Source organism: Allobosea thiooxidans (assembly GCF_900168195.1).
Lineage (GTDB): Bacteria > Pseudomonadota > Alphaproteobacteria > Rhizobiales > Beijerinckiaceae > Allobosea > Allobosea thiooxidans.
Genome location: NZ_FUYX01000002.1, coordinates 176,198 through 232,507 on the forward strand (window position 1 = coordinate 176,198; position 56,310 = coordinate 232,507).

Annotated in this window: 50 protein-coding genes (2 of these 50 only partly in view); 18 read left to right on the forward strand and 32 right to left on the reverse strand. The window is 68.0% G+C overall.

Going from position 1 to position 56,310, the window contains the following annotated elements; genetic code table 11:
* The 6 genes from B5Y19_RS03925 to B5Y19_RS03950 all read right to left on the reverse strand — a co-directional run.
* Positions 1-658: the start of an ABC transporter permease gene (locus B5Y19_RS03925; protein ID WP_055729077.1), read on the reverse strand. Its footprint begins 1,055 nt before the window's first position; the window shows 658 of its 1,713 coding nt (coding positions 1-658); the start codon lies at positions 656-658; the stop codon falls past the left edge of the window.
* Between the two features lie 16 nt (positions 659-674).
* Positions 675-1,670, reverse strand: a complete 996-nt coding sequence (locus B5Y19_RS03930) for an ABC transporter substrate-binding protein (protein ID WP_079591135.1) — start codon at positions 1,668-1,670, stop codon at positions 675-677.
* A gap of 116 nt (positions 1,671-1,786) precedes the next feature.
* Positions 1,787-3,085, reverse strand: a complete 1,299-nt coding sequence (locus B5Y19_RS03935) for a dihydrolipoamide acetyltransferase family protein (RefSeq protein WP_079591136.1) — start codon at positions 3,083-3,085, stop codon at positions 1,787-1,789.
* Positions 3,085-4,107 (reverse strand): alpha-ketoacid dehydrogenase subunit beta, encoded by a 1,023-nt coding sequence (locus tag B5Y19_RS03940; protein ID WP_055729075.1) that lies wholly within the window; start codon positions 4,105-4,107, stop codon positions 3,085-3,087. Before B5Y19_RS03940 ends, B5Y19_RS03935 begins: the two co-directional genes overlap by 1 nt.
* Positions 4,097-5,113, reverse strand: a complete 1,017-nt coding sequence (locus B5Y19_RS03945) for a thiamine pyrophosphate-dependent dehydrogenase E1 component subunit alpha (RefSeq protein ID WP_055729074.1) — start codon at positions 5,111-5,113, stop codon at positions 4,097-4,099. Before B5Y19_RS03945 ends, B5Y19_RS03940 begins: the two co-directional genes overlap by 11 nt.
* A complete protein-coding gene (locus B5Y19_RS03950) occupies positions 5,110-6,471 on the reverse strand; it encodes an NAD(P)H-dependent oxidoreductase (RefSeq protein WP_055729129.1) in 1,362 nt (453 codons plus the stop codon). Before B5Y19_RS03950 ends, B5Y19_RS03945 begins: the two co-directional genes overlap by 4 nt.
* Positions 6,472-6,626: 155 nt before the next feature.
* On the opposite strand from B5Y19_RS03950, the gene B5Y19_RS03955 reads away from it, so the two are divergent.
* Positions 6,627-7,634, forward strand: coding sequence for a sugar-binding transcriptional regulator (locus B5Y19_RS03955; protein ID WP_079591137.1), 1,008 nt, complete (start codon positions 6,627-6,629; stop codon positions 7,632-7,634).
* Positions 7,635-7,753: 119 nt separating this feature from the next.
* Complete coding sequence (locus B5Y19_RS03960) at positions 7,754-8,110, forward strand: hypothetical protein (protein ID WP_055729072.1); 357 nt, start codon at positions 7,754-7,756, stop codon at positions 8,108-8,110.
* 118 nt (positions 8,111-8,228) lie between these two features.
* Here the strand turns inward: B5Y19_RS03960 and B5Y19_RS03965 are convergent, their stop codons facing one another.
* From B5Y19_RS03965 to B5Y19_RS04015, 11 genes are all read right to left on the reverse strand, one after another.
* Entirely contained in the window at positions 8,229-8,750 is a 522-nt protein-coding gene (locus tag B5Y19_RS03965) for a hypothetical protein (protein WP_055729071.1), read from the reverse strand.
* An 11-nt stretch (positions 8,751-8,761) separates the two neighbouring features.
* Positions 8,762-9,691 (reverse strand): nucleoside hydrolase, encoded by a 930-nt coding sequence (locus B5Y19_RS03970; RefSeq protein WP_055729070.1) that lies wholly within the window; start codon positions 9,689-9,691, stop codon positions 8,762-8,764.
* 4 nt (positions 9,692-9,695) lie between these two features.
* The gene (locus tag B5Y19_RS03975; protein ID WP_079591138.1) at positions 9,696-10,460 is read right to left on the reverse strand and encodes an ATP-binding cassette domain-containing protein; all 765 of its coding nucleotides are present in this window, start codon (positions 10,458-10,460) and stop codon (positions 9,696-9,698) included.
* A gap of 152 nt (positions 10,461-10,612) precedes the next feature.
* Entirely contained in the window at positions 10,613-11,557 is a 945-nt protein-coding gene (locus B5Y19_RS03980) for a sugar ABC transporter substrate-binding protein (protein WP_055729068.1), read from the reverse strand.
* Between the two features lie 178 nt (positions 11,558-11,735).
* On the reverse strand, positions 11,736-12,692 hold the full coding sequence (locus B5Y19_RS03985) for an ABC transporter permease (RefSeq protein ID WP_244555471.1): 957 nt from the start codon (positions 12,690-12,692) through the stop codon (positions 11,736-11,738).
* Between the two features lies 1 nt (position 12,693).
* A complete protein-coding gene (locus tag B5Y19_RS03990) occupies positions 12,694-13,488 on the reverse strand; it encodes an SDR family NAD(P)-dependent oxidoreductase (RefSeq protein WP_055729067.1) in 795 nt (264 codons plus the stop codon).
* A 41-nt stretch (positions 13,489-13,529) separates the two neighbouring features.
* Positions 13,530-15,047 (reverse strand): xylulokinase, encoded by a 1,518-nt coding sequence (locus B5Y19_RS03995; protein ID WP_079591226.1) that lies wholly within the window; start codon positions 15,045-15,047, stop codon positions 13,530-13,532.
* 210 nt (positions 15,048-15,257) lie between these two features.
* A complete protein-coding gene (locus tag B5Y19_RS04000) occupies positions 15,258-16,268 on the reverse strand; it encodes a Gfo/Idh/MocA family protein (RefSeq protein ID WP_055729066.1) in 1,011 nt (336 codons plus the stop codon).
* An 89-nt stretch (positions 16,269-16,357) separates the two neighbouring features.
* The gene (locus tag B5Y19_RS04005; protein ID WP_055729065.1) at positions 16,358-17,368 is read right to left on the reverse strand and encodes a Gfo/Idh/MocA family protein; all 1,011 of its coding nucleotides are present in this window, start codon (positions 17,366-17,368) and stop codon (positions 16,358-16,360) included.
* 2 nt (positions 17,369-17,370) lie between these two features.
* Positions 17,371-18,546, reverse strand: coding sequence for an extracellular solute-binding protein (locus B5Y19_RS04010; RefSeq protein ID WP_055729064.1), 1,176 nt, complete (start codon positions 18,544-18,546; stop codon positions 17,371-17,373).
* A gap of 148 nt (positions 18,547-18,694) precedes the next feature.
* Positions 18,695-19,876, reverse strand: coding sequence for an ROK family protein (locus tag B5Y19_RS04015; protein WP_055729063.1), 1,182 nt, complete (start codon positions 19,874-19,876; stop codon positions 18,695-18,697).
* A 126-nt stretch (positions 19,877-20,002) separates the two neighbouring features.
* On the opposite strand from B5Y19_RS04015, the gene B5Y19_RS04020 reads away from it, so the two are divergent.
* From B5Y19_RS04020 to B5Y19_RS04030, 3 genes are read left to right on the forward strand one after another with little or no spacing between them, the layout of a single operon-like run.
* A complete protein-coding gene (locus tag B5Y19_RS04020) occupies positions 20,003-20,740 on the forward strand; it encodes a glucosamine-6-phosphate deaminase (protein ID WP_244555472.1) in 738 nt (245 codons plus the stop codon).
* 3 nt (positions 20,741-20,743) lie between these two features.
* A complete protein-coding gene (locus tag B5Y19_RS04025) occupies positions 20,744-21,778 on the forward strand; it encodes an N-acetylglucosamine-6-phosphate deacetylase (protein WP_055729061.1) in 1,035 nt (344 codons plus the stop codon).
* Positions 21,779-21,810: 32 nt separating this feature from the next.
* Positions 21,811-23,004, forward strand: a complete 1,194-nt coding sequence (locus B5Y19_RS04030; RefSeq protein WP_055729060.1) for an extracellular solute-binding protein — start codon at positions 21,811-21,813, stop codon at positions 23,002-23,004.
* A gap of 281 nt (positions 23,005-23,285) precedes the next feature.
* On the opposite strand, the gene B5Y19_RS04035 is transcribed toward B5Y19_RS04030, so the two are convergent.
* From B5Y19_RS04035 to B5Y19_RS04055, 5 genes are read right to left on the reverse strand one after another with little or no spacing between them, the layout of a single operon-like run.
* The gene (locus tag B5Y19_RS04035; RefSeq protein ID WP_055729059.1) at positions 23,286-24,950 is read right to left on the reverse strand and encodes an ABC transporter ATP-binding protein; all 1,665 of its coding nucleotides are present in this window, start codon (positions 24,948-24,950) and stop codon (positions 23,286-23,288) included.
* Positions 24,947-25,765 (reverse strand): ABC transporter permease, encoded by an 819-nt coding sequence (locus B5Y19_RS04040; protein ID WP_055729127.1) that lies wholly within the window; start codon positions 25,763-25,765, stop codon positions 24,947-24,949. Before B5Y19_RS04040 ends, B5Y19_RS04035 begins: the two co-directional genes overlap by 4 nt.
* 50 nt (positions 25,766-25,815) lie before the next feature.
* Positions 25,816-26,760 (reverse strand): ABC transporter permease, encoded by a 945-nt coding sequence (locus tag B5Y19_RS04045; protein ID WP_055729058.1) that lies wholly within the window; start codon positions 26,758-26,760, stop codon positions 25,816-25,818.
* Between the two features lie 60 nt (positions 26,761-26,820).
* On the reverse strand, positions 26,821-28,362 hold the full coding sequence (locus B5Y19_RS04050) for an ABC transporter substrate-binding protein (protein ID WP_055729057.1): 1,542 nt from the start codon (positions 28,360-28,362) through the stop codon (positions 26,821-26,823).
* Positions 28,363-28,391: 29 nt separating this feature from the next.
* Entirely contained in the window at positions 28,392-29,276 is an 885-nt protein-coding gene (locus B5Y19_RS04055) for an alpha/beta hydrolase family protein (RefSeq protein ID WP_244555473.1), read from the reverse strand.
* Positions 29,277-29,383: 107 nt separating this feature from the next.
* Here B5Y19_RS04055 and B5Y19_RS04060 point away from each other — a divergent pair, with 107 nt between their 5' ends.
* Positions 29,384-30,076, forward strand: coding sequence for a GntR family transcriptional regulator (locus B5Y19_RS04060; protein WP_055729056.1), 693 nt, complete (start codon positions 29,384-29,386; stop codon positions 30,074-30,076).
* Here B5Y19_RS04060 and B5Y19_RS04065 read toward each other — a convergent pair.
* From B5Y19_RS04065 to B5Y19_RS04075, 3 genes are all read right to left on the reverse strand, one after another.
* Positions 30,060-31,601 carry an ABC transporter substrate-binding protein gene (locus B5Y19_RS04065; RefSeq protein WP_055729055.1) on the reverse strand — a complete coding sequence of 514 codons (1,542 nt, stop codon included), beginning with the start codon at positions 31,599-31,601 and terminating at the stop codon, positions 30,060-30,062. The two genes, B5Y19_RS04060 and B5Y19_RS04065, sit on opposite strands and share 17 nt — an antisense overlap.
* Before the next feature lie 90 nt (positions 31,602-31,691).
* Positions 31,692-33,245, reverse strand: a complete 1,554-nt coding sequence (locus B5Y19_RS04070) for an ABC transporter substrate-binding protein (protein ID WP_244555474.1) — start codon at positions 33,243-33,245, stop codon at positions 31,692-31,694.
* A gap of 44 nt (positions 33,246-33,289) precedes the next feature.
* Entirely contained in the window at positions 33,290-34,432 is a 1,143-nt protein-coding gene (locus B5Y19_RS04075; protein ID WP_079591139.1) for a C45 family autoproteolytic acyltransferase/hydrolase, read from the reverse strand.
* A gap of 82 nt (positions 34,433-34,514) precedes the next feature.
* Between B5Y19_RS04075 and B5Y19_RS04080 the strand changes: the two genes are divergently transcribed.
* Positions 34,515-35,393: a GntR family transcriptional regulator gene (locus tag B5Y19_RS04080; protein ID WP_055729052.1), complete on the forward strand. Its 879-nt coding sequence runs from the start codon at positions 34,515-34,517 to the stop codon at positions 35,391-35,393.
* 310 nt (positions 35,394-35,703) lie between these two features.
* Positions 35,704-36,954: an aminopeptidase gene (locus B5Y19_RS04085; protein WP_055729051.1), complete on the forward strand. Its 1,251-nt coding sequence runs from the start codon at positions 35,704-35,706 to the stop codon at positions 36,952-36,954.
* Between the two features lie 134 nt (positions 36,955-37,088).
* Here the strand turns inward: B5Y19_RS04085 and B5Y19_RS04090 are convergent, their stop codons facing one another.
* On the reverse strand, positions 37,089-38,126 hold the full coding sequence (locus B5Y19_RS04090; RefSeq protein ID WP_079591140.1) for a DmpA family aminopeptidase: 1,038 nt from the start codon (positions 38,124-38,126) through the stop codon (positions 37,089-37,091).
* A 131-nt stretch (positions 38,127-38,257) separates the two neighbouring features.
* Here B5Y19_RS04090 and B5Y19_RS04095 point away from each other — a divergent pair, with 131 nt between their 5' ends.
* Positions 38,258-38,689: a DUF1810 domain-containing protein gene (locus B5Y19_RS04095; protein ID WP_055729049.1), complete on the forward strand. Its 432-nt coding sequence runs from the start codon at positions 38,258-38,260 to the stop codon at positions 38,687-38,689.
* Between the two features lie 2 nt (positions 38,690-38,691).
* On the opposite strand, the gene B5Y19_RS04100 is transcribed toward B5Y19_RS04095, so the two are convergent.
* Positions 38,692-39,660, reverse strand: a complete 969-nt coding sequence (locus tag B5Y19_RS04100) for a hypothetical protein (RefSeq protein WP_055729048.1) — start codon at positions 39,658-39,660, stop codon at positions 38,692-38,694.
* 205 nt (positions 39,661-39,865) lie between these two features.
* Here B5Y19_RS04100 and B5Y19_RS04105 point away from each other — a divergent pair, with 205 nt between their 5' ends.
* The 4 genes from B5Y19_RS04105 to B5Y19_RS04120 all read left to right on the forward strand — a co-directional run bounded on the left by B5Y19_RS04105 (position 39,866) and on the right by B5Y19_RS04120 (position 47,146).
* A complete protein-coding gene (locus tag B5Y19_RS04105; RefSeq protein WP_055729047.1) occupies positions 39,866-40,651 on the forward strand; it encodes an IclR family transcriptional regulator in 786 nt (261 codons plus the stop codon).
* Positions 40,648-44,496 (forward strand): hydantoinase B/oxoprolinase family protein, encoded by a 3,849-nt coding sequence (locus B5Y19_RS04110; protein ID WP_079591141.1) that lies wholly within the window; start codon positions 40,648-40,650, stop codon positions 44,494-44,496. Before B5Y19_RS04105 ends, B5Y19_RS04110 begins: the two co-directional genes overlap by 4 nt.
* Positions 44,497-44,665: 169 nt before the next feature.
* The gene (locus B5Y19_RS04115) at positions 44,666-46,339 is read left to right on the forward strand and encodes an OPT/YSL family transporter (protein ID WP_055729045.1); all 1,674 of its coding nucleotides are present in this window, start codon (positions 44,666-44,668) and stop codon (positions 46,337-46,339) included.
* 135 nt (positions 46,340-46,474) lie between these two features.
* Positions 46,475-47,146 (forward strand): AroM family protein, encoded by a 672-nt coding sequence (locus tag B5Y19_RS04120; RefSeq protein ID WP_055729044.1) that lies wholly within the window; start codon positions 46,475-46,477, stop codon positions 47,144-47,146.
* Positions 47,147-47,219: 73 nt separating this feature from the next.
* Here B5Y19_RS04120 and B5Y19_RS04125 read toward each other — a convergent pair whose 3' ends face one another.
* The 4 genes from B5Y19_RS04125 to B5Y19_RS04140 form a co-directional block, all read right to left on the reverse strand.
* Positions 47,220-48,092, reverse strand: coding sequence for a TorF family putative porin (locus B5Y19_RS04125; protein ID WP_197282451.1), 873 nt, complete (start codon positions 48,090-48,092; stop codon positions 47,220-47,222).
* 244 nt (positions 48,093-48,336) lie between these two features.
* Entirely contained in the window at positions 48,337-49,761 is a 1,425-nt protein-coding gene (locus B5Y19_RS04130; RefSeq protein ID WP_139384256.1) for a L,D-transpeptidase family protein, read from the reverse strand.
* 198 nt (positions 49,762-49,959) lie between these two features.
* Complete coding sequence (locus B5Y19_RS04135) at positions 49,960-50,913, reverse strand: acetyl-CoA carboxylase carboxyltransferase subunit alpha (RefSeq protein ID WP_055729042.1); 954 nt, start codon at positions 50,911-50,913, stop codon at positions 49,960-49,962.
* A gap of 117 nt (positions 50,914-51,030) precedes the next feature.
* Entirely contained in the window at positions 51,031-51,840 is an 810-nt protein-coding gene (locus B5Y19_RS04140) for a class I SAM-dependent methyltransferase (RefSeq protein ID WP_079591227.1), read from the reverse strand.
* A 158-nt stretch (positions 51,841-51,998) separates the two neighbouring features.
* On the opposite strand from B5Y19_RS04140, the gene gloB reads away from it, so the two are divergent.
* Genes gloB through B5Y19_RS04155 form a run of 3 tightly spaced genes read left to right on the forward strand, consistent with a single transcriptional unit; the run spans position 51,999 to position 53,990 of the window.
* Positions 51,999-52,763, forward strand: a complete 765-nt coding sequence (gene gloB, locus B5Y19_RS04145; protein ID WP_055729125.1) for a hydroxyacylglutathione hydrolase — start codon at positions 51,999-52,001, stop codon at positions 52,761-52,763.
* An 8-nt stretch (positions 52,764-52,771) separates the two neighbouring features.
* Positions 52,772-53,227, forward strand: a complete 456-nt coding sequence (locus B5Y19_RS04150; protein ID WP_055729124.1) for a cupin domain-containing protein — start codon at positions 52,772-52,774, stop codon at positions 53,225-53,227.
* Between the two features lies 1 nt (position 53,228).
* A complete protein-coding gene (locus B5Y19_RS04155) occupies positions 53,229-53,990 on the forward strand; it encodes a GNAT family N-acetyltransferase (protein WP_055729041.1) in 762 nt (253 codons plus the stop codon).
* A 150-nt stretch (positions 53,991-54,140) separates the two neighbouring features.
* Here B5Y19_RS04155 and B5Y19_RS04160 read toward each other — a convergent pair whose 3' ends face one another.
* Positions 54,141-54,617 carry a DUF2938 domain-containing protein gene (locus B5Y19_RS04160; protein WP_055729040.1) on the reverse strand — a complete coding sequence of 159 codons (477 nt, stop codon included), beginning with the start codon at positions 54,615-54,617 and terminating at the stop codon, positions 54,141-54,143.
* Positions 54,618-54,798: 181 nt separating this feature from the next.
* On the opposite strand from B5Y19_RS04160, the gene B5Y19_RS04165 reads away from it, so the two are divergent.
* Both B5Y19_RS04165 and B5Y19_RS04170 read left to right on the forward strand, forming a co-directional pair.
* Positions 54,799-55,902 carry an ROK family protein gene (locus B5Y19_RS04165; RefSeq protein WP_055729039.1) on the forward strand — a complete coding sequence of 368 codons (1,104 nt, stop codon included), beginning with the start codon at positions 54,799-54,801 and terminating at the stop codon, positions 55,900-55,902.
* Between the two features lie 218 nt (positions 55,903-56,120).
* A protein-coding gene (locus B5Y19_RS04170; protein ID WP_055729038.1) for a DUF3772 domain-containing protein crosses the window boundary here: on the forward strand, positions 56,121-56,310 show its start. The gene runs 2,432 nt beyond the window's last position; only the first 190 of its 2,622 coding nucleotides appear in the window; its start codon is at positions 56,121-56,123; its stop codon lies off the right edge, out of view.

The following is a 56,310-nucleotide window of genomic DNA, read 5'->3' on the forward strand; positions in this document are numbered from 1 at the left end:
CGAGACAGGAGACGAAGCAGAGCGCGATGCCGGCGACGAGCGGCGGCGTCATCAGCGGCAGGACGACGGTGCGCAGCACGGTGAGCGGGCTCGCCCCGGCGGCGAGACCGGCCTCGATCAGCTCCTTGGGCAGAGCGCGCAGGCCGGCCCGCAGCGTCAGGAAGATCAGGGGCGCATATTGCAGGCCGAGCAGCAGGATGATGCCCTCGCGCGAATAGAGCGGGTTGCGGCTGCCCAGCGGCGGCGCCATGCCGACGAGCTTGAGCAGCGTGCTCGACGGGCCGAAGAGCTGCAGCCAGGCGAGCGCCGTGACCTGCGGCGCGATCATCAGCGGCAGGACGAAGCAGAAGGTGAAGGCGTTGCGGGCGCGGATGTCGGTCAGCGTCGCCAGCAGCGCGACCGTGCCGCCGATCAGCACGGCGAGCAGCGTTCCGGCGACGGCCGTGACCAGGCTGTTGGCGGTCGCCGTCCAGGTCGCAGGGCTCGCCAGCACCTTGCCGAGCGCCGTGGTCGAGAGCTGGCCGCCGGGGGCGAGCCCCTCGACGACCAGGCGCCCGATCGGCAGCAGCGACAACAGCGCGACGAGGCCGACGAGCCCCCAGAGGAGGCCCGTCTCCTCGACGCGCGTGCGCAGCGTCGCGGTATCGGCGAGGGACATGCGCACGCGTCTCGGCTCAGTTGCCGAACAGGGTGGCGAAGCGAGCCTTGTCGGCCTCCGTCGCCTTGACCACGGCCGCGATGTCGGAGGCCATGACGTTGATCTTGGTGCCTTCGGGCAGCCAGGCCGGCGAGCCGACGCTCGGCTTGGCCGGGATATAGCCCATGGCGAGCGCGAGCTTCTGGCCCTCGTCGGAGAGGATGAAATCGACGAAGGCCTTGGCGGCAGCCTCGTTCTTCGTCGACTTCATGATGGCGACGGGCTCGGTCACGGCCGGGGCGCCTTCCTTCGGGAAGACGAAGTCGATCGGCGAGCCCTGCTTCTTGGCGTTGTAGGCCATGAAGTCGACCAGCACGCCATAGGCCTTCTCGCCGGTCGCGACCGAGCGCAGAACGGCGCCGTTGCCGCGCACGGCGACGGCCTCGTTGGACTTCAGACCTTCGAAGAACTTCCAGCCGAGATCGGGGCGCGCGGTCATGGTCGAGAGCATGATCGCCGCCGCGCCCGAATAGAGCGGGCTGGGCATCGAGATCTGGCCCTTGTAGCCGGGCTTGTCGAGATCGGTCCAGGAAGCGGGCTTCTCCTTGGCGGCGGTGTTGTAGGCGATGCCGGTGGTGATCAGCTTCGAGCCGAAATAGGTCTTGTCCGCATCGAAGGAGCCGGGCTGGAGCCCCTCGGTCTTGGCGCCGGGATGGGCGAGGAGCTGCTTCTGGCCCTTCAGGATCTCCATGCTCGCCGCGTCGGCGATCAGCAGGACATCGGCGCCGGGCTGGCCGGCCGAGATCTCGGCGGCGAGCTTGCCCATCACTTCGGTCGTGCCCGAGCGGAAGATCTCGACCTCGACATTGGGATAGGCCTTCTTGAAGGCGGCCGTCGTCTGGGCGGCGTCCTTCTCCGGCTGCGAGGTGTAGAGCACAAGCTTGCCGGAAGGGGCCTGCGCGAGGGCCGGGCCGGCGGCGAGCATGGCGCCGAAAGCGGCCGCCAGCATGAATTTGCGTCTCGTCTGGGTCATCGTCCTGTCTCCTCCGTCGTTTGCTGTCGACCTTTACGCCAGTCGCGCCGGTCGATCTCGCCTTCTGTTGGTCTATAGCCGGCAATTCCAGGCTTGCCGCCGGGAATTCTGTTGGATCACAACAAAACCTCGGGGTTCTCCAGCGCCTCGCGCAGATCGGCCATGAACCGGGCGGCGGCAACGCCGTCGACGATGCGATGGTCCGAGGACAGCGTGAAGTTCGCCATCGGCCGCAGCACGATCTGGCCGTCGCGCCCGACCGGCTTGTCGATGGTGCGGCCGACCGCGAGGATCGCGCCCTGCGGCGGGTTGATGATCGCGGTGAAGCTGTCGACGCCGTACATGCCGAGATTGGAGATGGTGAAGGTGCCGCCGCCGAGCTCGACCGGGGTCAGTGTGCGCTTGGCCATGCCGTCGCGCAGCCTGGCGAACTCGCGGGCCATGGCGGGCATGTCCATGGCGCCGGCATCGCGCAGCACGGGCACGACGAGGTCGCCGTCGCGCTCCATGGCGATGCCGATATCGATGCGCGCGTGGAAGCGGGTCGCCTCGCCTTCGGCGGAGGCATTGATGACGGGGTGATCGCGCAGGATGCGGGCGGCGACGCGGGCGATCAGCACGGTGAGGCTGGGCTTGGGCGCGCCGATGCGTTCGTGACGCTTGGCCAGGCGGCCGAGCAGGTCGCGGGCGGCGGTCATCTCGATCTCGGAGGTGAGATAGAAATGCGGGGCGGTGCGCATGCTCTCGGAAAGCCGGCTCGCGACGATGCGGCGGATGGCGGAGAAGGGCTGCAGGCGTCCTTCGGATTGCCGGCAGCTTTTCTTTCCCGAGCCCTCATCCTGAGGAGCCGCGCCAGCGGCGTCTCGAAGGATGCTCGCTGAGGCTCCGGAGCCACCTGGAACATCCTTCGAGACGCGATCCTGCGGATCGCTCCTCAGGATGAGGGCCGCGGTGACGTCCTTCTCGCCGATGCGCCCACGCGGGCCCGTGCCGGTCACGCTCTTGAGGTCGAGTGCGTTCTGGCGGGCGATGCGTCGGGCGAGCGGCGTTGCGCGCAAGCCTGATGTCGCGAGCGACATTGCAGCCGCGTGAGCGATCGGCGCCTGCGGAAGGGGTGTGGCAGCCGCCACGGTAGCCGCAGCGGCTGCCGGCTCGGACGGTGTGGTGGCGGCCTCACCGTCGAGGTAGATCCACGCAACGGGGGTCCCGACGGAGATCGGCACGCCGGTCTCAGCCGTGATGTTCCGGATCGCGCCGGTGGCGGGGGCCTCGACCTCCATCACGGCCTTGTTGGTGCCGATCTCGAAGATGGTGTCGCCCTGGCGGACCAGATCGCCTTCCTTGACATGCCAGGCTTCGATCGTGCCCGTCTCCATGTCCATGTCGACCTTGGGGAGGATGACCTCGACCGGCATCAGGCTTCCCCGCGGCGGACGAGATTGGCGGCGGCGGTGACGATGTCGTCCTCCTGCGGAACGGCCGCCTTCTCCAGAACCGGGTTGTAGGGGATCGGCGAATCCGCGCCGCCGAGCCGGATGATCGGCGCGTCGAGGAAGTCGAAGACCTCGCTCTCGGCGATCATTGCCGAGATCTCGGCGCCGATGCCCATGGTCTTCACGCCCTCGTAAACCACGAGAAGACGATGCGTCTTGCGTACGCTCTCGGCGATCGTGGTGAAGTCGATCGGGCGGATCGAGCGCAGGTCGATCACCTCCGCCGAGATGCCGTCCGCGGCGAGGCGCTCGGCCGCGGCTTCCGCCTTGCGGGCCATGATCGAGGAACCGACGATGGTGACATCCGTGCCTTCGCGGCGGATCGCGGCCTGGCCGATCGGCACGCGATAGGCTTCCGCCGGGACATGGCCCTTGGTCTTGTAGAGCAGCTTGTGCTCGAAGATCAGCACGGGGTTGGGATCGTCGATCGCGGCGAGCAGCATGCCCTTGGCGTCATGCGGGGTGCTCGGCTGCAGCACCTTGAGGCCCGGCACATGGGCGAACCAGGCTTCCAGGCTCTGGCTGTGCTGGGCGGCTGCACCCGTGCCCGAGCCGCCGGGCAGGCGGACCACCATCGGAACGCTCGCCTTGCCGCCGAACATGAAGCGGATTTTTGCCGCCTGGTTGACGAGCTGCTCCATGGCGAGCGTGACGAAATCGGAGAATTGGATCTCCAGCACCGGCCGCATGCCGGTGATCGCGGCGCCGACCGCGGCGCCGGCGATGCCGAGCTCGCTGATCGGGGTGTCTATCACGCGCTCCGTGCCGAAACGGTGGACGAGGTCGCCGGAGACGCCGAAGGCGCCGCCATAGACGCCGACATCCTCGCCGAAGAGAAAGACGCGCTCGTCGGCCTCCATCGCCTGGCCGAGCGCCTCGCGCACCGCTTCGGCATAGGAGAGCTCGCGGATCTCGCTCACGGCTTCGAGCGTGTCAGAGGGCATAGACGTCACGGGTCAGGTCTTTCGGATCGGGGTCCGGGCAGGCGCGGGCGAATTCGACGGCGGAGTCGATCTCGCGCTGGGCGTCCTCTTCCAGCTTCATCAGCGCGGCGGCGTCGAAGCGGTCATGCGCCTTGAGCTCGTCCTCCAGCCGCCGGATCGGGTCCTGCGCCCGCCATTCCTCGATCTCCTCCTTGGAGCGGTAGAGGTTGCGGTCGCTCTTGGAATGGCCACGCCAGCGATAGGTCTTGCACTCGATCAGCGAGGGACCGCCGCCGGAGCGGGCCCGCGCGACCGCCTCTTTCGCCACCGCCGAGACGCCGGCGAGGTCGTTGCCGTCGAGGCTGTGGCCGGGCATGCCGTAGGCGCTCGCGCGGTCGGCGACGTTCGCCACCGCCATGGCCCGGCCGATATCCATCGACATGCCGTATTTGTTGTTCTCGCAGACGAAGACGACCGGCAGCTTCCAGATCGAGGCCATGTTCAGCGCCTCGTGGAAGGCGCCCTCGTTCGAGGCGCCGTCGCCGAAGAAGACCATGCAGACCCGGCCGTTCTTCTGCGCCTTGATGCTCATGCCGACGCCGACAGCGATCGGCAGGCCGCCGCCGACGATGCCGTTGGCGCCGAGATTGCCGCCCTCGACATCGGCGATATGCATCGAGCCGCCGCGGCCCTTGCAGTAGCCGGTCTCCTTGCCGAAGAACTCGGCGAACATCAGCTTCGGCTCGGCGCCGCGGGCGATGCAGTGGCCATGGCCGCGATGGGTCGAGAGGATGTAGTCGTGCGCTTCGAGTGGCAGCGTCGTGCCGACGGCACTCGCCTCCTGCCCGATCGAGAGATGCATCGTGCCGTGGATCAGGCCGCGCATATAGCTCGCCTCGGCCGCCTCCTCGAACTTGCGGATCAGGTGCATCCGGGTCAGCGCCCGAGCCACCGTCTCGTCGTCGAGCGCGGCGAGCTCGGGCCGCTGGTTCGGCCTGGTGGCCTCTTCTGCCTTGCGTGCGCTCATGCGGTGGCTCCGGAGGTCAGCGCGGCGGTCATGGCGTCCTGGGCGCGGCGGACCTCGACGATCTTCAGGCGCTCGTCGGGAGACGCGTCGGCGAGCGTGATCAGCTCGCCCTTGCGGACCGGCCGCGTCATGGTCGCGCCCTGGGCGAGGCCGATCGGCAGGGCCTTGCGTGCCTGCGCATCGGCCCGGGACAGCGCGAAGCCGCGATAGCCGTATTCGCCGATGGCATCGAGCGTCTCGCCGACGGCGAGATCCCGTTTGGCGACGCAGCCGACTTCGGAGGTCGGCACCGGCAGCGGGCGCATATGGCTCTGGTTGAAGATGACGGCGGCGGCGGCCGAAAGCGGCACTTCCAGGCTCGTCAGGTGATAGGGCCGGAAGAAGGAGTAGTAGGGGCCGGGGCCGAGATGCAGGTCGCTCATCCGCTCGCGGACGCGGGGATGGCGCATCTCGGCGACCGCGAAGACGCCGGGCGCGACGCCCTTGGCCACCGAGAAATCGACGACGCCCTTGCGCGAAAGCAGGCCGCCCTCTTCCTTCGGGCAGAAATAATTCTGCAACTCGTCCTTCGGCGCGGCCGGGCCGTGCATGCCCGGGATATCCGGCACGAAGCCGCAGGCATTGGCGATGGCGACCATCTCGACCATGGTCTTCGAGCCGTCGACGAACTCGACAAGCATGCGCGGGTTCATGTTCCGGCGCGTGGCTTCCTCGACATAGTCGGCCGGGACCGCGTCGATGCGGAACGGATTGTTCTTGCCCTTGCCGGCGGCGACGACCGGATAGCCCATCGCCCGGATGAAGTTGATCAGCTCCATCGCGGCGGCGGGCTCGTCACCCGCCCCGAGGGTGTAGACGACGCCGGCCTTGGCGGCCTCGACCGCGAGATAGGAGCCGATGGTGATGTCGGCTTCGACATTCATCATCACGATGTGCTTGCGCGCGGCTATTGCCGTCAGCGCCACGCGCGATCCGGCCTCGGGATTGCCGGTGGCGTCGATGATGACGTCGACCTCGGGCGAACGGCAGATGAGGTCGAGCGAGGTGGTCGCGGCGATGCGGCCCTTGCGGCGGGCGGCCTCGAGCCCGACCTCGTCCGAAACCGAATCGACCTCGCCCTTACGGCCCGCGAGCGCGGCGGCTTCCGAAACGCGCTCCGGCGCGATGTCGGCGACGGCCGCGATCTCGATGCCGGTCATCTGGGAAATCTGGACGACGATGTCGGTGCCCATCTGGCCGGCGCCTATCAGGCCGACGCGCACGGGCTTGCCGGCCTTTTCCCGAAGTTCGAGGGCTTCGGCCAGGGACAGGCCGGCGGCGGGCGCGCCGTGAGGCGGCTGCGTCAGGATCGCGGCCATCGTCGAAATCTCTCCCCAGGACATATGTTCTTTGATTGGAACAAAAGAACATAGCTTTCGTGCTGTCAAGCGCACAGATGTTCAAACAGGTTGCCTTGGGCGCCGCGATGCTGTGATGCTGGCGCGGAAGAGCCGGAGCAGGCGCAGGAGCGGCGGTGGAAGACGCGTTCGGAGCGGGACAGATCTCGGGCGAGGTGCCGGTGGCGGATGCGAAGGTCCGGGTCGCCTGGCTCTATTACGTCGAGGGCCTGACGCAGGAGCAGATCGCGGAGGCGCTGGGGCTCAGCCGGATCAAGGTGATCCGCATGCTGGCGGCGGCGCGCAGCGAGGGGCTGGTCAAGATCAGGATCGATGCGCGTTCGGCCAGGCAGGCCGGGCTCGAGCGCGGCCTCGTCACTGCCTATGGCCTGAGCGAGGCCGTGGTCGTGCCGGCGGCGCGCGATCCGGCGAGCATCTCGGCCCTCGTCGGCTATGCGGCTGGCTCATGGCTGTCCGACAAGCTCGCCGACAACATGTCGCTAGCCGTGGGCTGGGGCCAGACGCTGCACCAGGCGCTGCGCGGCATCCAGCCGCGGCAGATCGAGGCGATGTCGGTGGTCTCGCTGCTCGGCGGGCTCACCCATTCGCGCAGCATCAACCCCTCCGCGGTGGCGCGCCGGGTCGCCGACATGTTCGGAGCCGACTGCTTCCAGCTCACGGCGCCGGTCTTCGTCTCGAATGCGGAGCTGCGCGACGCGCTCTGGCGCGAGCCGACGCTGCGCGAGCTGCGCGACAGGGCGCGGGCGGCCGATGTCGCGCTGGTCAGCGTCGGCGATCTGCTGCCGGACTCGACGCTGTTCCGCGAGGGGCTGTTGCCGCAATCGGACCTCGCCTCGCTGCGGAAGGCCGGGGCTGTCGGCGACCTCGTCTGCCATTTCATCGACGCCGATGGCGAGTTGGTCGACCATCCCGTCAACCGCAGAATCATGGCGGTGAGCCCGGCGGATCTGAAGGAGATCGGGCTGGTCGCGATCGCCGCGGGCGGCGCCAACAAGGAGCACGCCATCCGCGCCGCGCTGCGGGCGAGCGCCGCCAAGGTCCTGATCACGGACGAAGGTGCGGCGGAGGCGCTTCTGGCCGGTGGCGCCAAGGCGCAGCAGGACGAGCGGCGGGCGCAAGGATAGGCCGTCACGCCGCTTCCCGGGCGGGGGCGGCGATTCATCATGTTGTCAAAGCATCGGTTTCGGCCAAACTGGCTTCCACCTCTCGGTCCGATGCTTCAGGGAGTTCGGGAAACACGGTCATGGCCAGCAATTTCGAGCAGTTCGCGCGCAACTCGCTGCAGTTCCGCCCGTCCGATATCCGCCTCATGCTGGAGCGCGTGCATTCGCATGTCGTGAAGCCGCGCATGTCGGCGGAGGAATTGCTGGATGTGGTGCGCGGCCTCGGCTTCGAGACGGTCGAGGCCTTCGGCGACCAGATCGGGCTAGAGCGGCGCACCTCGGAGAGCTGGGCGCGCTACGGGCTGTCGCGCGACGCGGCGCAACTCCTGCTCGCCCTGCTGAACTACCGCCGGCGCCTGCTCGATGCGATGGACGATTTCGAAAAGACGACGCAGATCCCGCTCGACGGCTTCTTCGAGAACCAGCAGCTGCCCTGAAACGTCCTTCGCGTCATGGTCGGGCTTGTCCCGGCCATCCACGTCTTCGCTGGTCGAAGCTTGTGTTCAAGACGTGGATGCTCGCCACAAGGGCGAGCATGACGGCGGGAGCTGCCATCTAAAGGCAGAAGTCGGCGCAGCCGGCTTCCCAGAATGCTTTGCCGGATTCAGGCGCCGGGACCGAGGGCCGCGGCTTGCGGCCGGGCAGGTCGGCTGGGACCGGCTTCACCAGCTCCCACCAGCCATGGGCGCATTGCGAGCGATAGGCCATCTGGTCGGAGATCGAGGTGCCCTCCTGCTCCAGGACGGCGTCGAGCGCCGCGCAAGCCGCACGGAGCCGTTCGTCGTGCAGATCGCTCGGTGCGTTGGCATAGTCGTGGAAGGCCTCGGTGAAGGCTTCCATCTCGCGGGCGATATGAGGCCAGTCGGCGCGGCCAAGATTCCAGGCATCCATCCATTCGCGCACGACGATCTCGACGGCTTCCGCCTTCGGCCTGTCCTTCACCTTGCCGGCGGTGGTCAGCATGTGGCGCATCAGCTCGGCGCGGGCATGGGCGTGGCGGGCGCGCAATGCGGCTTCCTGCATCTGCGCGACGGCTTCCGCCGCCTGCTGCTGCAGCGCTTCGACGAAATGCGGCATGGTGCGATCCTTCAGGGCAGGGTGGCGAGGCGTTCGATCATCCGCTCGAACAGCTCCCGGGCCTTCACGGCCGCGACGACATGGGCGTTGGACTCGCGCCGGAGGCGGCCGTTCCAGTCGATGGTGGTGCGCCCGCGCAGCGGCCCCTCGCCGGTCTCGACCGCGACGAAGCAGTCGCGTCCCTCGAACAGCTCGGGCCAAAGCAACCAGGCGACGACGCAGGGGTCGTGCATCGGATGGCCGTCGCTGCCGAGCCCGCCGGGCCGCGGGCGGGTGAGCATGCCGTGGACGGCCTTGCCGGCGGCGTTGCCGAGGGCGCCGATGCGGGCGATCTGCTCGTGGCTGGCGATGGCCTGCAGCGTGACGCCGAGGCCGAACATCACGATGGGCCGGCCGCAGCCGAAGACCACTGCCAACGCATGCGGATCGACATAGGCGTTGAACTCGGCGGCGGGGGTGATGTTGCCGAGCCCGATGGCGCCGCCCATCAGCACGATGCGCCTGACCTTCGGCAGGATGTCGGGCGCGAGCCGGAAGGCCAGCGCCAGATTGGTCAGCGGTCCCAGCGGGCAGAGCGTGATGCTCGCGTCTGGTGCAGCGCGGCAGATCTCGATGATCCCCTGCACGGCATGGCCGGGCGCCGCCTCGCTCGTGGGGGCGGGAAGCCCTGCGCCGGCAAGCCCGTCGGGGCCGCAGACGAATTCGGCGGTCTCGAGCGCGACGACGAGTGGTCCCTCGGCGCCGGAATGGACGGGAACGTCGCCGCGGCGGGCGAGATCGCGGATGCGCAGTGCGTTCGCCGTGGTCTGCGCGACCGGGACATTGCCCGCGACCGTGGTGATGGCCCTGAGGTCGAGGCGGTCGGCGCTGGCGAAGGCGAGCAGCAGCGCGACGGCGTCGTCCTGGCCCGGGTCGGTGTCGATGACGATCGGTTCGCGCATCGGATCAGGCCGCCTTGGCGTTGCCGGCCATGATCATATGGGCGATGTCGTCGGCGCTGAGGTCGCCGAGGGGGCGGTCGACATATTTGCGGCCGGCGCCCATGATCACGACGCGATCGGCCAGCGCGACGACGTCGCGCATGTTGTGGCTGATCAGGATGACGGTGCGCCCATCGGCCTTGAGCTTGCGGATCAGGTCGAGGACGAGCGCGCTCTCCTTGACGCCGAGCGCCGCCGTCGGCTCGTCCATGATGATGATCTCGGCGTTCCAGCGCAGCGCCCGGGAGATCGCGACCGCCTGGCGCTGGCCGCCGGAGAGCCGCTCGACCGGCCGGGTCATGTCGGTGACGGCGGCGGAGAGCTGCGCGAGATAGCGCTGCGATTCCGCGATCATCTTCTTCTTGTCGAGGATGCGCAGGAAGGGCAGCAGCACCGGCCGGGTCAGCTCCGAGCCCATGAAGACGTTCTGGGCGACGGAGAGGCGCGGGGCGAGCGCGAGGTCCTGGTAGATGGTGGCGACGCCGTTTTCCAGCGCGTCATGCGGCGAGGAGAAGGTCACGGGCTTGCCGCGCAGGCTGATCGTGCCGCTCGTCGCCTCCTCGGCGCCGGAGATCACCTTGATCAGGCTCGACTTGCCGGCGCCGTTGTCGCCGCAGAGCGCCACGACCTCGCCCGGGAAGATGTCGAGGTCGACGTCGCGCACGGCGACGACCGGGCCGTAGGCCTTGCCGATGCCGCGGAGCGAGAGGAGGGGGGTGGGGGCGGTCATGGCTTCAATGCTTGTCATGAGTCCGAATGGTTGGCGACGGCGTCATGCTCGCCCTTGTGGCGAGCATCCACGTCGTGAACACCGCACTGCACGAAAAGAAGACGTGGATGGTCGGAACAAGCCCGACCATGACGCGGAAAGCACGAGCGCCGTCACTTCTTCAGGAACTGCTGGACGTTGTTCTTGTCGACCAGCACGGCGTCGGTGAAGAGATAGGGGCCCGACGCGATGCTCTCCTTCGGCTTCTTGTCGACGACGATCGCCTGGATCGCGTCGACCGCCTGCTTGCCCATCTCCTCGAAGGGGATCGCGACGGTCGCCATGAAGGTCGAGCTCGGATCGGCGATGCGCTCGTAGCTTTCCTTGCCGCCATCGACCGAGATCAGCGGGATCTGGCCCTTCTTGACGCCTTGAGCCTGCAGCAGGTCGTCGATGATGTAGGCCTGCCCGTCGAACGAGGCCCAGATGCCGTTGATCTTGCCCTGGTTCTGCAGCAGCAGCGCTTGCATCCCGGCGCGGACATCGTCGCGCCAGCTCTGGGTGCGGGCCATCGAAAACTTGCCGAGTTCCTTCACCGCCTGGTTCTCGGAGAGCACGGCGTCGAGGATCTTGCCGCGGATGCGCGAGGCGACGTTGAGGTCGAAGCGGGCCGAGATGATGTTGCCCTGGTAGCCGAGCTGACCGAGCAGGTAGAGCGCCGCATCGGCACCGACCTTGTACTCGTTGGTCTGGATGTCGAAGAGCGCATGCGGGCTTGCGCCCGACTGCACGGTGATCACCGGGATCTTCGCGTCCTTGGCAGCCTTGAACTGGGCGTCGGCCTCGACCGGCTTGCCCATGGCGACGATGATGGCGTCGACCTTCTTGGCGATCAGCGCGTCGAACTGCTCGGCATGCTTGGGCAGCGCGCCTTCCGAGTTCAGCAGCGTGACGTTCCAGCCCTTGGCCTTGGCCGCCGCGGCTGCAGCGTTGGCGACGCGCGCATGCGTCTCCGAGGTGAACTGGAAGCCGATGATGCCGACCTCGAATGCCTGCGCTGATTGGCCGAGTGCGACGAGCGCGGCAGCCGCCACCAGCATCTTCCTGAACCCGAGCATGAAACCCTCTCCCCTCTGTCGTTCCGTGGCATTCCATCCTCAGCCCTCATCCTGAGGAGCGCTTGGAGAGCGCGTCTCGAAGGATGCTCCAGATGTCTCCGGAGCCTCCTGGAACATCCTTCGAGACGCAGCCTGCGGCTGCTCCTCAGGATGAGGGCTGAGGTCTTCAACTCCAAATTTAGACCTTGAACGCCGCCTTCTTCATCGCGCTGGCCGAGAAGGCGACCGAGCCGATGATGATCGCGCCGAGCACGATGTCCTGAACGTAATAGGGCGCGCCGAGCAGCACCAAGCCGTTGCCGAGCACCTTGAGCACGAGTGCCGCGAAGACCGTGCCCGGGATGTTGGGCTTGCCAGGATCGAACATGGTCATGCCGAGCAGCACGGCGGCGATGGCGTAGAGCAGGTAGTCGCCCGCCATGTTCGGCGCGGCCGAGGACAGGTTGGCGGCGAGCAGCACCGCCATGATGCTGGCGAAGATGCCGGCGAGCAGCAGGCCGATGCGCTTCATCCGCGCCGTGGCGATGCCGGCGAGCCGCGCCGCCTCGTCCGCCTCGCCGGTGGCGACCATATGCGCGCCGGTCTTCGTCCATCTGACGAGGCCCCAGGCGAAGAGCGTGGCGCCGGCCATCCAGAGCACGAGATTGGGGATGCCGAAGGTGTAGCCGCGGGCGAGCCCGGTGAAGCCGACGGGCCAGCGCCCGACGAAGGCGACGCCCTGGGTGATCATGAAGGCGAGGCCTTTGGCGATGGCCGCCGTGCCGAGCGTCATGATCAGCGAGGGGATACGCAGCACCGTGACGCCGTAGCCGTTGAGCGAGCCGAGCACGACGCCGACGGCGAGCGCGGCCGAGACCGCGACGGCCGGCGGATATTGCGCATGCACCAGCCAGCCGCAGACCACGGCGGCGAGGCTCGCCATCTCGGCGACGGAGAGGTCGAGCTCGGCCACGGTGAAGGCCAGCGCGAAGCCGAGCGCCAGGATGGCGAGGAAGCTCGTATCCTTCAGCACGTTGATGATGTTGGTCGTGCTGGCGAAGTTCGGGGCGAAGATCAGGAAGAACAGGATCAGCGCCAGGCCGGCCAGCGCCGTGCCGTAGCGCCCGATCAGATCGCGCGGGTCGATGCGGCCCAAATCAGGCTCCCTTGGCGATGGTGGAGATCGGCGAGAGGATCTCGATGCCGCCGGTGATCGGGATCAGCGCGCCGGTGACGAAGGCCGCGCCCGGAGAGAGCAGGAAGGCGATCACGTTGGCGACATCCTCGGGCCGTCCCAGCCTCCCTAGCGGCGTGCGCAAGGCCGCTCCCTCGACCAGCGCATCGAATTGCTGCGCGAATCCGTTGCGCACCATTGGCGTATCGATGATGCCGGGCGCAACCGCGTTGACGCGGATGCCGTGCGGGCCGAGCTGCTGGGCCATGCCATAGGTCAGCGTCGCAACGCCGCCCTTGGCCGAGCCATAGGCGAGGTTGGCGCCGCCATTGGCATGGGCGATCGAGGAGATATGGACGATGGCGCCGCCCTCGCCCTGGGCGATCATCCGGCGCGCGGCCATTTTCGCGATGCGGAAGACAGCGGAGAGATTGAGGTCGACGAGCCGGTCCCATTCGTCGTCCTCCATCTCGACCATCGGCACCGGTCGCGAGGCGCCGGCACCAGTGACGAGATGATCGAGCCGACCGAAGCTGGAGACGGCGAGGTCGACGAGGGCGCCGGGAAGGTCGCGCTCGCGCAGATCGCCGGCGAGCGTCACCGCCTGGCCGCCTGCCGCGGCGACATCCGCCGCCACGGTGGTGAGGCCGGACTCGTCGAGGCCGGAGAGCACGAGCCGATGGCCGGCGCGGGCGAGGATCACGGCGAGCGCGCCGACGATGCCGCCCGAGGCGCCGGTCAGAAGCGTGACGGGAGTGGTCGCGGTCGGGCTGGTCATGGCTGGGGTAGTGGCGCGGTCGTCGGCATGGCGCGCGTTCCTTAAGGCGCCGGCGCCGGGTTGGCGAGGCCGGGCAGCGCAGCCGCGGTCTGCGCCAGCGCGGTGAGATCGGTGGAGATCGGTGCTAGCGCCTGCTCGCTGCGGCGGTAGAGAGCATAGAGCGCGTCATAGGCCGGGCGCCGGGCGGGATCGGGCTCGTAGCGCCGGGCGATGCCGACCAGCGCTTCCTGCGCCGCTTCGAGCGAGGCGAAGCGGCCGAGCCCGGTCCAGGCGATGATCGCGGCGCCGAGCAGGCCGGGTTCCCGGGCGCGGCCAACCACGATGGGGCGGCCGCAGAGATCGGCCTTGATCTGCGCCCAGACCGGATTGGCGGCAGCACCGCCGCCGAAGCGGATTTCGTCGACGCGGGTGCCAAGCGCTGTCTCCGCCCGCTCCAGCACGAGACGATTGAGGCAGGCGACGCCTTCCAGAACCGCATAGGCGAGATCGGTCGCGCCATGTTGCCGGCCGAGCCCGATGAAGGCGCCGCGCAGGTTCGGGTCCCAATAGGGCACGCGCTCGCCTTGCAGATAGGGCAGGAAGATCAGCGGCTGCGGGTGGCGGCGGCCGGCGAGGAGCCGGTCGATGCGCTGGCCGACCGGTTCCGAGCCGCCGAGCAGGCCCGCCAGCCAGGCCGCGGTGTCGGCGCCGTTCTGGCTCGGCCCGCCGAGATGCCAGAGCCCGCGCCAGTCGACGGTGATCAGCCCTTCGGCTTCCGCCTGGTGCGGGCCGAGCACGCCCAGGACCTCGGTGGTTCCGGAGATGTTGTAGGCATAGCCCGCCCGCAGCGCGCCGAGGCCGGCGACGGCGGCCCAGGTGTCGTTGCAGCCGCAGAAGACCGGCACGCCGGCGAGCCGGTCGAAGGGGGCGGGCAGGCCGGCCCGGACGGCCTCGACAGCATCGCAGGGCTCGAGGATCGTCGGGATCACGGCCTGGGAGAGGCCGATCGCGGCGAGCGGCGAGGCGCCGTCGCCGCTTTCCGCACAGGCGATGAGGCGTGCCATCGAGACCGGGTCGCTCGCCTGCCGGCCAGTCAGGCGGAAATTCAGATAGTCCTTCGGTTCGAGCACGCGGGCGAGCGCCCGGGCATTCTCCGGCTCGCTTTCCGCAAGCCAGGCGAGGCGCGCGAGCGGGTGGAAGGCGTTGATGCGCCCGGCTTCGGGATGATCACCCAGCGCCGCCCGAAGCCGCGTCGCGATCGCCTCCGAGCGCGCATCCTTCCAGGTCAGGGCCGGGCGCAGCTCGCGCCCGTCATGGCCGAGGAAGATCTGCGTCCGCGTCACGCCGCAGATCGCGATGCCCTCGATGCGGGCGAAGAGATCGGGTCTCGCCTGCGCCAGATCGCCGGCGGTCCTGAGAAGGAGCTCCCACCAGCCCTCGGCAGCGACCTGCGAATGCCCGAGATGGTCGTCGAGAGCGGGGCCGGCAGCGGCGCTCTCGGTCAGGACCGCGCCGCTGCGGTCGATCAGGGCGGCGCGGAAGCTGCTGCCGCCGAGATCGCAGGCAAGGACGATGTTCATCTGCTGCATGGATAAGGAAACGCACCCGTCATTCCGGACAAACCGCCTTCGGGTCCGTCCTCGGGCGGCCCAAGGACGAGCTCCGCGGCGGCGATCCGGAAACCATCGCAGGGCGTTGCGCCTCATGACGGATTCCGTGTCGAGCCCGGAACGACGACGGTTCAGGGCATCCGCATGAGAATCGGCGCCGGAGTCAAGCGCGCGACATCCTCACGCGCCCTTGCGCGCGGCCGAGAGAATCTCGTCGACGAGCCTTTGCGAGGCCAGCGCCTCCTCGCCGGTCACGACCGGGTCGCGACCTTGTTCGATTGCGTCGAGGAAATCGGCGATGACGGCGCGATGGGCGTCATGCGGGAAGTCCATGATGGCGGCGCCGCTGCCGGTCGAGCCCTCGGCCTTGACGATCTCCTCGCTTCCGTCGAGGAAGGCGAGCCTGAGCCGCCCGCCGATCAGGGCGGCAAAACCCTTGGTGCCGGTGATCTCGATGCGTTCGGGGTAGCCGGGATAGGCGGCGGTGGTCGTCACCAGCGTGGCCGGCGCGCCGTTGCCGGTCTCCAGCAGGGCGGAGACATAATCCTCGGTCTCCATGCGGTGGAGGGCGGTGGTGCGGGCCTGGGCCGCGACGACCCGGGAGACGCCGACGAGCGAGCGGAACAGGTCGAGCGAATGGATCGCCTGGGTCAGCAGCACGCCGCCACCGTCGCGGGCAAGCGTGCCGCGGCCGGGCTCGTCGTAATAGCCCTGCGGTCGCCACCAGGGCACGGAGAGGAAGGCGGCCTCGACCGTGCCGAGTTCTCCCGATTGCAGCGCGGCCCTGAGGCGAAGGCTCGCCGGGCGGAAGCGATGCTGCAGAACGACACCGAAAGTCCTGTGCGTCCGGCGGGCGGTGTCGACGAGGCGCTGGCCGCGCGCGCTGGTCAGCTCGAGCGGTTTTTCGACGAGGACGTGCTTGCCGGCTTCGAGGCAGAGCGCCGAAACGTCGAGATGGCTCGACGGTGGGGTCAGCACGATGCAGGCATCCACCGACGGATCGGTCAGGACGGCGTCGAGATCGGTGGTCGTCGGAAAGGGGAATTGCGCGGCATAGGTCTTGGCGCGGTCGGGTGTGCGACTCACGGCCCAGCGCACATCCGCGCGATCGGCCAGGTCGAGCAGGCTCTTCGAATGCGGCTGGGAGGCGGGGCCGAGCCCGATCACGGCGATGCCGAGCTTGCGTGTCATGACGGGCGATCCCCTTCTTCTTCAACTCGTCCCACGGTCGTCATCCCGGGTCTCCCTTCGGTCGCCCGCGATGACATCGTTCCGGTCCCCTATGGCCGGGCCGGCAGCCAGGCGGCCTTAGCCTGCGCCTCCAGCGCCAGGCGGCAGACGGTGAAGGCGTGGCGCTGGCTCATCGCGGTCTCGCCGCGAGCGCCGATATCGGCGATCAGGTCGCGAAAATAGGTCAGCGGCTCGCGCGAGGCATCGATATGGCGGGTGCCGGCCTTGTCGACCAGGAAGACATGGTCGGTGCCGGGCCGGCCGGCGATGTCGACATATTTGCGCAGCTCGATCGTGCCCTCGGTGCCGAGGATGGTGAGGCGGCCATCGCCCCAGGTCGGCAACCCGTCGGCCGTGAACCAGTCGACGCGGATATAGCCGCCGGCCTTGTCGCTGCGCAGCAGGATTTCGCCGAAATCCTCGAAATCGGCGAAGTCCGGCCCGCCGAAATGCCCCACGCCCGAGGCGACGATCTCCGCATCGTCGGAGCCCGTGAAATGCAGGAACTGATCGATCTGGTGCGAGGCGATATCGGTGAGGATGCCGCCATAATGGCGCTTGTCGAAGAACCAGTCCGGCCGGATCGCACGGTTGAAGCGATGTGGACCCATGCCGAGCGTCTGGACGACCCGGCCGATCGCGCCATCGGCAATCAATTTGCCGGCTATGACCGTCGCGGGGACGATGAAGCGCTCGGAGAAGCAGATCGAGAAGATCCGCCCCGTCTCGGCCACCGCCTTTTCGACGGCTGCGAGCTGGTCGAAGCTGGTGACGCCGGGCTTGTCGACCATCACGTCCTTGCCGGCGCTCATGGCGCGGACGGCGATGGCCGCGCGCTCGGCCGGTACGGCGGCGCAGACGATGAGCTCGACTGACAGGTCGTCGATCAGCCGTTCGGCCGTGCTCTCCGGCAGATCGGGAAAACGCTCGCGGAAGCCGGCGAGGACGCGCTCGTCGGTGGTGGCTGGATCGAAGCCGACGCAGGTCGCGCCGGCTTCGAGGAGACCGCCGACCATATGGTAGATATGGCGGTGGTCGAGGCCGATGGCGGCGAAGCGCATGGCTACTGGGGAGCTCCGTGGCCGACGCCGATCTCCTGGTCCCAGCGCCGGAAGGCGGCGACGAGGCGCTCGGGCGTCAGCGGCGGGCGGGTCGGCAGGCTGGTGATCAGCTTGTCGTATTCCGGCCGGCCATACTCGGCGAGGATGTCGCGGCTCTCCTGGGGCGCCATGGCGAGCGTCACGCCCTTCACGGCGGGGCCGGGGTAGAAATAGCCCTTGTCGTAGGTCACCGCCTGCGCCTCGGGCTTGAGCATATGCGCCATCAGCGCGACCAGGGCCGGCATCTTGTCCGCCGGCACGCCCTTGGGGATGCACATGAACTGGGTGTCCGGAATCCAGTGTGTCTTGTCGAGGACGAAGACCTTGGCTTCCTTGGGCACAATGCCGAGCACGCGGGGGTTGATGTCCCAGCCCAGCGTCGAGACGATGACGTCGCGTGTGCCTTCCCCGAGCTCCTTCATCGTCGCGGCGGTGCCGCCCGGATAGTAGTCGATGCCGGTGCCGAGCTCCTTGAGATAGGCCCAGCTCTTGTCCCAGCCCTTCATCGGGTCGGCGGGGTCGGAATCGCCGAGGATGTAGGGCAGGCCCATGAGCCAGGTCCAGCCCGGGCCGGAATTGACCGGCCGCGCATAGGTGAAGCGCTTCGGGTTCTGCTTCACATAGGCGAGCAGCTCCTCGGCGGTCTTGGGCACGGCCTTGAGTCGTTCGGGCGCATATTCGAAGAGCGGGCCGGAGGGCGAGTAGACGACGGCGACGCCCTCGTTCTGGCCGAAATTGCGCTGCATCATCAGCGCCTGCTCGTGATAGACCTCCTCGGGCTTCGGAAGGTCCTTGGCGTGGGACTTCCAGACATCGACCCAGAGCCCCTGCTGGATGCCGTCGGACATGGCGCCCGGACCGGTGAGCACGAGGTCGATGTCGACGCGGTTGGCCTGCTGCTGGGCCTTCAGCTTGGCCGGCAGTTCCGGCGAGGGCGCGCGCGAGAAATTCAGGCGCGAGATCAGCTTCGGATTGTCCTTGGCGAATTTTTCGATTGCCGCCTGCGTCAGCTGCAGATTGCCGGCGACGTCGATGATGTTGAGCGCGACCGGGGCGCTTTGCGCCAGCGCTCCGCCGGCTTTCAATGCGGCGAGGCCGGCCGCTCCGGCCATGACGGTACGGCGTGTCGGATGTTTCATGATCCCTCCCTGGGTTGCGGCTCTCTTCTGGCGATGCCTGAGCGGCATCCGGAGCCTTTGACTGGGATACTAGTGCACCACTTATCGACGCGCCAGCGCATTCCTTGGCATGGCCGACACAAGGCTGGGGCATGCGAATGGCGGCTGATCAGCGTTCGAGCAGCAGCGCCTCGGTTGCGCGGCTGATCAGCGGCGCGGCGGCGCCGTGGATCTCGTAGAGATGGCTGGCGGGAACGCCGGCGAGCTCGGGTACGGCGAAACCGTCCATCGTGCCTTCCGCCCGGAACAGCGTGTTGAACCGGGCCCAGAGCTGCGGATTGGCGGAGAAGGGGCCGCTGACGGCTATGCGTGCGGGGAAGAGCAGGCGGCAGGCATTGGCGAGGGCGCGGGCCAGCAGCCCCGCTGCCGTCTCGATCTCGGGCAGGGCCAGCAGGTCGAGGCCGGCGAGCTGTCGGGCGAGCCGGATCTCGTCCTGATCGAGTTCGGGCCAGCGCTCGCGCAGCGCCGGCAGCAGCGACCACAGCGCCGCGCCGGTCTCCAGGCAGGCGGTGTTGCCGCAGCCGCAGGGTCGATCGTGCAGGGCTGCGAGGCGCCAATGGCCGATCTCGCCGAAGGAGCCGGCCGGCGCGAATGGCTCGCCGTCGACGGCATAGGCGAGCCCGATGCCCCAGCCCCAATGCAGCAGGACGGTGCCACCGGCGAAGTGCTCGGGTTCGCGGGCGGCGCGGGCCCGCAGCTCGGCGTCGAGGTTGCGGCAGATCGTGACGGGCCCGGCCACCGGAGCGAGCACGGAGGCGATGTCGAGCCCGCGCATGCGTGGCCAGCGCGAAGCCATCAGCCACTGCCCCTGCTTCAGGTCGATCAGCCCCGAGAGCGAAACCGCCGTGCCGGCGTGGCTCATGCCCGCCGGCATCGCGTCGAGCAGGTTCTGCGCCAGCTCGGCCATAGCCGCGGCGATGGCGGCGTTGTCGGCGTCGCTGGCGATGGCGCGGCGGCGCTCGGCGACGAGATGGCCGTTGAGGTCGACCAGCGCGCCGGAGAGCGATTGGCTCGAGACATAGATCACCGAGGCCCCGATGCGACGTGTATGGGCGACGAGGATCGCCGGTGGGCGCCCACGGCCGCTCGCCTCGCCGACCGTCTCGATGACGAGACGGCGGGTGACGAGATCGCCAACGACGCGCGAGACGCTGGTCGAGCGCAGCTCGAGCAGGCGGCCGATATCGGCGCGCGAATGCGCCTCGCCGTTGAGGATCAGCCGGTAGATGCGGGCGCAGTCCCGGTCATGGGCCAGCACCAGGCGGTTTTCGTCGATGGTCAGCAGCGACACGGGCGGGCTCTATTCGGAACGGTTGCGTTCAAAATTAATCATTGCCTTTCGGCTGAAGCTTCATAAGCTCGGTCCTAGAATATCGGAAATTTCCTGACAAAAAAGGTTCAAAAATCGATGATCGAGATGCATGTTGCCTCCGACAAGGAAGCGCTTGGCCGGCAGGCGGCGGCGCTCGGCGCCCAGGCGATCCGCGATGAGCTCGCCCGTCACGGCGAGGCCACGATCATCGTGGCGACGGGGGCCAGCCAGTTCGAGATGCTGCAGCATCTCGTGGCGGCCGAGGGCATCGACTGGTCGAAGGTCACCGCCTTCCATCTCGACGAATATGTCGGCCTGAGCGAGGAGCATCCGGCGAGCTTCCGGCGCTATCTGCGCGAGCGCTTCCTGGCGCCGCTGAACAATGCGCCGCGCTTCGTCCCCGTCGATGGCGAGGGCGATCCGCAGGCCGCGGTGAAGCAGCTCAACCAGCTGATCGCCGGCAAGCGCGTCGCCGTCTGCTTCGCCGGCATCGGCGAGAACTGCCATCTCGCCTTCAACGATCCGCCGGCCGATTTCGACACCGAGGAGCCCTACCTCGTCGTCAACCTGGACGAGGCCTGCCGGCAGCAGCAATTCGGCGAAGGCTGGTTCCCGAGCTTCGATGCGGTGCCGCGGCAGGCGATCTCGATGAGCGTTCGGCAGATCCTCAAGAGCGAGCTGATCGTCCTGTCAGTCTCCGACACCCGCAAGGCCGAGGCCGCCAAGGCCGCGCTGGAAGGGCCGGTCAGCAATCTGGCGCCCGCCTCGATCCTGCAGACTCACAAGCGCACCGTGCTGTTCATCGACCCGCCCGCAGCCTCACTGCTGAGCCGGAAGGGCTGAGCGATGCGCACGCCCGGGCTCGTCGATCTCCAGGTCAACGGCTTCGCCGGAGTCGATTTCAACTCCGGCACGGTCACGGCGGCGGAACTCGACCGGGCGCTCGAGGCGATGCTGGCCACGGGCGTGACGACCTGCCTGCCGACGATCATCACCGCGCATCCGCATGAGCTGGAAGAGCGTTTCCGGGTGCTCGATGCGGCGGTGAGCGAAAGCCGGCTCGGGCCCCTGATGTGCCCGGGCTACCATCTCGAAGGCCCGTTCCTGAATCCGTCGCCCGGCTATTGCGGTTGTCACCCGCCCGACGCGATGACGGCGGCCACTCCCGCACTCATCGCGCATCTCGAAGGGCGCTTGTCGCGCCCGATCCTGATGGTGACGCTGGCGCCGGAGATCGGAGGCGGCGTTGCGCTCGCCAGCGCGCTGGCGCGTAGCGGCAAGGTCGTTGCCATCGGCCATTCCGCGGCCGATTTCGAGACCGTGGCCGCCGCGGCCGATGCGGGAGCGACGCTCTCGACCCATCTCGGCAACGGCCTGCCGCAGGATCTGCCCAAGTTGGCCAACCCCCTCTTTGCGCAACTCGCCGAAGACCGCTTGATGGCCGGCTTCATCGCCGACGGCATCCATCTTCCGCCGAAGGCTCTCAAGAGCCTGATCCGGGCCAAGGGCTTCGCGCGTTCGATCCTGGTCACCGACGCCGTGGTCGCGGCGGGCGCCGTGCCCGGCCGCTATAGTTTCGCCGGCATGCCGGTCGAGCTCTCTGCCGATGGCTCGGTGCATCAGGTGAATGGCGGCTCGCTCGCCGGCTCGGCGCTCAAGCTCGACGATGCCGTGCGCAACGTCGTGGCCTGGGGCATCGCGACGCCGAAGGAGGCGGTCGCCATGGCCTCGACCCATGCGCTGGCCTGCATCGCCGACGCCCTGGCCAGGGCCGGCATCGCCTTGCCGGAGAGTGCCATCGAATGGTCGCCGGAGCTGCGCATCCGCAGCGTGCGCATCGGCGACGAACATCGTGACTTTGCCGCCGGGGCGGCTGCCTGAAGACGACACCAACCAAGCAAGAGGGGATCATCATGAGCGAATTTTCAAAAGGCGTGGACCGCCGCACCGTCCTGGGCGGGCTCGGCGCGCTGACCCTTGGCGGGAGCGGCGCGCTTGCCGCCGTGCCGGCGCTGCCTTCGGCGCCGGTCGGCATCAACATCATCGATGTCGGCGGGGCGCTGGCCCTGATGCAGCAGGCCTTCGACGACTACCGCAGCGCCAATCCCAAGCTCGTCTCGCGCATCACCTATGTGAAGGCGCCGGCGCCGGAGCTGGCAAGCAAGATCAAGGCGCAGCAGGATGCCGGCCGCGCCGATCTCGATCTCGTCCTCACCGGTTCGGACGGCCTCGCGGCCGGCCTCGAGCAGAATCTCTGGCTCAAGATCTTCCCGGATTTCGCCGAGAAATTCCCCAATATCGAGCAGAACTACGAGCCGGCGGCGCTCAACCTGCACAAGGCGCAGGGCGCCGGCTTCGGCACCGTGGTGAACTACTATCCCTCCGGGCCGCTGCTCGAATACATGCCGGAGCGCGTCAAGCAGGTGCCGACCACGGCGGAGGAGCTCCTGGCCTGGGCCAAGGCCAACCCCAACAAGTTCATGTATGCGCGTCCGACCAATTCGGGGCCCGGCCGCACCTTCATGATGGGCCTGCCCTATATCCTCGGCGACAAGGACCCGCAGGACCCGGTCAATGGCTGGGACAAGACCTGGGCCTATCTCCAGGAGATCGGCGAGCACATCGAGTACTATCCGGCGGGCACCGGCGCGACGATGAAGGAGTTCGGCGACGGCTCGCGCGACATCATCATCTCGACCACGGGCTGGGACATCAATCCGCGTGCGCTCGGCATCGTGCCGAAGGAAGCCAAGATCCAGACGCTGAAGGGCTTCCACTGGGTCTCGGACGCCTTCTTCATGTGCGTGCCGAAGGGCATTCCGAACGATCGCCTCGCCGTCGTGCTCGACATCATGGCGCATGTGCTGACGCCGAAGATGCAGGCCTATTCCTATGACGAGGGCTATCTCTATCCGGGCCCGGCGGTGAAGGACGTGCCGCTCTCGCTGGCGCCGAAGCGCAGCCAGGAGGTGATCGCGGAGTTCGGCCGGCCGGAATATGCCGACCTCATCGCCAAGAACCCGATCGAGCTGCCGCTGAAGCCCGACAAGATGGTCGTCGCCTTCCGCAAATGGGACGAGCTCGTCGGCGCCAAGCGCAAGCGCTGATCGATACCGCCATCCCTTCGCTCTGCCTCGCTGCGGAGCGAAGTAAAGGCCCGGAAATCATCGCGCGGTGCCGCCACCGAAGATGGATTCCGGGCCGATTTCGTTTCGATTTTACGGTGTCTTCCCGGGCTTGACCCGGAATCCAGCATAATGCGCCTGCTTCCCGTCATTGCGAGGAGCGTAAGCGACGAAGCAATCCAGGGACCGGGTCGTACCGTTCGGGCCGGTCTCCTGGATTGCTTCGCTGCGCTCGCAATGACGGGCAGCCTGTTGCGTTGGTCTCAGCCGACGATCGAAGCGTCGTTCTCGGCGCGTCTCCAGAAAAGCCTGACGCCGCCTTCGCCGGTGCTTTCGAGGCCGGGCACGGCCGCGAGGAGCTTCTGGGTATAGGGGTGCTGCGGATTGTCGAAGATGTCGTCGCGGGGGCCTTCCTCGACGATGCGTCCATCCTGCATGACGATGACGCGGTCGGCGACCTGCTCGACCACGCCGAGGTCATGGCTGATGAACAGGCAGGAGAAGCCGTGCTTCTTCTGGAGTTCGTCGAAGAGCTCGAGCACCTGGGCGCGGACCGTGACGTCGAGTGCCGAGACCGGCTCGTCGGCGATGACGAAATTCGGCCGGCGCACGATCGCGCGGGCGATGGCGACGCGCTGGCGCTGGCCGCCCGAGAGCTCGTGCGGATAGCGCTCGGCGAAGCCGTCGCTCAAGCCGACCTCGGCCAGGACCTCGGCGACCCGCGCCTTCTTCTGCGCCGGGCCGAGATCGGGCACGAGCCTGAGCGGCTCGCCAACCAGCTGGCCGATGGTCATGCGCGGGTCGAGCGAGGAGTAGGGGTCCTGGAACACCATCTGGCAGTTGAGGCGATAGTCCCAATAGGCAGCGTCGCTCCTGGCGATCGGCTTGCCGTTGAAACGGATCTCGCCGCCGGCCGGCTTGACCAGCCCGGCGATCGACTGGCCGAGCGTGGTCTTGCCCGAGCCCGAGCCGCCGACCACCGCGACGACCTCGCCCGGTTGCACGTCGATGCTGATGCCGTGAAGCGCGCGCTTGGCCTGTTCCTTGCGGAAGAAGCCCTGCCGGCCGGGGTACTCGACGACGAGATCGCGGACCGCGACGATCGGCGTCTTCGCCTGCGGCAGAAGCCGTGCGGGCAGGCGATGCGGCATCGCCGAGAGCAGCTTGCGGGTATAGGGGTGCTGCGGGCGGGCCAGGATGTCCTCGGCCTTGCCCTGCTCGACCACGTCGCCCTGGCACATCACGACGATGCGGCTGCAATAGCGCGCGACCATGCCGAGATCATGTGAGATCAAGAGCACGGCGGTGTGATTGGCCTGGGTCAGTTCGACCATCAGCTCCATGACGTCGCGCTGGACCACCGCGTCGAGCGCTGTGGTCGGCTCGTCGGCGAGGAGCAAGGCCGGTTTCAGCAGCATCACCGAGGCTAGCATGATGCGCTGGCGCATGCCGCCGGAGAACTGGTGCGGATAGGCGGTGAGCGCCCCTTCCGGATCGCGCAGGCCGACGCGCTTGAGCATGTCGAGGATCAGCGCGCGGCGCTGAGCTGCGTCGAGCTTGCGGTGCAGCGCCAGGCCCTCGTCGAGCTGGCGCCCGATCAGCATCGAGGGGTTGAGCGAGGTCATCGGCTCCTGGAAGACCATGCCGACCTTGGAGCCGCGCATGGCGCGCAGATCCTTGCCGCTCATCGCCATCACGTCCTGGCCGTCGAAGCGGATCGTGCCGCCCTCGAGCCGGACCGCCGGCGGGATGAAGCCCATCACCGCCCGGGCCGCGAGCGTCTTGCCCGAGCCGGATTCGCCGACGATGCCGACGATCTCGCCCGGGAAGACCTGGAAGGAGACGTCGTTGACGACGGTGCGGCCGGAGCCGCCGATCTTCAGCGTCAGGCCGGCGACGTCGAGCAGGGGAGCAGCGGTGGTGTTCATCGCGAGCCCCTCATCCTTGGGTCGAGCCTGTCGCGCACGGCGTCGCCGAGCAGGTTGATACCGAGCAGGGTCAGCGAGATGCACAGGCCCGGGAAGATGCCGAGCCAGACGGCCTGGCCGATATAGGGCCTGGAACCGGCGAGCATGTTGCCCCAGGTCGGGGCCGGCGGCGGCACGCCCAGGCCCAGGAAGGAGAGCGCGCTCTCGGCCAGCAGGACGTAGCCGAACATCGAGGTCGCCAGCACGGTCAGAGGCGCGATGCAGTTCGGCAGGATGTGGCGGGCCATGGTGAAGCCCTCGGAGTTGCCCATCACGCGCGAGGCGGCGATGAACTCGCGCTCGCGCAGCGACAAGACCGTGCCGCGCACGACGCGGGCGACCGAGGGCGTGTAGGCGATGCCCAGCGCGACGATGATGCCGTATTTGTTGGCACCGACCACCGCGAGCAGGCCGAGCGCCAGCAGGATGCCGGGGAAGGCGAGCAGCGCATCGTTGAAGGCCATGATGATGCGGTCGGTCCAGCCGCGCATATAGCCGGAGAACAGGCCGATCGTGGTGCCCATCACCACGGCGAGCGTAACCGTCAGGATGCTGATCCAGACCGAGGTCGCGGCACCCGCCATCAGGCGGGAGAGCACGTCGCGACCGAACTCGTCGGTGCCGAGCCAGTGCAGCGCGGAGGGCGCCGCGAGCTTCTCGCGGAAGGAGAGCTTGAGCGGATCATAGGGCGTCCAAAGCGCGCCGGTGCCGGCGGCCAGGAGAAGGATGCCGATCAGCGTGCCGCCGACGATCGCATTGGGGGCCGGGGGCTTCATGCGGCGGGCCTTCTTCACGGAGGCGCCGGTGCCCAGGGTGCTGTCACTGCTCATTGGGCGGTCACCCTTGGATCGAAGACCGGGTAGCAGAGGTCGATGACGAGGTTCACCAGCACATAGGTGAAGGCGACGAAGAGCATGCAGCCCTGGATCACCGGATAGTCGCGCGCGAAGATCGCATCGACCAGCAGGCGCCCGAGGCCGGGGATGGTGAACACCGTCTCGACCACCGCGATGCCGCCGAGCAGGTTGCCGAGCACGAGGCCGATCAGGGTCCAGGTCGGGCCGAAGGCGTTCTTGAAGGCGTGGCGCCAGAGCACGGCGCCCTCCGACAGGCCCTTGGCGCGGGCATGGGTGATGTAGTCGAGCCTGAGCACCTCCAGCGTCGAGGCGCGGGCCATGCGCAGGATCACGCCGATCTCGTGCAGGAACAGCGTCATGATCGGCATGACCAGATAGAGGATGCCGGCCCAGGGGTTCTCGGCGATCGAGACATAGCCGACCACCGGCAGCCATTCGAGCTTGAGCCCGAAGAACAGCAGGAGCAGCAGGCCGAGCCAGAAGGTCGGGATCGAGAGCAGCAGCGTCGCGGTCGCGACCAGGCCGAGATCGAGCGGGCTGTCCTGCTTCCAGGCAGCGATGACGCCGGCCGGCACCGCGACGCAGCTCGCCAGCAGCACCGCGACAAGCACGATCTGAGAGGAGACCCAGAAGCGCTGCAGGATCAGCGGCAGAACCGCCTGCTGCGACGAGATCGACTGGCCGAAATCGCCGCTCAGCACATTGCCGAACCAGATCCCGAACTGAACGGGGAGCGACTGGTCGAGCCCGAGCCGGGCGCGGAGATCGGCCAGGCTCGCCGGCGTCGCCAGATCCCCCAGCATCAACTGGGCCGGATCGCCCGGGATCAGGCGGATCAGGACGAAGACGGACACCGCCACGATCAGCAGCGTCGGCAACGCCATCGCGATCCGCGTCAGCGCAAATCGAAACATCAAGGGCCCTCCCAAGCCTTGCCGCCGGCCTCGTCCGTTGCCGAGGCCGGCTTCGCCGCCTTACTTCGCGACGCTAACCTCCCAGACGCGCAGCTGCGACGCCCACGGTGTCACGCCGCTCACGCGCTTGGAGTGAGCGATGATGTCCAGGTCGTTATGGGTGAAGATGGTCGGCACCTGCTCGATGAAGCGCTTGTGCAGCTCGTCGAAGATCTTCTGGCGCTCGGCGGTGTCGGTCACCACCATCGACTTCTGGATCAGCTCGAGCGCTTCCGGATCCTCCCAGACCTTGCGCGGCTGCTTGTCCTTCGGGCCGGAGATCTGCTCGAAGCCGAGCGCGGGGTCGAAGCGGCTCGAATAGGAGAAGGCCTGCATCTGGTAGTTGCCCTTGTTGTAGCGGTCGAGCTGCGTCGCCCACTCCAGCACCTCGATCTCGGCGTTGATGCCGGCCGCCTGCATCATCGCCTGGGCGATGACCGCGGTGTTGAAGCTCGGCACGCTCGAGCGCTTGTTGGCGAGGATCGTGATCTTCTCGCCCTTGTAACCGGCCTTCTGCAGCAGCGCCTTGGCCGCGGCGGGGTCGTATTTGAAGCCCTGCTTCTCGACGTCGCCATAATATTTCGAGGTCAGGTAGATCGGCGAGTTGTTGGGCTTGCCGAGGCCGTTCGAGACATTGGCGACGAGTTCGGGGAAGTCGATCGCGGCGGCGATCGCCTGGCGCAGGGCCTGGTTCTTCATCACCGGGTCGCGCGTCTGGATGATCAGGCTGTGCCGGACCGGGTTCGGCGCGATCGCGAGCGCGACATTCGGGGCATTCTTGAGGTCGGGCACGTCCGATTCCGGCATCAGCGCCATGTCGAGCGAACCCGCCATCAGGCCGGCCTTCACCGTCGCCGCGTCGGGAATGACCATGAAGCGGGCTTCCTTCACCAGTGGCCGCTTGGAGCCGATATAGCCGTCGCGCTTGTCGCCCTTCGGCGAGACGTACTGGTCGAAGGCGAGAAGCTGGACCGACTGGCCGCGCTTCCATTCGCCGAGCATGAAGGGGCCGGTGCCGATAGGCTTGTCCCAGCTGCCGTCGGCCTTGACCGAATCCTTGTGGATCACGGCCGTGCCGCCGCAATCTGCGCGGGCGAGCGAGTCGAGGAAGAGCCCGTTCGGCTCGTTGATCTCCATGACGAAGGTGTCGGCATCCGGCGCCTTGGCCGAGATCACCTTCAGGCCGTTGCGCCCGTCGAAATCGGACAGGCAGCGCCAGTCCGTCTTCGGGTCCATGTAGCGGTTCCAGCTCCACAGCGCGTCGGCCGAGGTCAGCGCGGCGCCGTTGTGGAACTTGACGCCCTTGCGCAGCGTGAAGGTGTAGGTCTTGCCGTCGGGCGAGATCTCGACCTTCTCGGCCAGCAGCGGGCCGACCGAGCCGTCCTCGGCATAGCCGACGAGGCCCTCGACCATGTGCAGCACGACGGCGTCGGTATTGCCGTCCCGGTTCACGCCGGGATTGGTCGAGCGGATGTCGGCGTTGAGCACGGCCGTCAGCGTCTGGGCGTGCAGGGCGCCGGCCGAGAGGGCGAGCGCGGCGGCGGAGGCGAGGAGGCGTTTCATGGGGTTTCCTCGGTTGTCGTTGTGCTTGTTCAGGCCGCCTTGCGGGCAGCGCGGATGCGGCGGAGCTCGCCGGCGAAGAAATCCTCGACGACGGGCACGACCTTGACGCCGTCATGCGGCGTGTTCGGCACCAGGTCGAAGCGGGCGGCGATGCCGTGTTCGGCGAAGTTGTCGCGCAGGCTCGCCAGGCGCTCCGGCCGGTTGGCGCCGGCATGGTTGGCGTCCGGCATCCAGTTGCGGCCGCCCGGCTTGTGGGTGATCTCCCAGGTCTCGAGATCGGCGGCGCCGACGACCATCTGGACTGCGACCCGCTTCATCGCGGGGATGTCGAGCTCCTGGCCGAAGAGCTCGGCGAAGTTGCGCGTGCCGACCCACCAGTCGCGACTGGGGTCGAGCAGGGTGACAGAGCCCGGCGCACCGATCGAGACACCCCAGAGCTTGCCCGGCTGCAGCATCAGGAAGCGATGGGCGAAGTGGCCGCCGCCGGAATAGCCGAACAGGCCGAAGCGGTCGAAGGCGATGCCATAGCGCTCGGAAACCTCCTCGACGATGGCGAGCAGGATGTGGTCGTAGCGGAGATTGCCCTCGCGCATGTACTTGAAGCCGTCGCGGTAGCCATCACCCATCACGCCGATCGGGAAGAGCGGCGCCAGGATGATGCAATTGTTCCAGCGGGCGAAGGCGGAGAAGGCGTCGCGATAGCCGGTGAAGCCGCGGCCGGTGCCATGCATCGCAACGATCAGCTCCGGCTTCTCGCTGCCCTCGCCGAGGCTCGGCGGCACATAGAGGCAGTAGGGGAAGCGCGGATCGTGCTTCGACGAATAGATCGAGGTCGGGCCATATTCGTAGAGCGCCTTGGCGCGCGCGGCCGCCTCGTTTTCCGGCTTGCCGGTCTGTTCTGCCACGGCGCTCACGGTCACTCTCCTCTGGCGAAATTATTGGCGCCAATTGTGTCGCATGTTATGGTTGGCTCTGCAACCAACTTCTGTCGCGCCGCGCGAATCCTGCTAGAGAGCCCTTCATGACGTCCGAGCGGAAACGCAAGAACACCAGCACGCGGCGGGCCGTTCTCGCCAACGAGATCGCGCAGGCGATCCGGCTGCGCGCGTTCAGGCCCGGCGAATGGCTCCGCCAGATCGATCTCGAGGAGCGCTTCCAGGCGACGCGCTTCGACGTGCGCAGCGCCCTCGACGAACTCGCCGTGCGCAAGACGATCGAACATGTCCCGAACCGGGGCTACCGCGTCGCCGAGGTCGACAGGAAGACCTATGAAGAGATCCTCGCGACCCGGATCATCCTCGAGAGAGCAGCGGCGGACGGCATCGTCGCACATATCGACGACGACGCGATCGCACGGCTGGAGGCGCTCGCGGCACGGTTCTCCCAAGCGGTGCTGACCGGAAGCCGCACTGAACAGAGCGAGATCAACCGTGCCTTTCATCAATTCATGTACTCCTTCTGCGGCAACGCCGTGCTGGAGGAGATGATCTGGGGGCTGCGCGACCGCGGCCGCGGATCGCAGATCACGGTGTGGAGCTCGCACGAGCTGCTGCTGAAGAGCGACCGCGAGCACTACGAGATGATGGCGGCCCTGAAGGCCCGCGACGGGCAGCGGCTGGCGGCCCTGATCGCGACCCACATCATCAAGGGCGCCCCGATCGGCCCGACCCCGATCGAGCCCGCCCGACCGGCAGCGGTCACTTCGCCAGGCTGACCTCCCAGAGCCGCGGCTTCGAGGCGACCCAGGGGGCAAAGCCCTGCAGGCGCTTGGAGACCACGGCCGTGTCGACCTGGTTGTAAAGGAAGATCAGCGGCGCATCGGCCAGCATCATCCCGTGGAGCTGGTCGAAGATCTTCCTGCGTTCCGCCTCGTCGCTGACCAGCGTCGCCTTCTCGATCAGCGCATCGGCCTCGCGATTGTCCCAGACCTTGGAGGGCAGTTTGTCCTTGGGGCCGGAGAACTGGTTGTAGCTCTGGGCGGGGTCGATCCGGGCGGAGTAGCTGAAGGACATCATCTGGTAGTTGCCCTTCGAGAAGCGGTCGAGCTGGGTCGCCCATTCCAGGATCTCGATCTCGGACTTGATGCCGGCGGCCTGCAGCATCGCCTGCGCCATGATCGCGATCGGATAGCTCGGCACGGTCGAGCGCTTGTTGGCGATCAGCTTGATCGTCTCGCCCTTGTAGCCGGCCTCGGCCAGCAGCTTCTTCGTCCGGGCCGGGTCGTGGCTGTAGCGCTTCTTCTGGACCTCGTCGTAATAGGGCGAGGTGACGTAGACCGCCGAGTTGTTGGTCTTGCCGAGGCCGTTCGAGACGGCGCCGACGATCTCGTCCTGGTCGAGCGCGGAGACGATCGCCTGGCGCATGCGCACGTCGCTGAGCAGCGGGTCGCGGCTCTGGAGCAGGATGCCGTGCTTGGTCGCGCTCGGCGCGGTCAGCACCTGCAGGCCGCTCTTCTTCATCTCCGGGACGTCCTCATCGGGCACGTCGGCGACGTCGAGCGCGCCCGAGAGCAGGCCGGCCTTGACGGTGGCGCCGTCGGCGATGGCGAGGAACTTCACCTCGGCGACCTCGGGGCGCTTCGAGCCGACATAGCCGTCGCGCTTCTCGCCGGGCGGTGAGGCGTAGCCGTCGAAGCGCTTCAGCAGGACGAATTCGCCGCGGCGCCAGTCGGCGAGCTGGAACGGACCGGTGCCGATAGGCTTGTCCCAGCTGCCGTCGGGCTTGACCGAATCCTTGTGCAGAATCGCGACCATGGCGCAGTCGGTGCGGGCCATGGTGTCGAGGAAGAGGGCGCTCGGCTTCTCGAGCTTCATCACGAAGGTCGCAGCGTCCGGGGCGGTTGCCTCGGTGACCTTGAGCCCGATCCGGCCGTCGAATTCCGGCTTGCAGCGCCAGTCGGTCTTCGGGTCCATGTAGCGGTTCCAGCTCCACAGCACGTCGGCCGAGGTCATCTCGGCGCCGTTGTGGAACTTCACGCCCTTGCGGAGATGGAAGCTGTAGGTCAGCCCGTCCGGCGAGACCTCGACCTTCTCGGCCAGGAGCGGCGCGACCGCGCCGTTCTCGCGATAGCCGACCAGGCCCTCGACCATGTGGAGCACCACGCCGTCGGTGTTGTCGTCGCGGTTGACGCCCGGATTGGTCGAGCGGATGTCGGCATTGAGCGCGACATTGATGGTTTGCGCCTGTGCTGCGGCGCCGCTGAGCGCGAGCGCCAGGACAGAAGCCGAAATGCGGATCACTCTCGTTCCCCTTCCTTTTCAACCGTTCGGCGCGCCCGGCAGGGCGCGCCGTGATCTCTTGGGAGGCCTCGAAGACGAGGCGAGAGGCCGCTATTCGCCGACGCTGACCTGCCAGGCCCGCGGCAGCGAGCTCAGCGTCGAGACATAGCCCTTGGTCTTGGCGCCGATCGCGCCGCCGACGATGCCGTTATAGAGCATCACCATCGGCACTTCGGCGATGAAGCGCTTGTGCAGCTCGTCGAAGATCTTCTGGCGCTCGGCCTTGTCGTTCACGACCATCGACTTGTCGAGCAGCGCCTGCACCTCCGGATTGTCCCAGAGCTTGCGCGGCTGCTTGTCCTTCGGGCCGGTCATCGACTCGTAGCTCAGCGCCGGGTCCATGCGGCCTGAATAGGGGAAGGCCTGGATCTGGTAGTTGCCCTTGCTGTAGCGGTCGAGCTGGGTCGCCCATTCCAGCACCTCGATCTCGACGTTGAGGCCGATCGCCTGCAGCATCTGCTGGGCGACGACCGCGGCGTCGAAGCTCTCCGGATAGCGCTTGTTGGCGAGCATCACGATCTTCTCGCCCTTGTAGCCGGCCTCCGCGAGGAGCTTCTTGGCGGCGGCGGGATCGTATTTCCAGCCCTGCTTCTGCACCGGCCCGTAATAGGCGGAGAGCGCGGGCACGATCGAATTGTTCGGGGTGCCGATGCCGTCGGTGATGGTGGCGACCAGCTCCTTGGCATCGATCGCGGCGGCCATCGCTTGGCGCAGCTTGACGTTCTGCAGCAGCGGATCGCGCGTCTGGATGATCAGGCCGACGAGGCCCATGCTGGTGACGACCGAGGTCTTGACCTTGTCGTTCTTCTTGAGCTCGGCGATGTCGGTGTTGGCGATGTCCGGGACGACGTCGATATCGCCCTTCAGCAGGGCCGCCTTGGCGGTCGCATTGTCGGGGATGACGAGGAAGCGGACCTCGTCGACCAGCGGCTTCTTGGCGCCAGTCAGCCCGTCGATCTTGCCAGGCAGAGAGGCGTAGTCGGCGAAGCGCTCCAGCTTGATGTATTCGCCGCGCTTCCACTCGGCGAATTTGAACGGGCCGGTGCCGATCGGCTTGTCGAAGGAGCCGTCGGCCTTGATCGAATCCTTGTGCAGGATGCCGGTCATGGCGCAATCGGTGCGGGCGAGCGCGGAGAGGAAGAGCGCGCTCGGCTTGTCGAGTTCGAAGACCACCGTCTTGTCGTTCGGTGCCGAGATCTTCTCGACCTTGACCTGGCCGCGGCCGTCGAATTCCGACAGGCAGCGCCAGTCGGTCTTCGGGTCCATGTAGCGGTTCCAGCTCCACAACACGTCGGCCGCGGTCAGGGCCGCGCCGTTATGGAACTTGACGCCCTGGCGCAGGGTGAAGGTGTAGCTCTTGCCGTCCGGCGAGATCTCGACCTTCTCGGCCAGCAGCGGCTTCGGCAGGGCGTCCTCGCCATAGGCGACGAGGCCTTCGACCATCTGCACGACGACGCCGTCGGTGTTGGCGTCGCGATTGACGCCCGGGTTGATCGAGCGGATGTCGGCGCGCAGCTGGATCTTGAGCGTGCTCGCCTCGGCGACCTGGCCGAGGCCGCCGCATAGCAGCGCGACAGCGAGAGCGGTCTTGGTGGTTTGGCGCATCATGTTCCCCTGTTGTTTTTTCGGTTGTGACGCGGTGCTGACGGTTATTCCGCTGCTTCGGCGAGGAGGACGGGGTCCTCGGTCAGGCTGTAGCGGGTGAAGACGCGGTTCTGAGCCGGCAGCGGCGCGACCTCCATGATCCCCTTCGCCGGCTGCATGATCACCATGGCGACCGTCGCCGAGAGATTGCCCTGCTCGTTCGGGCGGGCCGGGCGGCAGACCGAATAGGGCGAGAGGAAATCGTCGAAGAAGGCCTGTTTCAAATCGTCGACGGTCAGCTTGCGGCCGGCCTCGTCGAGGAGCTTGCGGACGCGCCAGTCGCGGTAGAAGCTCTCCGGCACGCGCGGGATGCCGGTGTCGCGGATCTTGGTCAGCGCGATCTGGCCGACCCAGTGATTGGCGTGAACGATCATGCCGTCCTGCGGATAGAGCGGGAAGGCCTCGTCCGGGGCGCATTCGAAATCGATGCCGAAGCCCTTCACGGTCGAGAGCATCATGTTGTTCGAGCAGGCCTTCGGCGTCGTCGCCACGGCCTTGATCGCGAAGGCGAGATGCTCCTGCTCCAGCACCTTGCGGCGGATCAGGGCGAGCGGCACGCCGGCCTGCGTGAAGTCGCGCTCGGATTCGAGATAGTTGGCGGTGATCGAGATGCCGGCGGCGTTCATGCCGCAGCGGGCGAGGCCACCGGCCTCGACGAAGGTCAGGAAATCCGGGCCGTCATCGCGGCGTACGCGCAGCACGATCGCCGTCTCCGCGCATTCGGCCTTCCAGTCCCAGTTCTGGCCGTGGATCAGCTCGCCCGAAGCGCTGCGCTCCGGCAGGATGATCGCGCCGGTGCAGCCGTCGTCGAGCTCTTCCTTGGCCTCGACCGGCTTGTTCTTGACCAGGCGCGCCTTGGCGATCACCTCGGTGCGGGCATTGACCATGACGATGTCTTCGAGCGCGACCCCGGCGCCGTCGGCGATGCCGCGCATCTCCTCGATGTAGTGCGCGCCGAACGCCTCGATCTCCTTGGCGAACTCGCCGATCAGGGCCGATTTCGCCTTGGCGTCGTAGCCGAGCTCGCCGAGCTGGCCGCCATAGAGCTCGATCGAGCGCTTGACCCGGGCGGGAACGGCGGCGCCGTGCTGCCGGCCGCGCTCATAGGGCGTGCCCGAGACATCGACGAAGGGGCAGGGCTGGACCATGACGGACGTCTTTCCGATATGCTGGCGTGATCGCGATCCATAATGTATTTCATTATCAACTAAGACAATCAAGGGTCTTCCGATGGCGTCGCCGACACGGCTGCAACAGGAGATCGCCGAGCGCATCCTGCAACTGGTGCGCGACGACGCGCTGGGCGCCGGGGCCTGGCTCAACGAGAACGCGACGGCGCGTCGTCTCGGCGTCTCGCGCACGCCGGTCAGGGCGGCGCTCGACCATCTGGCCGAGCAGGGCGTGGTGCGCCGGCACCTCAACAAAGGCATCGAGATCCTGAGCCTGCCGGCGGCGAGCGACAGCACGCGGCCGCCGGAGACGGTCGATCTCGCCATGGTCAGGCTGGCCCGTGAGCGCGAGAACGGCCTGCTGCCGGATCAGGTCTCGGAACTCGAGGTGATGCGGCGCTACGAGCTTGGCCGGCCGGAGGCGCAGAAGCTGCTCGCACGCCTCGCCGATCTCGACATGGTCGAGCGCAAGCCGGGCTATGGCTGGCGCTTCCTGCACGAGCCGCGCGACCAGCGCCTGCGCGACGAGAGCTACCGTTTCCGCCTGCTGATCGAGCCGATGGCGATGCTCGAACCGGGCTTCCATCTCGAGCCCGGCTGGATCGCCGAGATGCGGGTGCGGCATATCGAGGCTTTGCAGCGACCCTGGCGCGAATCCTCCAGCATCGCTTTCTACGAGATGAACGCCGATTTCCACGAGGGGCTGGCCGCCGCCACCGGCAATCGTTTCTTCCATTCGGCGATGCGGCGGCAGAATCAGCTCAGGCGCCTGTCGAACTATGACTGGGACCAGGGCATGGAGCGCGTGCGGGTGAACTGCTCGGAGCATATGGCCATGCTCGACCATCTCGAGGCTGGCGAGAACGAGGTCGCCTCGGCGCTGATGCGCAGCCATCTGCTGCGGGCGAGCAAGCTCAAGCGGATGGTCAAGGTGGAGTAGAGAATCGCTTGGCGCGATATCTTTCCGTCATTCCGGGGCAGGCCGAAGGCCCGAGGCCGGAACCCTTGACCACGCCCTTGTTCCAGTTCCCGTCATGCTCGCCCTTGTGGCGAGCATCCACGTCTTGAACGTAGTACTGCATCGCTGAAGACGTGGATGGTCGGGACAAGCCCGACCATGACGGCAAGCCGCGTGCTCATGGATTCTGGGCTCGCCGCTGCCGGATGGCTGCCCTGCCGTCAGGACGGTTGACCCGGCGGCGTTTTGGGCGAGCAATGGTGGCAATCCCGAATCCGACAGGTCGAGTACCATGACTGTTCATCAGCGTCCCGGAACCATCGACTCCGCCAAGCTCGACAAGCTGGCCGAGGTCGCCATCCGCGTCGGCCTCAATCTCCAGCCGGGGCAGGACCTGTTCCTGACGGCGCCCGTCGCGGCGTTGCCGCTGGTGGGGCGCATCGCCGAGCACGCCTACAAGGCCGGCGCCGGCATCGTGACGCCGATGCTCTCGGACGAGGAGATCACGCTTGCCCGCTATCGCCATGCGCCGGATGCGAGCTTCGACAAGGCGCCTGGCTGGCTCTATGAGGGCGTCGCCAAGGCCTTCTCCGCCAACACCGCGCGCCTCGCCGTTGTCGGCGACAATCCGATGCTGCTTGCGAACGAGGACCCGGCCAAGGTCGGCCGCGCCAGCAAGGCGAATTCGCTCGCCTATCAGCCGGCGCTGGAGAAGATCGCCGGCTTCGACATCAACTGGAACATCCTGGCCTATCCGAGCGCGGCCTGGGCCAGGCAGGTGTTCCCTGATGATGCCGAGGAGGTTGCGGTTGGCAAGCTGGCGGAGGCGATCTTCTCGGCCTCGCGCATCGATCAGGCCGATCCCGTCGCGGCCTGGGCGGCGCATAACGCGGCGCTGCGCACCCGTCGCGACTGGCTGAACGGCCAACGCTTCGCTTCGCTGCATTTCACCGGGCCGGGCACCGATCTGACTGTGGGTCTGGCCGATGGTCACGACTGGCAGGGCGGCGCCTCGCCGGCCAAGAACGGCGTGGTCTGCAACCCGAACATCCCGACCGAGGAGGTCTTCACCACGCCGCATGCGCGCCGGGTCGAGGGCCGTGTCTCGAGCACCAAGCCGCTCTCCTATCAGGGCTCGCTGATCGACGAGATCCAGGTGCGTTTCGAGGGCGGCCGGATCGTCGAGGCCAAGGCTGCGCGCGGCGAAGCCGTGCTGAACAAGGTGCTGGACACCGATGACGGCGCGCGCCGGCTCGGCGAAGTGGCGCTGGTGCCGAACTCCTCGCCGATCTCGAAGAGCGGCATCCTGTTCTACAACACGCTCTTCGACGAGAACGCGTCGTGCCATATCGCGCTCGGGCAGTGCTATTCGAAGTGCTTCGTCGACGGCGCGAACCTCACGCCGGAACAGATCGCGGCGCAGGGCGGCAACAAGAGCCTGATCCATATCGACTGGATGATCGGCTCCGGCGAAGTCGATATCGACGGCGTCCATGAAGACGGCCGCCGCGTGCCGGTGTTCCGCAAGGGCGAGTGGGCCTGAGGGCGTCGCCTCCGAGCTGTTGCGCTCCCGTCATGGTCGGGCTCGTCCCGACCATCCACGTCTTCCGTGGTGCAATCCGGTGTTCAAGACGTGGATGCTCGCCACAAGGGCGAGCATGACGGCGTAGTCTCGCGTCAGCCCCCATTCTCCCTCAGCCAATCTCCCAGCGAGGGACGGTGGTGCCCGTCGCGGCCGGTCGTCGCCGGCGCTGTGACCATCGCGTTGAGCACGGCTTCCTGCGTCGCTTCAGTGACGGCGCGGAAGAGCGTGTCGATGCGGTTCTCGTTGAGGGCGCGCAGCGCGACGAAATCGGCCGGCTGATCGTGCTCGATCGGGTCGGCCGTGCTGAAGGCGACCGCGATGTCGCCGCTGCCATTGCCCCAGAAGGCGCCAAGCCGGGCGAGGCCGGCGCCGCCGCGCCGCGCCACCCGCTGCAGCTGCCGCGATTCCAGCGGCACGTCGGTCGCGATGACGAGGATAACCGAGCCACGCTCGGCTTGCGGCCGGGCTCTCGGCGGGACGGGGCGGCGGCCGTCGGGCAGGACGAGATCGCCGGCATTGCCGAAATTCGCCAGAGCCAGCACACCGAGCGAATAGCCATTGTCGTCGAGGTCGAAGCGGCGCGAGGCGGTGCCGATGCCGCCCTTGAAGCCGAAGGCGGTCATGCCGGCGCCGGCGCCGACCGCGCCTTCCGCGACCGGGCCGGAAGCGGCGGCGTCGAGCGCGGCGAAGGCGTGCTCCTCAGTCAGGGCGCGGGCGCGGATGTCGGAGAGATAGCCGTCGTTGCATTCGAGCACGACCGGGTTCACCGTGCCGGTCCGGCGGCCGATATCGGCGTTGGCGGCGAGTGCTCGCGTCACCAGCGCGTCGAAGCCGGTGCCGACGGCGAGCGTGTTGCCGAGCAGGAGCGGCGTCTCGATCTGGCCGAGTTCGGCGAGCTGCATCAGCCCCGCGCTCTTGCCAAAACCGTTGATGACGTCGACCGCCGCGCGCATCTTTTGGCGGAAGAGGTTGCCGTCATGCGGCAGCAGCGCGGTGAAGCCGGTCAGGATGTCGCCGTCGCGCAGGGTGTGGTGGCCGAGCTTCACGCCGGGAACGTCCGTGATGGCGTTGAGCGGGCCCGGCTGCATGATGCCGCAGGTGAGGCCGAAATCGCGCAGGCGCTGGGTCATGGTGCCGGGTCTCGATGGGTCGTGAGGCGGGCATAGCACGGGTACGCCCCGGCTCAAGCACAGCCGGTGTCGTGGCCGTGTGAGCGGCGAGATCCGCCCTGCCTTTCGGATAGCGAATGAGGAGTGCGCCGATGTCCGATCCGTTCCATCTGCAACGCTTCGTCGAGGCACAGGAATCGAGCTGGACCGCCGCCCTCGCCGAGGTGAGGGCAGGGCGCAAGCGCAGCCACTGGATCTGGTTCATCTTCCCGCAGATGCGCGGGCTCGGCCTCTCCTCGACCTCGGAGTTCTACGGCATCGTCTCGCTCGACGAAGCGCGGGCCTATCTGGCGCATCCGGTTCTCGGGCCGCGGCTCGCGGCCATTGCCGAGGCGGTGCTGGCGCATCAGGGCCAAAGCGCGAATGCGATCTTCGGCTCGCCCGACGACATGAAGCTGCGCTCCTCGATGACACTGTTCGACGCCGCGAGCGTGGACGGCGCCAATCCCTATCGTGCGGTGCTGCGCCATTTCTTCGATGGGGTGCCGGATCCGCGGACCTTGGAGCTGCTCGGGACGAGCTGACCTCAGCGCGGCAGGACCGTCCCGAGACCGCCTGCGCGGGCCTGCGTGACGGCGAGATGCGCCAAAGCGAGGTCGGCCAGGGCGACGCCACGGAAGGCGAAGAGGGATCGCCCGGTCCCCGCACCCGGATGCGGGGTCGAGGCGAGCCCGATCAGGTCATGCTGGAAGGCGACGGTGGTGACCGGGTTGCCGTCGGCGCCATAGGGCGCGCGCGACTGCTCCAGGCTGTCGGTGGCGAGGAGGTCGAAGGCCGGCAGCGCTTCGGGCTTCCAGCTGCGGCCCGTATCGACCGCCGCGACGAAGGCCGCGGGCTTCAGGCGCCGCGCATCCAGGAAGGGCGTCATCCCGGCCGTGCCCGGCACCATCGAAATGACGACGTCGCTACGGGCGAGCAGGGCGTCGGGGTCGTCGAGGATCTCGGTGACGAGGCCGCCGGCACGCGCCGCCTCGGCGAGACGTTCGGCGGAGGAGCGGCTGCGGCTCAGCATCAGCGCATCGGTCAGGCCGGGATAGAGATCCCGAAAGGCAGCCAGATGGGCATGGGCCTGCAGACCGCAGCCGACGAAGCCGATGCTGCGCGGTGCGGCCGGCGCCAGCAGCGACGCTGCGGCTGCGCTGATCGCTGCGGTGCGGATCAGCGTGATCTCGTCGCCGTCGAGCATGGCGAGCGGCAGCCCCGTTTGGTAGTCGCTCACGCAGATAAGCGCGCTCACGGCGGGCAGCGGCGAGCCCGCGGCGACCGGCGCCATCGCAACCCATTTCACCGTGGCGATGCCCTGCGCCTCGGAGGCGGCCGTCATCGCCTGGAAGCCATGGCCGGGCCCGAGCGCGAGGGCGGTTTTCGGCAGGCTGCGGTTCAGCCCCGCAGCATGGTCACGAAAGCCCTGCAGCACGGCCTCCCGCGCCGCGCCGGGCGCGATCGCCAGCGCGCGAATGTCCGCGCGCGACAGATAGAGCAGCGTGTCGCTCATCCCGTGAACTCCCAGAGAACGCCGCGGCCGGCAGGGCGCCGCGGTCCGGCAAGGCGGGGATACAGCCGCGCCCGGCTGGCGTCGAGGCGGCCCGATGCGGGAATGGCGGCTGTGATCACAGGATTGACATCGTCGTTAACCGGCGTATTGTTCCTTTAATTGCAACCCATGTTCCATTTAATGGAACTTTCCAGGCCTGATCGCGATGTCCATCCTCTCGTCGGCCGTGGATGTGCTGCGTTGCTTCTCCAGCACCCGTCACGATGTCACGGTGACCGATCTGGTCACGCTGCTGGGCATGCCGAAGTCCAATGCCTCGCGGCTGCTGCGGGCGATGCGCGACGAGGGGCTGCTGGAGACCGTCGGCGACAGCAAGCGCTACCGGCCGTCGCTGCTGCTCAACCAGGTCGGCCATCTCTACCGTTTTGCCGCCTCGCTGATCGATCGCAGCGACGCCGTGGTCGGCCGTGTGTCCGACCAGATCGGGCACACCGGCTATATCAGCGTCCGGCGCGGCAACGAGATCGTCGGGGTCACCGCCCATCCCGGCCGCCATGCGCTGCGGGTCGTCACCGCGATCGGCGATCGCATCCCGGCCTTTGCGTCGAGCACCGGGCGTGCCCTGCTCGCCAGGCTCTCGGACGACGAGGTCCGTACGCTCTATCCGACCGGCTTCACCGCCCCGTCGGAAACGGCGCCGCAGACGATGGACGAGCTGCTGGCTCGCCTCGCCCGCGTCCGCAGTGCCGGTTTCGCCGAATCCCACGACGAGGCGGTGCGCGGCGTGCGTGCCATCTCGGTCGCGGTCGGCGACCCTGCGACCGGTGACGAGGTCGCGCTCTGCATCTCCTTCCCGGCCGCCACGGTCGAGCCGGCCGAGCGCCTCGGCATCATCCGTTCCCTGGCCGAGGGTGCTGCCGAGATCGCGGCCCTGACCCAGGACAAGCGCTTCTTCCCCTTAAACCCTTCCATTGCGGAGACTGCTCCATGAGCAATCGTTGGCGTATCGGCTTCGACATCGGCGGCACCTTCACCGATTTCATCCTCTACGACTCGCAGGAGCGCTCGGTGCGCCTGCACAAGCGCCTGACCACGCCGCATGATCCGTCCGAAGCCGCGCTGATCGGCCTCGGCGAGCTCGTCGAGATGGCTGGAATCACGCTCGCCGATGTCGGCGACATCGTCCACGGCACGACGCTGGTCACCAACGCCGTGATCGAGCGCAAGGGCTCCAAGCTCGGCCTGATCACAACCAAGGGCTTTCGCGACATCCTCGAAATGGGGACGGAGCAGCGCTACGACATCTACGACCTGTTCCTGACCTTCCCGGACCCGCTGGTTTCGCGCGAACTGCGCCTGGAAGTGCCGGAGCGGATGGACCGCGACGGCAAGGTCGTGGCGGCGCTCGATGCCGAAGCCGTGCGCAACGCCGCCCGCGAGCTCGCCGCCGCCGGCTGCGAGGCGATCGCGGTCTGCTTCCTCAACAGCTACCGCAACCCGGCGCATGAGCAGGAAGCCGGCCGCATCGTGCGCGAGACCTGCCCCGAGCTCACCGTCTCGCTGTCGAGCGAGGTCGTCGCCGAGATCTGGGAGTACCAGCGCTTCGTCACCACGGCGGCCAATGCCTATGTCCAGCCGCTGATGCGCCGCTATCTGCAGCGGCTCGAGCGCGAGCTCGCGGCCCGCTCCTTCCGCGGCTCGCTGACGCTGATGCATTCGGCCGGCGGCCTGGTCTCGCCCGAGACGGCGCGCACCTTCCCGATTCGCCTGCTCGAAAGCGGCCCGGCCGGCGGTGGCCTCGCCACGGCCCTCTTCGGCGAGCTCGCCGGCCACAAGGACGTGATCTCCTTCGACATGGGCGGCACCACCGCCAAGGCCTGCATGATCGAGGACGGCCGCGCCGAGATCGCGCCGATGCTCGAAGCCGGCCGCGTCAACCGCTTCGCCAAGGGCTCCGGCCTGCCGATCAAGGCTCCCGTCATCGACATGATCGAGATCGGCGCTGGCGGCGGCTCGATCGCCGCGATCGACGAGGTCGGCCTGCTCAAGGTCGGCCCGCATTCGGCCGGCTCCGACCCTGGTCCGGCCTGCTACGGCATGGGCGGCAGCAAGCCGACCGTGACCGACGCGAATCTCGTGCTCGGCTATTACGATCCGAAATTCTTCCTGGGCGGGCGCATGGCGCTCGACCTGGAGGCGGCGCGCAAGGCCGTCTCGACCGTCGCCGAGCCGCTCGGCCTTTCCATCGAGGAAGCCGCCTGGGGCATCCACAAGGTCGTCGTCGAGAGCATGGGCGCCGCCGCCCGCGTCCATCTCGTCGAGAAAGGCAAGGATCCGCGCCATTACGCCATGGTCGGCTTCGGCGGCGCCGGTCCGGCGCATGCCGTCGACGTCGCCCGCGTGCTCGGCGTCAAGCAGGTCATCATCCCGCCGGCTTCCGGTGCCGCCTCGGCGCTCGGCTTCCTCGCTGCGCCGCTCTCCTTCGACATGGTGCGCTCGCTGCCGGTCGAGTTCTCGGAGGGCTTCGACGCCGCTGCAGTCAACGCGCTGCTCGGCCAGCTCGAAGCCGACGGCCGCAAGCACCTGATCGAGGCCGGGGTGCAGCCGGAAGACGTCACCGTCGAGCGCACCGCCGATATGCGCCTCGTCGGCCAGATGCACGACATCGCCGTGTCGCTGCCGGCCGGCACCATCGACGCGTCGAGCCTGGATGCCGTTCGCGCGGCCTTTAGCAAGGCTTATTCCGCCCGCTACACCTCGGTCTATGAAGGTGCCCGCCTGGAGGCGATCAATTTCCGCGTCCGCTGCGCCGGCCCGGTGCCGACGCTCTCGCTCTCGGGCGCGGCCGGTGGCGGCGACGTGGCCGCCAAGATCAAGGGCACCCGCAAGGCCTGGTTCGAAAGGGGCTGGAGCGAGGCGAACGTCTACGACCGCTACGCATTGCGTTCCGGGGACAGGATCAGCGGCCCGGCCATCATCGAGGAGCGCGAGGCGACCACCATCGTCCCGCCGGGCGACAGCGTCGCCATCGACGATGTCCTGAACCTGATCATCCATGTCGGCCAGGCCAATGCGGCGGAGACCACGATCACCGCCGACATGCCGCTGGCCGAGGCCGCGCGCCGGATCGAGGCCGATCCGATCTCGCTCGAGATCATGTGGAGCCGGATGATCAACGTCGTCGAGGAGATGTGGCTGACGGTGTGCCGCACCGCGTTCTCGCTGGTGATCTCTGAAGCGCAGGACTTCGCCTGCGAATTGCTCGATCCCGAAGGCGAGACGCTGGCGCATTCGCCTCGCGCCATGCCCGTGTTCAACCTGACGCTGCCGCGCGCGGTCAAGGCGCTGCTGGAGCGCTACCCGGCCGAGACGCTGAAGCCCGGCGACGTGCTGATCACCAACGATCCCTGGCTCTGCGCCGGCCATCTCTTCGACATCGCGGTGGTGACGCCGGTCTTCCTCGGCAACCGCGTCGTCGGCCTGATGGGCACGGTCGGCCATGTCTCCGACATCGGCGGCACCAAGGACTCGCTCCGCGCTCGCGAGATCTACGAGGAAGGCTTCCAGATCCCGCCGATGAAGCTGTTCGAGGCCGGCAGGATCAACGAGACGCTGGTGCGTCTGCTCGGCGAAAACGTGCGCAATTCCGAGCAGGTGCTCGGCGACCTGCACTCCTTCGTTGCGGCCAATGCGATCGGCGCCGAGCGGCTGCAGTCCTTCCTGACGGATTACGGCATGCAGGATCTGCGCGCGCTCGCTCATGTCGTGCAGAGCCGCTCGGAGAAGGCGATGCGCGAGGCGATCCGCGCCCTGCCGGACGGCACCTATCACGGCACCGTCTCGAACAACCCGCTGGGCACGCCGATGCACTATCCGCTGGCGCTGACGGTCAAGGGCGACACGATCCATCTCGACTTCGCCGGCGCGCCGCCGCAGCTGCCGCAGGGCGGGCTGAACTGCACGCTCAACTACACGATGGCGCATGCGACCTACCCGCTGAAATGTATGCTGACGCCGAATGTGCGCGGCAATGCCGGCTGCTACCGCGCCTTCTCGGTCGATGCGCCGAAGGGCTCGATCCTGAATTGCGACAAGCCGCTGGCGGTCAACCTGCGCACCCGGACCGGCTGGTATCTGGCGCCGAATATCTTCCGCGCCTTGTCGGAAGCGGCGCCGAAGCAGGTCCAGGCTTTCACCGGCCTGCCGGTGGCGGCGAGCGTCTATGGCCGCGATGCGGCCGGAGACACCTATTCCGACATGCTCTTCTGCGGCGGCGGCCAGGGCGGTTCGGCGCAGGGCGACGGCAAGTCGGGCCTGCTCTACCCGACTTCCGCCGCCAACACCTCGATCGAGACCTTCGAATCGCGGGTGCCGGTGCTGGTGGTCGAGAAGACCTATCTCACCGACTCCGGCGGCGCCGGCCAGCATCGCGGCGGCCTCGGCCAGCGCGTGCGGCTGCGCAAGCTCTCCGATGACGGGCTGCCGACGCTGGTCTCGCTCTATCCGGAGGGGGTCAACAACCCGATCCCGGGCCTGTTCGGCGGCAAGGCGGGCGGTAGCGCCTCGGGCCGGGTCATCGACGAGCAAGGCCATGTGCTGAAGGACGTCGGTACCGGCGAACTGGTCCAGGTCAAGCAGCCGCAGGAGATCGTCGAGCTCGTGCTCGCCGGTGGCGCCGGCTACGGCCCGGCCGCCGAGCGCTCGCGGGAGGCGATCGCGCGCGACATCGCGCTCGGTCTCGTCTCGCCGGATGCCGCCAAGCGCGACTACGGCGTGCAGGGAGCGCATGCCACGCAGGATGTCGGCGAGGCCAAGGCCGGCATCCTGGTTGCTTGAGGAGCCGTCATTGCGGAGAGCGTGAGCTCCGAAGCAATCCAGGGGCGGCAGCGCTCTGCGTCCCCCTGGATTGCTTCGCTCCGCTCGCAATGACGCCCCCAGATCATCGAGAACGATCCCAGGGACGAAACGCCAACAGCCCGACAAGGGCATCAATGGGGACTGAGGCATGACCAATCCAACTGAGGGGGTGCGTCAGAAGCACCCCAGCCTGTTCGAGCCGGCGACGCTGCTGCTCATCGCCGTGCTCTGCGTCTTCGGCGCGATCATCGGCATGCAGCTTCTGGTGTCGCTCGGCATCACCGCCAACACCTCGCTGATCGGCGCGCTCGCCGCCATGGCGCTGGCGCGCGTGCCGCTCGCGGCCTTCATGCGCTACCGCTCGATCCATGTGCAGAACCTGGCCCAGAGCGCGATCTCCTCGGCCACCTTCGGCGCGGCGAACAGCCTGCTCCTGCCGGTCGGCATCCCCTGGCTGCTCGGCCGGCCGGACCTGGTGCTGCCGATGCTGGTCGGAGCCTTCTTCGCGATGCTGCTCGACGCCTATCTGCTCTACCGGATGTTCGATTCCCGCGTCTTCCCGGCGACCGGCGCCTGGCCTCCTGGCGTCGCCGCCGCCGAGGCGATCAAGGCCGGCGACGAGGGCGGCCGCAAGGCGGTGCTGATGGGCATCGGCTTCGGCACCGGCGTCGTCGCTTCCTTCATCAAGATCCCGCTGGCCTGGATCGGCTTCGCCGGCTCGACCGCGGTCACCGGCATTCCGATGTCGGCCTTCGGCGTCGCCTTCATCGGCAATATCTGGGCGCTGACGATGTTCGGCGTCGGCCTGCTGCTGCGCGGCTATTCCGGCCAGATCTTCGGCGGCCCGCTGTTCGAGACCATCATCCCGAAGGGCGACCTGATGGCTGCCTATATCCCGCACGGCTTCATGATCGGCGCCGGCCTCGTCGCCCTGCTGCAGGTCGCCACCCTGCTGTTCCGGCGCAGCGACGCTGCCAAGGCGAACGAGGCCAGAGGCGGCGTCAGCGATGCCGAGGTGAAGCGCGCGCTCGGACTTGGCACCGTCGGCTATCTCGTGATCGCGGTGTTCATCGCGCTGGTCGGCGGGCTGATGAGCGACATGTCGATCGGCATGCTGATCCTCTTCGTGCTCTATGCCGCCTTCGCCGCCTATGTGCATGAGCTGATCGTCGGCCTCGCCGCGATGCATTCCGGCTGGTTCCCGGCCTTCGCCGTGGCGCTGATCACGCTGATCATCGGCATGCTGATCGGCTTCCCGATGCCGGCTCTGGCGCTGCTCGTCGGCTTCTCCGCCGCGACCGGCCCGGCCTTCGCCGATATGGGCTATGACCTGAAGGCCGGCTACCTGCTGCGCGGCAATGGCGCCGACCCGGTCTTCGAGCGCGATGGCCGCCGCCAGCAGCTCTTCGCCGCGATGTTCGCCTTCGTCATCGCCGGCGCGGTGGTGCTGTTCTCCTACCAGTCCTTCTTCGACCAGAACCTCGTCGCCCCGGTGAACAAGGTCTATGCCGCGACGATCAAGGCGGGTGTGGCGCCCGGCGTCGCCTGGCAGCTCTTCCTCTGGGCTATCCCCGGCGCGATCCTGCAGTTCGTCGGCGGGCCGAAGCGGCAGATCGGCGTGCTCTTCGCCACCGGCCTGCTGATCGCGTTCCCGATGGCGGGCTGGGCGGTGCTGGCCGGCATCCTCTGCCGGATCATCTGGGAGAAGCTGCGCGGCGCCGATGGCGACGGCGACATGGAGGTCTTCGCTGCGGGCGTCATCGCCGGCGACGCGATCTTCTCCTTCTTCGACTCCGTCTCGAAGAACTTCTGGAAGCGCTGAGTCATCAGGGCTCGGACGGGAGACCTTCCGGGCCTTATCCAGGGGACGTAGAGCTCTGCCGCCCCTGGATTGCTTCGCTAAGCTCGCAATGACGGCGTGCTGAACTCGCGGGCAGCCGGAACAAGGGATGGGACGATGAGCAAACTCGGAACCCTCACCATCGGCCAGGCGCCGCGCGCCGACATCACGCCGATCCTCGACGCGGTGCTCGATGCCGGGCTGCCGCGGCGCCATGCCGGGGTGCTGGACGGCCTGAGCCGCGACGAGATCGCGCGCGATTTCGCGGCCGAGCCGGGGCAGCCGGTGCTGATCACCAAGCTGCTCGATGGCAGCGCGGTCGTCATCGACCGGGCCCGTACCGAGAAGGCGGCGCAGCGCAAGCTCGCCATGCTGGAGGCCGAGGGCTGCGGCACCATCCTGATGCTCTGCACCGGGCATTTCGAGAGCCTGAGAACGGACAAGGCGCGGCTGGTCGAGCCGGACCGCATCCTGCCGCCGGCCGTGGCCGCGCTGATTCAGGGGGCGCAACTCGGCATCGTCGTGCCTCTGGCGGAGCAGATCTCTTCAGAGGCCGGCAAATGGGGGCCGCTCCGCCGCCCGCCGATCTACGCTGCGGCCTCGCCCTATGGCGGCGAGGGCGCGTCGGTCGCCGAGGCGGCGCGCGAGCTGGCGGGGCGTGGCGCCGAGATCCTGCTGATGGACTGCATGGGCTTCGTCGAATGGCATCGCCGCGAGGCGGCTGCGGCCGGCCTGCCGGTCATCCTCTCCAACAGCCTGATCGCCAAGCTGGTCTCCGAGATCGTCTGACGGCGACGTCGCCATGGCGGAAGCGCGAAAGGCCGCCCGGCAGGCGGCCTTTTTGTTTGCGTTGGACGGGGCCTCACTTCGCCGCGAAGACGCCGAGGCTGCTCGCGGTGATGTCGAAGGAGAGCGTCGCGACGAAGGCCGCGCCGCACCATTTCGAGCGGCCCGTGCCGGTGGTGATGCCGCGCGGGTCGGCCGTCAGCACGAAGCAGTCGTTCTTCGACAGGTCGGTGTCGTGGTAGCGCAGGTCCGCGGTGACGTTCTTCCAGGTGTAGGAGAGGCCGGCGTTCCAGTAGGTGTAATCGGGCAGGTTGGTCGCCGGCACGGTCGACCAGATGGCGAGGTTGGTGGTGCCGAGCCAGTAATGGCCGAGCTCGCCCGAGACGGCGAGGCCCTCGAGGAAGGGCAGGGCATATTTGGCGGTCAGCGAGGCGTAGGTGCCGCTTGCCCCGGTGCCGAGCCAGTCCCAGGCATAATAGATGTTGGCGCCGAGCGTCAGGCTCTCCGCGAAGGTGTAGGAGACCTTGCCGTAGACCTCGGTGAAGTCGGTGTTCTTTGGCGTCCAGAACACGCCGGCGCCGTCGATCAGCTGCTTCTCGCCGGGGTAGTAGTACTGCCAGACGCCGAAATCGAAGGCGAGGTCGCCGAATTTCGGCCGGATGCCGCCATAGAAGTCGATCTCGGCGTCGGGCCGCGTCGCGAGATCGACGTTTGAGCCGTAGACGCCGAGATAGAACAGGTTGTTGTAGATCTGCAGCTCGGCGCCGCCCTGGATGGCCGGCTTGCGATCCGTCTGCGAAATGCCGCGGAAATTGTAGTCGGTCATGCCCTTCACGCTGAAGGCGATGTCGAACCAGGTGACCGCCGGGGCGACCGGGGCGGGCGGCGGCCCCTTCTTGCTCGGCAGGTCGGAGGCCTCGGCCGCGCCAATCGCGGCCGCCAGACTCAAGCCCAGAATCAAGGAACGAAAGAGATCGGACATCTGCAGGAACCCCTCGCCGCGCATTGGTCGCGCTGTGGTTCCATCAAGCGGGCGCTGCCGGTTTGCCGGCAAGGCGAGGCTTTGGGCGGTTCGCCCATGCAAAAAGCAAAGGCCCCCGTAACGGGGGCCTTCGCGCCTGCAAAACAGGCAATCCGAATTATCGGGCATACTGTGATATTAATATCACGGTGTGCCCGAGTTGCGGAAGGTCTCAGCGGGTCGTCGCCTGGCTCGCATAGGCGGCCGTGGACTGGTCGAGATTCGAGGTCCGTAGGCCGTTGGCGCGCCGCGGCGGCAGCGGTGCCCGGGTGCTGGTCGGGCTCGCAGGCACGACCGACGCCACCGGGGCGGCCGCGGTGGCCACGCCCTGATCGGCGGTGGCGCTAGAGCCGCTGCTGCCGAAGACCGGCATGAAGCTGAGCGCACGCTGCAGGAAGGGCTTCTCCTCGGGCGCGGCGACCGGGGTCGAGCCGGCGCTGGCCAGGACCGGCGCCTGCTGGGCGTTGCCGGGTAGGACCTTGGCGACCTGGGTCGCCGCCGGGCCCGCCGGGGCGGGCTTGGCGTCGCTCTTGGCGGGTTCGACCTTGGCGGGCTCCTCCGCCGGGGCGGCGGCGACCGCGGCGAGGACCGCGTCGCTGTCGGAGGAGGCAGCACGGATCGTCGCCTTCGTCCGGCCCTTGTCGTCGAGGACGACGACGCGCGGGCCGGAGGCGAGCGCCTCCTGGCGGCTGATGCCGACATCCCGAGAGCCCCAGGAAGCCGAGCGGTTGAGCGCATCGGCGCCGCTGGAGGCCAGGGTGGTCTTGAACGAGGCGTGCTGGTCGCCGTCGTCATAGATCAGCTTGATCGCGGGCGTACCCTTGGCGACGAGCGCGGCGACCTGGACCTCGTCCTCGCGGCGCTTCTCGGCGACGGCGGAGGGCGCCGAGCCGCCGTTGAAGACGTAGCGGCCGCCGGCCACGGAGACGGCGGGCTCGTCCTTGGTCACCTCGAAATAATCCGAGCCTTCCTTCAGGTTCTTCCAGAAGGCGATGTTCGGGTCGAGCCGGTGCTTGGCCAGGTTCTGCGCCGTCATCCGGAAGGGGTAGGCCTGCATCTGCACGGCGCGCTGGCCGGCGTTCTGGGCCTCGCGGACCAGCGCGTAGATCTCGCCGATCTGGTCGTCCGTCATCGAATAGCAGCCGGCCGAGGAGCAGGCGCCGTGCACCATCAGATGTGCGCCCGTGCGGCCATAGGAGCGGTCATAGGCGTTGGGATAGCCCATGTTGAAGGACACGTAATAGGACGAGTTCGGGTTCATCTGCTGGGGGCCGATGGCGTAGAAGCCTTCCGGCGCCATGCGGTCGCCCTCGCGGATCTTCGGGCCGAGCTGGCCGGACCAGCGGCACATTGGGAAGGTCTTCAGCAGGGCGTATTGCCCGTCCGCCTTGCGCTTCCAGACCTCGAGCTCCGACTCCTTCTTGTAGGAGCGGATCAGGATCGGCTGATCCTTGTTCATGCCCTTTTCGGACATCAGCGCATAGGTCGCGCTCGGAATCGGAATGTTGTGGCGGGCGGAGCCGCGGTAACGGTCCTCCTCGCAAGCCGCCACAGTCAATGCAACAAAAGCCACGAGTGCGAGTTGCTTGAGTGCCACGTCGTCAATCCCATCGAACGGCAGGCCGGGGCGCGACCTGTGACTTCGCAAGACGGCCAAATTGTGCCCGTCGACTCGTTTTAGAAGCGTTAGCCTTGAGGGTTCCTTACCATAGCGGTCCCGAGTCTGGCCACATGGTCAACGCCGGGTAAAGGAACCCCGCTTTCGCGGATGCGAAATATCGCGCTTCCGGATTGCTCAGAGATTGCGGCCGATCGCGAGGAACTTTTCCGCGCGTTTTTCCACAATATCGGCGCCGCTGAGGCCGGCCTGATCGGCAAGGGCAGCGGCGATGGCATCGCCCGCGCGGCCGATTGCCGCGTGCGCATCGCGATGGGCGCCACCCGTGGGCTCCTGCACGATCCGGTCGATGATCCCGAACTTCAGCAGATCCTGCGCGGTGATCTTCATGCCCGTGGCGGCGTCCTGGGCGCGGGCGGTGTCGCGCCACAGGATCGAGGCCGCACCTTCCGGCGAGATCACCGAATAGATCGCATGCTCCATCATCAGCACGCGGCTGGCGGCGGCGATCGCGATCGCCCCGCCGGAGCCGCCCTCGCCGATGACGAGCGCGACGCTCGGGCTGCGCAGGCCGAGCCAGGTCTCGGTCGAGCGGGCGATCGCCTCGGCCTGGCCGCGCTCCTCGGCGTCGATGCCGGGATAGGCGCCGGCCGTGTCGACGAAGCTCAGCACCGGCAGGCCGAAACGGTCGGCCATCTCGACCAGGCGCACCGCCTTGCGGTAGCCCTCGGGCCTCGGCATGCCGAAATTGTGCCGGATGCGGGTCTCGGTCGAGTCGCCCTTCTCCTGGCCGATGACGCAGACCGGCTCGCCGCGGAAGCGGCCGAAGCCGCCGACGATGGCCTCGTCCTCGCCGAAGGCGCGGTCGCCCGCCAGCGGCGTGAACTCCTCGATCAGGTCGGCGCAGTAATCCTTGAAGTGCGGGCGCTGCGGATGGCGCGCCACCAGCGTCTTCTGCCAGGGCGTCAGCGCCGCATAGAGATCCTTCAGCGCCTGGTTCGCCTTGGCGTCGAGCTTGCCGATCTCCTCCGACAGGGAGATGCCGTCGCCACGGGCCTCGAGGGCCCGCAACTCGTCCGCCTTCGCCTCCAGCTCGGCGACCGGTTTCTCGAAATCCAGATAGCTACGCATCGTGATCCAGTTCAGAATCCGCCCGAAAATCGAGCGGAACAGCGGTTTAGGGCACAACCGGCGTGAAAGGCGGCGGACCTTGGCCGCGCCCCGGCGAAATTGTCAACCCGTGCAAGCTCATTGGTCCGCTGCGCGTTCCCGTCGCGCGCTTGGGCTCAGCCGCAGGGAAAGCCCGCTTTCGGGCGGGTTCGATGTGCGCGGCGTCGGCGCCGGCTGCGGCAGCAGGACCGGGCGCAGCGCGAAGCTGCGTCGCGTCGCGCGCAGGGGCGCGCGACGGTAGAACTGCTTGGTGGCGTCGATCACATGCACGCCGGCGAAGGGCAGGGACAGGCCGGAGCCGATCTGCTCCCAGATCGCGGCCGAGCGCATCAGCAGCCGCCGCTGCAGCGGCGGGACATAGAGCGCTTCAACCCAGTGTTCGGGTGAGAATTCGGCGGCGCGCATCAGCGCCGAGAGCTGGCTGCGGCTGAAGGGGCGGCCCTGGCCGAAGGGCGTGCCGTCCATCCGGGCCCAGAGCCCGCGCCGGTTCGGCACGACGAGGATCATGCGCCCGCCCGGGTTGAGAACGCGCGAGACCTCGTCGAGCAGGTCGTCGGGGCTTTCGGTCTCCTCGAGCGCGTGGACGAGGACGACCCGGTCGATCGAGGCGGTCGGCAGCGGCAGCAGCGTCGGCTCGACCAGGGCCGAGGCGGAGAGGCCGGGCGTGGGCCAGTTCACCACGCCCTGCGCCGCCGGCATGAAGGCGATGGTGCGCTCGGCCTCGATGCCGAGCACGGAGAGATAGGGCGTGGAGAAGCCGAGGCCGAGCAGGCGCTGGCGGGCGCAGTCGGGCCAGAAGCGCAGCATCGTCCGGCCGATGAAACGCCGGGCCACATGGCCGAGCGGGCTGGCATAGAAGGCGCGCAGATCGACGACGTCGAGAGGCATGGCGCCTGACATGGAATGCGCGCGTGCCGAACGCAAGGGCGGCCGGCAGCCGCGGCGGGTGCCGGCTGCGTCGCTACGGGTTGATCGGGCGCCGGGCTTGGCTCATTCAGGAAGGGATGATCCGCCGGCCCGCTGCGCCGGCTCTGCCGGAGGAAGCCATGCCGCTCGACCTTCACGTCTTCCGCACGCTCAGCGACAATGCGGGCGCACTGCTCCACGACCCCTCCACCGGGGCCTGTGCCGCCATAGACGTGCCCGATGCCGGGGAGATGCTGGCCGCCGCCCGCGCGAAGGGCTGGGCGATCAGCGACATCTTCATCACCCATGCCCATCACGACCATATCCAGGGCGTGGCGGAGATGAAGCAGGCGACCGGCGCCACCGTCATCGGGCCCGCCGATGCCCGCGCCGGCGCGCCGCTCGACAGGGTGGTGGGCGAGGGCGATGCGGCCTCGCTCGGCGGCGAGCGCTTCGAGATCTGGCACACGCCCGGCCATTCCGACGGCCATCTCAGCTATGTCGGACGCGGGGCGAAGCTCGCATTGGTCGGCGACGTGGTCTTCGTCATGGGCTGCGGGCGCGTCCAGCCGGGGCAGATGGAGCGGATGTGGACCTCGCTGTCGCGGCTGATGGCGTTGCCCGGCGACACCCGCCTGCTCGGCGGCCATGACTACACCCTCGCCAATGCCCGCTTCGCGCGCTCCGTCGACCCGGCGAACGAGGCTCTGAAGGCGCGCTTCGCCGAGGCCGAGAAGGCCAAGGCGGAGGGGCGCTTCTGGGCCCTGACCACGGTGGCGGAGGAGCAGGCGACCAACCCGTTCTTCCGGGCGGGCGAAACCGCGCTCGCGGCCGCCGTCGGGCAGGCGGGCGCCTCGGCGGACAAGGTCTTCGCGGCGCTGCGCGAAGCCAAGAACCGGTTCTGAGCATGACGATGCAGCTCGACGGGCTGACGGCGGCTGAGGTGATCCGGCTGCTCGAACTCAAGCCCCACCCCGAGGGCGGCCATTACCGCGAGACCTTCCGCGATCCGGCGGGGCCGGAAGGGCGGGGCTTCTCGACCGCGATCTACTACCTGCTCGACACCGGCGAGACCTCGGAATGGCACCGCGTCGATGCCGCCGAGATCTGGCATCATTATGCCGGGGCGCCGCTGGTGATCACCGTCTCGCCGAACGGCCACGACGCCTCGGCCCATCACCTCGGCACCGATCTTGCTGTCGGCCAGCGACCGCAATTCGTGGTGCCCACCGGCTGGTGGCAGAGCGCGACCTCGCTCGGCGCCTGGACGCTGGTGGGCTGCACGGTGGCGCCGGGCTTCGCATTTTCGGGTTTCGAGATGGCGCCGCCGGGCTGGCGGCCGACGCCGCGCAAGCCGATCGGGAGTTGAGATGCTGACGAAGAATGAGGACGCCGCGCTCGTGCTCGGCTGCGAGCGCCGGATCATCAATGCCTGGCCGGCCCTGTCGACGCTCGTCGTCGGCGACTGGGTGCTGCGCTTCGCCAACGGCTATTCCGGCCGGGCCAATTCGGCGACGCCGCTGAGCCATGGCGCCGAGCTCGACGCGGAGATGCTCGATCTGATCGCTGAACTCTACCGCGCCGACGGGCTGACCCCCGCCATCCGCCTGACGCCGCTGGTTGCGGAGGCGACGCGCGCGGCGGTGCTGGAGCGCGGCTACCGGATCAAGGACAAGTCCTTCGGCCTGATCGCGCCGCTCGCCGGCCTGGGCGCCTCGGAGGAGGCCGCGCTGCAGATCGAGGCGCGGCCGAGCCTGGAATGGACCGCCGGCGTCGCCGCCTTGCAGAGCGGCAACAAGACCCATGTCGGCAATCTCGCGGCGATCGTCGAGAAGGTCAGGCTGCCCGCAGGCTTCGCGACCTGGCTGGTCGAGGGCGAGGCGGTCGCCTTCGGCATGAGCGTCGCCGAGCGCGGCATGGCCGAAATCGGCCTGATCTGCGTCCATCCCGACCATCGCGGTCATGGCTTCGGGCGCAAGATCGTCCAGGGGCTGATGGGCTGGGCGGCGGCGATGGGCTGCAGCGAAGCCTATCTGCAGGTGGAGCAGGGCAACGTCGTCGCGCTCAACCTCTATGGCAGCCTCGGCTTCCGCCAGCTCTATCAATACGAGACGCGGATTCTCGACATCTGATTGCCAGCCGGCCCGATGAGGTCGCCCCTGCGCGCGAAGCGAAGCAAGCCACAGGGGACGGAGAGCGCTGCCGTCCGTGGATTGCTTCGTCGCCGACGCTCCTCGCGATGACGGCGAGACTTCTGGAACCCGCCTGTGTGGGGTGCTGCGTCAGCGGATCAGCAGCGCCGTTCCGTAGAGTCCGATCGCGAAGATGGTGTGGCTGACGATGTTGAGCAGGCGGATCTGGCCGGCATTCGGCTTTTTTGAGGCGGCGACGCCCATGCCCATGCCAGGCTGCAGGATGAACCAGCCGCAGCCCACCGTTGCCCAGCCGACGATCAGCGCCGGGATGAAGGTCGGGTTGCGGGCCCAGTCGGCGCCCCAGATCGCGAGGAGGATGCCGGCGAAGGCGATGCCGACGAGATAATGGCAGATCCAGCCGATAGCGAGCTCGCCCGCCACCGGCTCGGATTTGGCGATGTCGTCGTGCCGGAAGCGGCCGCGCGGCAGATGGGCGAACCAGCGGCCGGGCATCGCCCAGTTCGGCTTGGGCAGGCCGAACAGGCGCAGAGCTTGAGCCCAGATATCGGTGAGCGCCGTCGCGCCGGCCCCGATGACGACCATCCGCAAGATCAGATCCGACACGTTCCACCCCCGAAGCCGCCCTGACGCGGTTCCTCCTGTTGGAGCGACGTTCGCGACAGCGGTCAACAGCAGGGCCGGGGCCGGCGGCGCAGGGGCGGGCTGCATGCGGCGCATCGCCCCGGCTGCGGAACCGCGCGCGCCGCCGAGGGTTGCCTTTGCGAATCCGCTGGGGAGATCCTTCATGGCAACGGCGAAAGCCGAGACCACACGCAGCGCGGCGACGGGGCCGCATGGCGCGGCCGAGCTGCCCTCGGTCACCGTGACCAGCTACAATCTGGAGGCACGCGACGAGGACGGCTTCGTCGGCGATCGGGCGAGCCGGAGCGCCTTCGTCGAGCATCTCGACGCGTTGCGCAGCCATCTGAAGCGCAATGGCGACGACCCGCTGAAGGGCGAGACAGCGGCGATCAGCAAGAAGGAGCTCGACGCGCTGCTGAAGGATGGCGACGCCAGCGAAGCCGCGCTGGTGCTCAGCGCCGTGGAGGGCTTCGCCCAGTCGCTCGCCTTCGTCATCCGCCGTTTCGCCCGGCTGAAGAGCTGGGCGCCGGTGGAGCGCATCGTCGTCGGCGGCGGCTTCCGGGAAAGCCGCGTGGGCGAGCTCGCCATCGCGCGCGCCGCCATCATCCTGCGCACGGATGGGCGCGCGATCGATTTGGTCCCGGTCAGCCACCACCCTGACGAGGCCGGCCTGGTCGGCAGTGCGCATCTCGCGCCGAAATGGATTTTCGAGGCCTTCGACAGCCTGGTCGCGGTCGATATCGGCGGCTCGAACATTCGGGCCGGCATCGTGGAGCTGCGTCAGCAGAAGGCGCCGGATCTGAGCCGGGCACGGGTCTGGAAATCGGAGCTCTGGCGCCATGCCGATGACGAGCCGAGCCGCGATGAGGCGATCGAGCGGCTGGGCAAGATGCTGCACGAGCAGATCCGGAGCGCCGAGAAGGAGGGCCTGCGGGTCGCGCCCTTCATCGGCGTCGGCTGCCCGGGGCTGATCGAGCCCCACGGAGCGATCGACCGCGGCGCGCAGAACCTGCCCGGCAACTGGGAGAGCAGCCGCTTCAACCTGGTCGAGAGCATCCGGGAGCTGGTGCCGGAGATCGGCGATCACGAGACTGAGGTGGTGATGCACAACGACGCCGTGATCCAGGGGCTGAGCGAGATGCCGGCGATGCAGAAGGTCGAGCACTGGGCCGTGCTGACCATCGGAACGGGGCTGGGGAACGCCAGCTTCCGCAACCGCAACAAGCCCAAATCCGAGCCTCACTCGAAGGACAAGGACAAGGGCTGAGAGCGCAGGACCGTAGCCGGCACGCCATCTTCAGGTCGCGATTTGCAGCGATGAGGCGAGCCGGGCAGGCCAAGCGGGCCTCCCCTCGCGACACCGCAAGCCCCGGAGCCCGAACCTTGCCGGCCGCTCAATTGCGCTCTCCGTCTTGCCTTGCCGGCGCGGCTGTGCCGAGGGTCGATCCGAAGCCGAATCATCTCGACGGGCAAGGCCGCATCCCCATGGCAGCGCGTATGGCGCAAGCGCCGTTCCCGAAGCTCGGCAGGCTGCTCTCGGCCTGCCTGATCCTGCTCGCGCTGGCTTTGGCCGCCGGGCCGTCCTTCGCTCAACCGGCGCCGGGGGAGCCCGGCAGCGCCCGCGCCCGCCTCGATGCCGTCCGCAGCGAGCTGGCGCAGATCGAAACCACGCTCG

Excerpts from the sequence above, each read along its gene's own strand:
- B5Y19_RS04140 (WP_079591227.1), bottom strand. The coding sequence starts at position 51,840 with ATGCCTCTCGACGTCGTCGATCTGCGCGCCTTCTATGCCAGCCCGCTC.
- B5Y19_RS04150 (WP_055729124.1), top strand. The coding sequence starts at position 52,772 with ATGCAGCTCGACGGGCTGACGGCGGCTGAGGTGATCCGGCTGCTCGAA.
- B5Y19_RS04075 (WP_079591139.1), bottom strand. The coding sequence starts at position 34,432 with ATGGTCCAGCCCTGCCCCTTCGTCGATGTCTCGGGCACGCCCTATGAG.
- B5Y19_RS04095 (WP_055729049.1), top strand. The coding sequence starts at position 38,258 with ATGTCCGATCCGTTCCATCTGCAACGCTTCGTCGAGGCACAGGAATCG.
- B5Y19_RS03940 (WP_055729075.1), bottom strand. The coding sequence starts at position 4,107 with ATGCCCTCTGACACGCTCGAAGCCGTGAGCGAGATCCGCGAGCTCTCC.
- B5Y19_RS04155 (WP_055729041.1), top strand. The coding sequence starts at position 53,229 with ATGCTGACGAAGAATGAGGACGCCGCGCTCGTGCTCGGCTGCGAGCGC.
- B5Y19_RS04135 (WP_055729042.1), bottom strand. The coding sequence starts at position 50,913 with ATGCGTAGCTATCTGGATTTCGAGAAACCGGTCGCCGAGCTGGAGGCG.
- B5Y19_RS04110 (WP_079591141.1), top strand. The coding sequence starts at position 40,648 with ATGAGCAATCGTTGGCGTATCGGCTTCGACATCGGCGGCACCTTCACC.
- B5Y19_RS04050 (WP_055729057.1), bottom strand. The coding sequence starts at position 28,362 with ATGAAACGCCTCCTCGCCTCCGCCGCCGCGCTCGCCCTCTCGGCCGGC.
- B5Y19_RS03980 (WP_055729068.1), bottom strand. The coding sequence starts at position 11,557 with ATGCTCGGGTTCAGGAAGATGCTGGTGGCGGCTGCCGCGCTCGTCGCA.
- B5Y19_RS04010 (WP_055729064.1), bottom strand. The coding sequence starts at position 18,546 with ATGAAACATCCGACACGCCGTACCGTCATGGCCGGAGCGGCCGGCCTC.
- B5Y19_RS04100 (WP_055729048.1), bottom strand. The coding sequence starts at position 39,660 with ATGAGCGACACGCTGCTCTATCTGTCGCGCGCGGACATTCGCGCGCTG.
- B5Y19_RS03935 (WP_079591136.1), bottom strand. The coding sequence starts at position 3,085 with ATGCCGGTCGAGGTCATCCTCCCCAAGGTCGACATGGACATGGAGACG.
- gloB (WP_055729125.1), top strand. The coding sequence starts at position 51,999 with ATGCCGCTCGACCTTCACGTCTTCCGCACGCTCAGCGACAATGCGGGC.
- B5Y19_RS04000 (WP_055729066.1), bottom strand. The coding sequence starts at position 16,268 with ATGACACGCAAGCTCGGCATCGCCGTGATCGGGCTCGGCCCCGCCTCC.
- B5Y19_RS03950 (WP_055729129.1), bottom strand. The coding sequence starts at position 6,471 with ATGGCCGCGATCCTGACGCAGCCGCCTCACGGCGCGCCCGCCGCCGGC.
- B5Y19_RS04045 (WP_055729058.1), bottom strand. The coding sequence starts at position 26,760 with ATGTTTCGATTTGCGCTGACGCGGATCGCGATGGCGTTGCCGACGCTG.
- B5Y19_RS04115 (WP_055729045.1), top strand. The coding sequence starts at position 44,666 with ATGACCAATCCAACTGAGGGGGTGCGTCAGAAGCACCCCAGCCTGTTC.
- B5Y19_RS04070 (WP_244555474.1), bottom strand. The coding sequence starts at position 33,245 with ATGCGCCAAACCACCAAGACCGCTCTCGCTGTCGCGCTGCTATGCGGC.
- B5Y19_RS03970 (WP_055729070.1), bottom strand. The coding sequence starts at position 9,691 with ATGCGCGAACCGATCGTCATCGACACCGACCCGGGCCAGGACGACGCC.
- B5Y19_RS03975 (WP_079591138.1), bottom strand. The coding sequence starts at position 10,460 with ATGACCGCCCCCACCCCCCTCCTCTCGCTCCGCGGCATCGGCAAGGCC.
- B5Y19_RS04035 (WP_055729059.1), bottom strand. The coding sequence starts at position 24,950 with ATGAACACCACCGCTGCTCCCCTGCTCGACGTCGCCGGCCTGACGCTG.
- B5Y19_RS04165 (WP_055729039.1), top strand. The coding sequence starts at position 54,799 with ATGGCAACGGCGAAAGCCGAGACCACACGCAGCGCGGCGACGGGGCCG.
- B5Y19_RS03930 (WP_079591135.1), bottom strand. The coding sequence starts at position 1,670 with ATGACCCAGACGAGACGCAAATTCATGCTGGCGGCCGCTTTCGGCGCC.
- B5Y19_RS03945 (WP_055729074.1), bottom strand. The coding sequence starts at position 5,113 with ATGAGCGCACGCAAGGCAGAAGAGGCCACCAGGCCGAACCAGCGGCCC.
- B5Y19_RS04060 (WP_055729056.1), top strand. The coding sequence starts at position 29,384 with ATGACGTCCGAGCGGAAACGCAAGAACACCAGCACGCGGCGGGCCGTT.
- B5Y19_RS03965 (WP_055729071.1), bottom strand. The coding sequence starts at position 8,750 with ATGCCGCATTTCGTCGAAGCGCTGCAGCAGCAGGCGGCGGAAGCCGTC.
- B5Y19_RS04020 (WP_244555472.1), top strand. The coding sequence starts at position 20,003 with ATGCATGTTGCCTCCGACAAGGAAGCGCTTGGCCGGCAGGCGGCGGCG.
- B5Y19_RS04030 (WP_055729060.1), top strand. The coding sequence starts at position 21,811 with ATGAGCGAATTTTCAAAAGGCGTGGACCGCCGCACCGTCCTGGGCGGG.
- B5Y19_RS04025 (WP_055729061.1), top strand. The coding sequence starts at position 20,744 with ATGCGCACGCCCGGGCTCGTCGATCTCCAGGTCAACGGCTTCGCCGGA.
- B5Y19_RS03990 (WP_055729067.1), bottom strand. The coding sequence starts at position 13,488 with ATGACCAGCCCGACCGCGACCACTCCCGTCACGCTTCTGACCGGCGCC.
- B5Y19_RS04090 (WP_079591140.1), bottom strand. The coding sequence starts at position 38,126 with ATGACCCAGCGCCTGCGCGATTTCGGCCTCACCTGCGGCATCATGCAG.
- B5Y19_RS03960 (WP_055729072.1), top strand. The coding sequence starts at position 7,754 with ATGGCCAGCAATTTCGAGCAGTTCGCGCGCAACTCGCTGCAGTTCCGC.
- B5Y19_RS04080 (WP_055729052.1), top strand. The coding sequence starts at position 34,515 with ATGGCGTCGCCGACACGGCTGCAACAGGAGATCGCCGAGCGCATCCTG.
- B5Y19_RS04005 (WP_055729065.1), bottom strand. The coding sequence starts at position 17,368 with ATGCGCTTCGCCGCCATCGGCCTCGACCACCGCCATATCTACCATATG.
- B5Y19_RS04105 (WP_055729047.1), top strand. The coding sequence starts at position 39,866 with ATGTCCATCCTCTCGTCGGCCGTGGATGTGCTGCGTTGCTTCTCCAGC.
- B5Y19_RS04120 (WP_055729044.1), top strand. The coding sequence starts at position 46,475 with ATGAGCAAACTCGGAACCCTCACCATCGGCCAGGCGCCGCGCGCCGAC.
- B5Y19_RS03995 (WP_079591226.1), bottom strand. The coding sequence starts at position 15,047 with ATGAACATCGTCCTTGCCTGCGATCTCGGCGGCAGCAGCTTCCGCGCC.
- B5Y19_RS04085 (WP_055729051.1), top strand. The coding sequence starts at position 35,704 with ATGACTGTTCATCAGCGTCCCGGAACCATCGACTCCGCCAAGCTCGAC.
- B5Y19_RS04040 (WP_055729127.1), bottom strand. The coding sequence starts at position 25,765 with ATGAAGCCCCCGGCCCCCAATGCGATCGTCGGCGGCACGCTGATCGGC.